The sequence below is a fragment of the Streptomyces sp. NPDC048383 genome, assembly GCF_040651775.1.
Taxonomy (GTDB): domain Bacteria; phylum Actinomycetota; class Actinomycetes; order Streptomycetales; family Streptomycetaceae; genus Streptomyces.
This window is the reverse complement of sequence record NZ_JBEZKS010000017.1, coordinates 1-57671: the sequence shown is the minus strand read 5'-3', so window position 1 is coordinate 57671 and position 57671 is coordinate 1. Positions and strand designations below refer to the sequence as shown.

Here is a 57671-nt window from a genome sequence, read left to right as displayed (position 1 = left end):
TAGAAAGGGTCGTTCTCCCGACCGACTTACCGCCTGACGCCGAAGGTATGCGCTGATGACCGAGCCGCCCCAGCCGCCGAACCAGCCGCCGTCACCTTCCGGTTACGGCCACCTGCCGGGACCCCCGCAGCAGGGGTACGGATTCCCGCCCCAGGGGCCCAATCCGTACGCCCAGCAGCCGCCGACCGTCCCGCAGCCGCCCGTGCCGAACGGCGGCTACGGATTCCCGCCGCCCCCGCAGGGCATGCCGCCGGTCCCGCCGCGGCCCGGCCGCAACAAGGCCCTGGTCCTGATCGCCGCCGCCGTCGCCGGGGTGCTCGTACTCGGCGCGGGCGGCTGGTTCCTCCTCGCGGGGGACGGCGACGACAAGGCCGCCAAGGAGCCCGTCGCGCAGAGCTCCGCGCCCACCGACGACAAGCCCTCCCCCTCGGCCTCCGTGGACAAGGGCGACGGCAACGGCGCCGGCGGCGCGTACCCGACCGACCTCAACTCCGGCCGCAAGACCGGCGAGGACAAGGCCCTCTGGCTCAAGACCGTCAAGATGGAGGGACCCGGCGCCGGGATCCCGGCCAAGGGCCAGTGGGTGGTCGGCGACGCCGTCGTCAAGACCGTCGACAAGTCCGTCGTGGCCTACGCGGTGACCGACGGCAAGGAGAAGTGGAAGCTCGACCTCCGTACGGAGATCTGCGGCATCACGGGTCAGACCACCCCCGACGGCCGGACCGTCATGGTGGTCAAGAACGACGACGACTCCAACTGCAACCAGATGAAGCTCGTCGACCTCAAGGGCGGCAAGGAGCTCTGGACCAAGGAAATCGTCATGGAGGGTCTTTTCAAGACCGCCTCCGAGACCACGGTCACCTTCACCGGGGACACCGTCGCCCTCGGCTGGATGGGCGGCCAGAGCGTCCACCGCCTGAGCACCGGCGACAAGCTCTTCTCCGACGCCGGCCCCGAGGGCTGCAAGCCCACGGACTACGCCGCGGGCAACGGCAGGCTGATCGCCGTCGCCATGTGCCTGGACGCCGACAAGACCGTCGAGATCCAGGACGCCGACCCGAACACCGGCAAGAAGACCTGGGCCTACAAGCTTCCCAAGGGCTTCCAGGTCAAGGCCGTCTACTCCGTCAGCCCGACCGTCATCGACGCCCAGAACCGCGAGACCAAGCAGCGCGGGATCATCGTCCTCGACGACAAGGGACAGAAGCGCAACTCGCTCTCCGGCGACGGCAACTTCGTGATCAACTGCGGCGGCGGCAGCAGTAGCGAGGGCCTCCAGAACTGCGGGAACTCCGTCGTGGACGGTGACACCATCTACCTGGGCACCGGGGCGGAACTGGACACCGCGAGCGCGGAGATCGTCGCCTTCGACCTCAATACCGGCAAGGTCAAGTGGCGCACCAAGGCCGGCGACAAGCAGACCTTCGTCCCGCTCAAGGCCGCGGGCGGCCGGCTGACCGCCTACCGCACGGGCGCCGGCCTCGACGAGCCCGGCGAGATCGTGTCCCTGCCGGCCGCCGACGGCAAGCCCACGGTGCTCCTGAAGATGCCCTCGGGCCCCGCCGCGAAGATCGAGGGCTCCTTCATGTTCTCCCGCACCGCCTACGAGGACGGACGCTTCTTCCTCTCCGTCACCAACCTGCAGGGCGACGGCAAGGACGAGAAGCTCCTGATGGCCTTCGGCAAGTGAACGAGTCCACCGAGCCGCCCACCGAGAGGCAGTAGCACGTCATGAGTACCCCGCCGCCCCCGCAGCAGCCCCCGTCGGGAGGCTTCGGCGCGCCCCAGCCGGTCCCGCCGCCCCCGCCGATGCCCCCCACCGCCCCGCAGCCGCCGGCCCAACAGCCCGGCTACGGCTACCCCCAACAGCAGCCCGGCTACGGCTACCCGCAGCAGCAGCCCGGCTTCGGGCACCCGCAGCAGCCGGCCACCCTCCGGACCCCGGCGCGGCCCGCCGCGGGCGGCGGCAACGTCGTCCGCACCCAGCTGATGATCGTCGGCTCCGCGCTGGTGGCGATGGCCCTCATCATCGGCGGCGGCTTCTGGTACGTCTCCGGCGACGACGAGGGCGGCGGCGGCACCACCACCGCCGAGGGCGGCACCCCCAGCGGCTCGACCGACCCCAAGGCCCCCGCGGCCCCCGGCGGCACCGAGAAGGTCCCGACCAACACCAAGTCGAAGACGCTGGTCAACGTCCCGAGCCCGCAGCCCGCCGACGTCATCTCCGTCGACGGTTCCTGGCTGACCGACTCCACCTACGTCAAGTCCGACGTCGCGAAGGTCGTCGGCTACAACCTGGTCGACGGCGGCAAGAAGTGGGAGCTCCCGCTCCCCGCCCACATCTGCGGCGCGACCAAGCACATCAGCGACAACAAGTCGGCGATCCTCTTCCAGGAGGCCCTGCCGACCGAGGACAAGAAGTACCCGCAGTGCAACCAGGTCGGAGTCATCGACCTGAACGCCGGCAAGCTGCTGTGGTCCGGCTCCGCCAAGTCCGCCACCGGCGGCGACAAGCCCGTCGCCTTCAACGAGGTCACCATCAGCGGCCAGACCGTCGCCGCCGGCGGCCTCAGCGGTGGCGCCGCCTGGAACCTCGCCGACGGCAAGTCCCTCTGGACGCCCAAGGTCGACGCCGAAAGCTGCTACGACCTCGGCTACGCGGGCGGCGAGGCCCTCGCCGTGCTGCGCAAGTGCGGCCGGATCCCCAACCAGAGCCTGATCGCCCAGGTCCTCGACCCGGTCACCGGCGCGCCGAAGTCCGCGTACAAGCTGTCCCCGGGCATCGAGTGGGCGGGCATCATCTCCACGAAGCCGCTCATCGTCGCCGCGGACGTCGGCGACACCGCCAAGAACGCCACCGGCGTCAGCGACCTCTTCGTCGTCGACGACGCCGGCCAGCTCAAGAGCCGCATCTCGCTCGCCGCCGGCACCTGGGCACCCGAGTGCCCCGCCACCGAGGTCGAGCAGTGCTCGAAGATGGTCGTCGGCAACGGCAAGGTCTACCTGCCGACCTACGAGCACCAGGGCTCGGGATCCTCCGTGGGCCGCACCAACGAGCTCGTCTCCTTCGACCTGGAGACCGGCAAGGCCACCAGCGACCGGGCCGACGCGGGCGAGAGCTACACCATCACCCCGCTGCGCATGGACGGCTCGAACGTCATCGCCTACAAGTCGCCCCCGTACAACAAGGGCGGCCAGATCGTCAGCATCGACAGCAAGACCATGAAGGAAACCGTCCTCATGGAGAACCCGCCGGAGAAGACGGGCCAGCGCGCCGAAGCCCAGTTCTCGGCGGACCACTCCGAGTTCCGCTACCACAACGGCAAGTTCTTCATCTCCCGCACCACGGTCCGCAAGCCGTACTCGGAGAAGAGCGACCCGGAGTACCTCTTCGTCTCCTTCACCGCGAGCTGACCTGCGAAGGCCCGCCGCACCGCACGCCCCGAAGCCCCCGGAAGGTCCGCCCTTCCGGGGGCTTTCGCGCTGTATCGGGCACGCCCCGTCGAACAAGCGTGTAGCTTGCCGGGTCAGAAGGATCTGGGGTGGGAGCCTTGATGGGCGTACGGGTCGTGGTGGTCGACGAACACCGGCTACTGGCCGAGGCGCTCGCCTCGGCCCTCAAACTGCGCGGGCACCGGGTGCTCGCGGCCGCCGCACCGACGGCCGGCGCCGCCGAGCTCGTCATCGGCCGCGCCCCGGAGGTCTGCCTGTTCGGCACCGCCACCCCCGCGGCCCCCGGGATCTTCGAACCCGTCGCCCGGATCAAGGGCGAGCGCCCGCAGATCGCCGTGGTCGTGCTGGGCCCGGTGCCCAGCCCGCGCGGCATCGCCGCCGCCTTCGCCGCCGGTGCCTCGGGCTACGTACGCCACGACGAGCGCATCGAGGGAGTGGAACGGGCCCTGGCCAAGGCCCGGGTCGGGGAGGTGGCGATCGCCCCGCAGCTGTTGCAGGGGGCCTTCGCCGAGCTGCTCAACCCCGCCGCCCAGCCCGACGACGAGGGCAGCCGCCTGCTGCGCCTGCTGACCCCGCGCGAGGTGGAGGTGCTGGTCCGGGTCGCCGAGGGCGAGGACACCGGGCTCATCGCCGCGGGCATGGCCATCGCGCCGAGCACGGCCCGCACCCACGTCCAGCGGGTGCTGATGAAACTCGGCGTGGGATCGCGGCTGGAGGCCGCCGCGCTGGCCGCGCGCACCGGTCTGCTCGACCGGGCCGCGGGGCCGGGACTCCTCGCGGAGTGAGCCGTCCCGTCCGGTGACGATTTCCCCGGGAGCGCGGAATCCGGTATGCCAGATACCAGCACGCGCGTTCGCGTGCGTCCGCGAGAGCTTGGAGTGCGAGTGAGTAAGTACCTGGTCACCGGTGGCGCCGGATACGTGGGTGGCGTCGTCGCGGCCCACCTCCTGGAAGCCGGCCACGAGGTAACCGTCCTCGACAACTTCTCCACCGGCTTCGGTGCGGGAGTCCCGGCCGGAGCGACCCTGATCGACGGCCGGATCCAGGACGCCGCCGACCACCTGGACGCCTCCTACGACGCGGTCCTGCACTTCGCGGCCTCCTCGCAGGTCGGCGAGTCCGTCGTCAACCCCGGCAAGTACTGGGACAACAACGTCGGCGGCACCCGCGCCCTGCTCGACGCGATGCGCGGGGCCGGCGTCCGCAAGCTCATCTTCTCCTCGACCGCCGCGACCTACGGCGAGCCCGCCGACGGTCCGCTCACCGAGGACTCGGTGACCGCGCCGACCAACCCGTACGGCGCCTCGAAGCTGGCCGTCGACCACATGATCGCGGGGGAGTGCACGGCGCACGGCCTCGCGGCGGTCTCGCTGCGCTACTTCAACGTGGCCGGCGCCTACCGGGAGTTCGGCGAGCGGCACGACCCCGAGACCCACCTGATCCCGCTGGTCCTCCAGGTCGCCCTGGGGGAGCGCGAGTCCATCTCGATCTTCGGCGAGGACTACCCGACCCCCGACGGCACCTGCGTGCGCGACTACATCCACGTCGCCGACCTCGCGGACGCCCACCTCGCGGCGCTGGAGACGGCGGCCGAGGGCGAGCACCTGATCTGCAACCTGGGCAACGGCAACGGCTTCTCGGTCCGCGAGGTCATCGAGACCGTCCGCAAGGTCACCGGCCGGGAGATCCCCGAGACCGTCGCCGCCCGCCGCGCCGGCGACCCGGCGGTGCTCGTCGCCTCCGCGGAAGCGGCGCGCGTGCGCCTCGGCTGGACCCCGACCCGCTCGGACCTGACGAACATCGTGACGGACGCCTGGAACTTCGCCCGCGAACAGCGCGCCTGACGCGAACGTCCGGCGTCTGACGCCCGACGGTCCGCCGGAGTCGGCGCGGCTCCGCACCACGCCCACCCCACGCCCCTCGCACCCCGACCGGTGCGGGGGGCGTGCGCGTGCGCGGTGAGCGCGGTGGACGGGCGCTCTGCGCGGGCGCCCGGCGCGCGTACGCCGGGTGAAAGCCCCCTCGTGCAACTGCCGATGGCACACTCCGGTCGGGAAATCAGCTTCCGGGCCGCCCGGACCGTCGAAATCAAGCCACGACACCACGCCTGCGGGACCGCCCCACCGGAAAATCGCTCGAAAAACTTCTGCTATTCGGCCAACCGCGAGACGGCCCCGGGCCTACGCTGAAGCGTGACGCCGGTGGGGGCCGGTGTTGATTCAGGGGTCGAGACACGCCGGGTACGGCGTCCGGTCCGGGGTAGTGCACAGAAGTCACGGCGGCGGCTGCGACGGCCTGTGGACCTCCTGGTCCGGGCGTCGTACCCGCAGTCGTCCGTTCCCCGACCCTTGGGGGTTTTGTGGTTCGCATCCGGGTTCTGGTGGTCGACGACCACCGCATCTTCGCCGAGTCCCTCGCGGCCGCGCTCGCGGCCGAGCCGGACGTGGACGTGTCCGCGGCCGGCAGCGGTCCCGCGGCCGCGCGCTGCCTCGAACGCGCGGCGGCGGAGGGCCGCCGCTTCGACGTCCTGCTCGTCGACGCCGACCTCGGCGCCGCCGCCGGGACCGTACCCGCCCCGCGGGAACCGGGCTCCGGGCCACCGCCCGGCCCGGACGGGATCGCGCTGGTCGCCGGGGTGCGCGTCGCCCATCCCGGGGTGCACACCGTGGTCCTCGCCGAACGGGACGACCCCCGCCGGGCCGCCCTGGCCCTGCAGGCGGGCGCCTCCGGGTGGGTGGCGAAGGACTGCTCCCTGTCCCGGCTGCTCGCCGTCATCCGGGGGGTGCTGCGCGAGGAGACCCACCTGCCGCCCGCGCTGCTCACCGGGGTGCTGCGGGAACTCACCGCCGCCCGCAAGCACCGTACGGACAGCGAACGGCTCGTCGAGTCCCTCACCCCGAGGGAGCACGAGGTGCTGCGCTGCATGGTGGCGGGGCTGGGCCGCAAGGACGTGGCGGCCAGGCTGTTCCTGTCCCCGCACACCGTCCGCACCCACATGCAGAACGTGCTGGGCAAGCTGGGCGTGCACTCCACCCTGGCGGCCGTGGCCCTGGCCCGGCGGGCGGGCGTACGGCCCGCCGAACTGGCGGGTCTACCCGGGGATGTTGTCGAACGGAGCGGTCAACTGGCGTAGCAGCCCGGCGAGGTCGCCGCGCTGCCCCGTCGAGAGCTGGGCCAGGATCGCCCGTTCCTGGGCCAGCAGACCCGCGAGGGACTGGTCGGCGCGGTCGCGGCCCTCCGGCGTCAGCCGGACCAGGACGCCCCGACGGTCGTTGGGGTCGGGCAGCCGCTCGACGAGGCCCTTCTTGGCGAGCCGGTCGATGCGGTTGGTCATGGTGCCCGAGGTGACGAGCGTCTGGGTCAGGAGTTGCCCGGGGGACAGCTGGTAGGGCGCGCCGGCGCGCCGCAGCGAGGTCAGGACGTCGAACTCCCACGGTTCGAGCCCGTGCTCGGCGAAGGCCAGCCTGCGGGCGCGGTCGAGGTGGCGCGCGAGCCGGCTGACCCGGCTGAGCACCTCAAGTGGTTCCACGTCGAGGTCAGGGCGCTCTCGCCGCCATGCCGCGACCAGTCGGTCGACCTCGTCCTCCATGCCGATCAGTGTAAGGGGTCTGTCGATATGAAGTCTCTTGAAACCAAGAATCTTGACATCGAGATATATTTTGGCCGACCATGGGGCATGGAGGTGGCCGGAACGGATTCCGCTTCCAATCGCCCCACCCATGGGAAGGCTCGAACATGCATTCCGATATCGCGCCGGCCGTGCGCCCCCCGGCCCTGGACGGTTCCGCCCCGTCCGCACCCACCTGGGACCCCCAGCAATACCTCCGACACGCGGGACACCGAACCCGTCCCTTCCTCGACCTGCTGACCCGCATATCCGAGCTGCCCACGCCCGCCGCGCACTCCGACGAGGGCCCCGGCCCGCGCATCGCCGACCTCGGCTGCGGACCCGGCAACGTCACCGCCCTGCTTGCCGAACGCTGGCCCGACGCCCGGATCACCGGCTTCGACCTGTCGCCCGAGATGCTCGCCCGCGCCACGGCGGAGCACGCCGGACCCACCGCGGGCGGCGGCCGGCTCGACTTCCGGCACAGTGACATCGCCGACTGGATGCCCGAGGAGACGTACGACCTGATCGTTTCCAACGCCGCCCTGCAGTGGGTTCCCAGCCACCCCGGGTCCTTCGCGGCCTGGCTCCACGGGCTGCGGCCCGGCGGCACCTTCGCCTTCCAGATCCCCGGCAACTTCGGCGCCCCCAGCCACCGGCTGCTGGCCGAGCTCTGCGACACCCCGCGCTGGCACTCCCGGCTCGCCGGCCACGGCGCCCGCTACGTCCACCTCCTCGAACCCGCCGAGTACCTCGCCCGATTCACCGAGCTCGGGTGCGCCGTCGACGTGTGGGAGACCACCTACCACCAGCTGCTCCAGGGCCCCGACCCGGTGCTCGACTGGGTCAAGGGCACTGCCCTGCGGCCGGTCCTGACCGCCCTCGGCGACGACCGGGAGGCCGTCGAGAGCTTCCTCGCCGAGTACCGCGAGGCGCTGCGCGAGGCCTACCCGCCCGGCCCGCGCGGCACCGTCTTCCCCTTCCGGCGCATCTTCGCCATCGCCCGCAAGGAGGACGGCCCGTGCTGACCGCCGTCGACCACGTGCAACTCGCCGCGCCCCCCGGCTCCGAGGACGCGCTGCGCGCCTACTACTCGGACGTCCTCGGCATGCGGGAGCTGTCCAAACCGCCCCTGCTCGCCGCCCGGGGCGGTTGCTGGTTCGTCCTTGGCGCCGTCCAGCTGCACCTCGGCGTGGACGAGGACTTCCGTCCCGCCCGCACGGCGCACCCCGGGCTCAGGGTGAACGGCATCCAGGAGTACGCGCGCAGACTCCAGGAGCGCGGGGCGCGGGTCGTGTGGGACGGCGACCTGCCGGGCCACCGGCGTTTCTACTCCGAGGACCCGGTCGGCAACCGGCTGGAGTTCCTGGAGCCGCACGGCCCGGACGTCGGCGGTGCGGACGTCGGGCGTCCGGACGGGAGCGGCCCGGACGGGGGCGACCCCGGCGGGGACCGTCCGTAAGGAGCGCGACGCGACGGCGCCCCGTCACCGGATCTCCGGTGACGGGGCGCCGTCGGGCGGTCCGCCGTGCGGACCGTGGCCGCCGAGGCCGGGCGCCGGCCGCTCAGCTCTTGCGGTGTCCCACCAGTCGGGGCCTGGCCTCCAGGTTCTCCAAGCCGTGCCAGCACAGGTTCACCAGGTGCGCGGCGACCTCGGCCTTCTTCGGCTGCCGGGTCTCCAACCACCACTGGCCGGTCAGCGCCACCATCCCGACCAGCGCCTGCGCGTACAGCGGCGCCAGCTTCGGATCGAACCCGCGGGCCTTGAACTCCAGCCCCAGGATGTCCTCGACCTGCGTGGCGATGTCGCTGATCAGCGACGCGAAGGTGCCCGTCGACTGGGCCACGGGGGAGTCCCGGACCAGGATCCGGAAGCCGTCCGTATAGCTCTCGATGTAGTCGAGCAGGGCGAACGCGGCCTGTTCCAGGAGCTCCCGCGGGTGCCCCGCCGTCAGGGCGCCCGTCACCCCGTCCAACAGCTGGCGCATCTCGCGGTCGACCACCACCGCGTACAGGCCCTCCTTGCCGCCGAAGTGCTCGTACACCACCGGCTTGGACACCCCGGCCTTGGCCGCGATCTCCTCCACGGACGTGCCCTCGAAGCCCTTCTCGGCGAACAGGGCGCGGCCGATGTCCAGCAGTTGCTGACGCCTCTCGGCGCCCGTCATCCGGACCCGACGGCCTCGCCGGGGCTTGTCGCTGCTGGAACTGCTGCCGTCGATCGCCACGTCCCCCATCATGCCGGGTTCGTCATCTTTTCCTGGCGCCGGGCAGCGATCCGGTCGGCCGACGGCCACCGCACGTCCGACGCCCATCCCAGCTGCTCGAACCAGCGGATCAGCCGCGCGCTCGAATCGACCTGCCCGCGCAGCACGCCGTGCCGCGCCGACGTCGGGTCGGCGTGGTGCAGGTTGTGCCAGGACTCACCGCACGACAGCACCGCCAGCCACCACACGTTGCCGCTGCGGTCCCGGGACTTGAACGGCCGCTTGCCCACCGCGTGACAGATCGAGTTGATCGACCAGGTCACGTGGTGCAGCAGCGCCACGCGCACCAGGGAGCCCCAGAAGAACGCGGTGAACGCACCCCACCAGGACATCGTCACCAGACCGCCCACCAGCGGCGGGACGGCCAACGAGAACATCGTCCAGTACACGAAGTCGCGCGAGATCCGCCGGATCGCCGGGTCCTTGATCAGGTCCGGGGCGTACTTTTGCTGGTCGGTCTGCTCCTCGTCGAAGAGCCACCCGATGTGCGCCCACCACAGGCCCTTCATCAGGGCCGGCAGCGTCTCGCCGAACCGCCACGGCGAGTGCGGGTCGCCCTCGTGGTCCGAGTACTTGTGGTGCTTGCGGTGGTCGGCGACCCAACGCACCAGCGGACCCTCCACCGCCATCGAACCCATGATCGCCAGGGCGATCCGCAGCGGCCGCTTCGCCTTGAAGGAACCGTGCGTGAAGTACCGGTGGAAGCCGATGGTGATGCCGTGGCAGGCCAGGAAGTACATGAACACCATCAGGCCCACGTCCAGCCAGCTCACCCCCCAGCCCCAGGCCAGCGGGATCGCCGCCAGCAGCCCGATGAAGGGGACGGTGATGAACAGCAGCAGAGCGATCTGCTCGATGGACCGCTTGTTCTCGCCGCCGAGCGTGGCGGACGGCGCGGACGCGGAATCGCCACCGCGCACGGAGGACGACGTCGCGTCCTCGGTCAGATCCGGACTGGTGGTCATGGGGGTTCCCCCGGGGGGTGAGGAGTCGGCAGGCGCCGGGCGCAGACCTACGGGTCCGTAACCTACGGCGTCGTAAGTATGGCAAAAGTCCCGCATCCGGCAAGAGGAGCACGCCCGCGACCTCACCGACCCGCACGCCGCCCCGCCGCGCCCGTCCACTGGACGGTCACCCTGGCGGCGCACCGGCACGGGCCACCTATCCTGGTGTCGTCGGACAGCGCGGTCCGCACGGGCAGCCCGAGCTGCGCATCAGGACGCGGCACCGCCGCGCGCACCCGGGAGCCCCCCGCCCAGTAGCGCTCGAACACTGCAAGGAGCCGCACCTGTGAGCAGTGCTGACCAGGCCCCCGTCACCTCCGTCTCCGCCACCGCCGCGGACACGGCCAACGCAGAGCTGCGTGCGGACATCCGCCGCCTCGGTGACCTCCTCGGGGAGACCCTCGTACGCCAGGAGGGCCAACACCTCCTCGACCTCGTCGAACGCGTCCGCGCGCTGACGCGCACCGACGGCGAAGCCGCGGCCACCCTCCTCGGCGACACCGACCTGGAGACCGCCGCCAAGCTGGTGCGCGCCTTCTCCACCTACTTCCACCTCGCCAACGTCACCGAGCAGGTGCACCGCGGCAAGGAGCTGCGCGCCCACCGCGCCGCCGAGGGCGGGCTCCTCGCCCGCACCGCCGACATGCTCAAGGACGCCGACCCCGAGCACCTGCGGCAGACGGTCAAGAACCTCAACGTGCGTCCCGTCTTCACCGCGCACCCCACCGAGGCGGCCCGCCGCAGCGTCCTGAACAAGCTGCGCCGCATCGCCGCCCTCCTGGAGGAGCCGGTCTCCGGCGCCGGTGAGCGCCGCCGGCACGACCTGCGCCTCGCCGAGAACATCGACCTCGTGTGGCAGACCGACGAGCTGCGCGTGGTCCGCCCCGAGCCCGCCGACGAGGCCCGCAACGCCATCTACTACCTCGACGAGCTGCACGCCGGCGCCGTCGGCGACGTCCTGGAGGACCTCGCCGCCGAGCTCCAGCGCGTCGGCGTCGAGATCCCCCCGGGCACCCGCCCGCTGACCTTCGGCACCTGGATCGGCGGCGACCGCGACGGCAACCCCAACGTCACGCCCGACGTCACCCGCGACGTACTGATCCTCCAGCACGAGCACGGCATCACCGACGCCCTCGAACTGATCGACTTCCTGCGCGGGCTGCTGTCCAACTCGATCCGCTACACCGGCGCCGCCGAGGAACTCCTCACCTCCCTCCAGGCCGACCTGGAACGCCTCCCCGAGATCAGCCCCCGCTACAAGCGGCTGAACGCCGAGGAGCCGTACCGGCTGAAGGCGACCTGCATCCGGCAGAAGCTCGTCAACACCCGCGACCGCCTCGCCAAGGGCACCCCGCACGAAGAGGGGCGCGACTACCTCGGCACCGCCGAGCTGCTCACCGACCTCACCCTCATCCAGACCTCGCTGCGCGAGCACCGCGGCGCCCTGTTCGCCGACGGCCGCATGGACCGCACCATCCGCACGCTGGCCGCCTTCGGCCTCCAGCTGGCGACCATGGACGTGCGCGAGCACGCGGACGCCCACCACCACGCCCTCGGCCAGCTCTTCGACCGGCTCGGCGAGGAGTCCTGGCGCTACGCCGACATGCCGCGCGACTACCGGCAGAAGCTCCTCGCCAAGGAACTGCGCTCCCGGCGGCCGCTGGCCCCCACCCCGGCCCCGCTCGACGCGGCCGGCCAGAAGACCCTCGGCGTCTTCGGCGCGATCAAGGACGCCTTCGAGAAGTTCGGCCCCGAGGTCATCGAGTCCTACATCATCTCGATGTGCCAGGGCGCCGACGACGTGTTCGCCGCCGCCGTCCTCGCCCGCGAGGCCGGCCTCCTCGACCTGCACGGCGGCTGGGCCAAGATCGGCATCGTCCCGCTCCTGGAGACCACCGACGAGCTGCGCGCCGCCGACGTCATCCTCGACGAGATGCTCGCCGACCCCTCCTACCGACGCCTCGTCTCGCTGCGCGGCGACGTCCAGGAGGTCATGCTCGGCTACTCCGACTCCTCCAAGTTCGGCGGCATCACCACCTCCCAGTGGGAGATCCACCGCGCCCAGCGCCGGCTCCGCGACGTCGCCCACCGCTACGGGGTGCGCCTGCGCCTCTTCCACGGCCGCGGCGGCACCGTCGGCCGCGGTGGCGGCCCCTCGCACGACGCGATCCTCGCCCAGCCCTGGGGCACCCTGGAGGGCGAGATCAAGGTCACCGAGCAGGGCGAGGTCATCTCCGACAAGTACCTCGTCCCCTCGCTGGCCCGCGAGAACCTGGAACTGACCGTCGCGGCCACCCTGCAGGCCTCCGCCCTGCACACCGCGCCCCGCCAGTCCGACGAGGCCCTCGCCCGCTGGGACGCGGCCATGGACATCGTGTCCGACGCCGCACACGGCGCCTACCGCGCGCTGGTCGAGGACCCGGACCTGCCGTCGTACTTCTTCGCGGCGACCCCCGTCGACCAGCTCGCCGACCTGCACCTGGGCTCCCGTCCCTCGCGCCGTCCCGACTCCGGCGCCGGCCTCGACGGGCTGCGCGCCATCCCGTGGGTCTTCGGCTGGACCCAGTCCCGCCAGATCGTCCCCGGCTGGTACGGCGTCGGCTCCGGCCTCAAGGCCCTGCGCGAGGCCGGCCAGGACGCGGCCCTCGGCGAGATGGGGGAGCGCTGGCACTTCTTCCGCAACTTCCTCTCCAACGTCGAGATGACGCTGGCCAAGACGGACCTGCGCATCGCCCGGCACTACGTCGACACGCTCGTCCCCGAGAACCTCAAGCACGTGTTCGCCCGCATCGAGGCCGAGCACGAGCTGACCGTCCGCGAGGTGCTGCGCATCACCGGCGGCGAGCGGCTCCTGGACTCCAACCCGGTCCTCCAGCAGACGTTCGCCGTCCGCGACGCCTACCTGGACCCGATCTCCTACCTCCAGGTCTCCCTGCTGGCCCGCCAGCGCGCGGCCGTCGCCCGCGGCGAGGAGGCGGACCCGCTGCTGGCCCGCGCCCTGCTGCTCACCGTCAACGGCGTCGCCGCCGGCCTGCGCAACACCGGCTGACCCGTACCCGCACGCGCGAAGGCCCCCGCCGCCGGATTCCTCCGTCGGCGGGGGCCTTCGCGTACGCCCTACGAGTTGTACGTCGACCGGGCCCGCTCCAGGCCCTCCTGGATCAGCGACTCCACGGCGTCCGCGGACCGGTCCACGAACCAGTCCAGCTCCTTGCGCTCCGTCGAGGAGAAGTCCTTCAGCACGAAGTCGGCGACCTGCATCCGACCCGGCGGCCGGCCGATGCCGCAACGGACCCGGTGGTAGTCCGGACCCATCGCCTTCGTCATCGACTTCAGGCCGTTGTGCCCGTTGTCCCCGCCGCCCAGTTTCAGGCGCAGCGTCGGGTAGTCGATGTCCAACTCGTCGTGGACGGCGACGACCCGCTCCAGCGGGACCTTGTAGAAATCGCGCAGGGCCGTCACCGGGCCGCCCGACAGGTTCATGAACGACATCGGCTTGGCCAGCACCACCCGGCGGTTCGCCGGTCCCGGCGGGCCGATGCGGCCCTCGACCACCTGGGCCCGCGCCTTGTGCGCCTTGAACCTGCCGCCGATCCGCTCGGCCAGCAGGTCGGCCACCATGAACCCGATGTTGTGGCGGTTGCCCGCGTACTCAGGCCCGGGATTGCCCAGGCCGACGACCAGCCAGGGCGCCGCGTCGTCCGACATCAAAAGCTCCTTCGCGTTGAGCCCGTACACGAGAACGACCGCCGTCCCGCTCCAGTGGAGCCGGACGGCGGTCGGTCAGCAACTGCTGAGGGGGTGGGGCGAGGCTCAGGCCTCGGTGCCCTCGGCGTCGGCGGCCGGCTCCTCGGCCTGCGGGGCCACGACCTGGAGGACGGCGATGTCGCCGTCGACGGCCAGGGTGGTGCCCTTCGGGAGGACCAGGTCCTTGGCGTGGATGGTGTCGCCGGCCTGGAGACCCGCGATGGAGACGGTGACCTCGGTCGGGATGTGCGTGGCCTCGGCCTCGACGGAGATGGTGTTCTGGAGGGTCTCCAGCATGTTGCCGCCGGCGGCCAGCTCGCCTTCGGTGACGATCGCGACGTCGACGGTGACCTTCTCGCCCTTCTTGACGATCAGGAAGTCGACGTGGGAGATCGAGCGCTTCAGCGGGTGCTTCTGCACGGCCTTGGGGATGACCAGCTCGGTGCCGGCGTCGCCCAGGTCCAGGGAGAGCAGGACGTTCGGGGTGCGCAGCGCCAGCTGGAGGGCGTGGGCGTCGACGTTGACGTGCTTCGGCTCGGTGCCGTGACCGTAGATGACACCGGGGGTCAGGGCGTCGCGACGGGCCTGGCGGGCGGAGCCCTTGCCGAAGGAGTCACGGATCTTGGCGGAAAGCTTGACCTCGGACATGCTCACTCCTCGTGGGGTGACGGAAATGGACGACAGTCACCCGGCCGGAACGGCCTGCTACGAAGAGCGCGTCGATAACGGAGTGTCCGGACCCGAACCGGGTACGGCCTCCCTCGCCGAGCAACTCGTGGAGTGTACCCGGGCGGGGGAGGCCGCACCAAAAGGATCTAGCGGGAACGGTTACTGCTGTTCCTCGAACAGGCTCGTCACCGAACCGTCCTCGAAGACCTCGCGCACCGCGCGGGCGACCATCGGGGCGATCGACAGCACGGTGATCTTGTCGAGCTCCAGGTCGGACGGGTCCGGCAGGGTGTTCGTGAACACGAACTCGCTGACCTTGGAGTTCTTCAGGCGGTCGGCGGCCGGGCCCGACAGGATGCCGTGCGTGGCCGTCACGATGACGTCCTCGGCGCCGTGCGCGAACAGCGCGTCGGCGGCGGCGCAGATGGTGCCACCGGTGTCGATCATGTCGTCGACCAGGACGCAGACGCGGCCGCGGACCTCACCGACGACCTCGTGGACGGTCACCTGGTTGGCGACGTCCTTGTCGCGGCGCTTGTGCACGATGGCCAGCGGCGCGTCCAGACGGTCGCACCAGCGGTCGGCGACGCGCACGCGGCCGGCGTCCGGGGAGACGATCGTCAGCTTGGTGCGGTCCACCTTGGCGCCCACGTAGTCCGCGAGGACCGACAGGGCCGACAGGTGGTCGACCGGGCCGTCGAAGAAGCCCTGGATCTGGTCGGTGTGCAGGTCGACCGTGAGGATGCGGTCCGCACCCGCGGTCTTCAGCAGGTCCGCGACCAGACGGGCCGAGATCGGCTCGCGGCCCTTGTGCTTCTTGTCCTGACGGGCGTAGCCGTAGGACGGGACGATCACGGTGATGGAGCGTGCCGACGCGCGCTTCAGCGCGTCGATCATGATCAGCTGCTCCATGATCCACTTGTTGATCGGAGCCGTGTGGCTCTGGATCAGGAAGCAGTCCGCGCCGCGGGCCGACTCCTGGAAGCGGACGTAGATCTCACCGTTCGCGAAGTCGAAAGCCTTGGTCGGCACGAGGCCGACTCCCAGCTGGTGTGCGACCTCCTCGGCCAGCTCGGGGTGGGCGCGGCCGGAGAAGAGCATCAGCTTCTTCTCGCCGGTCGTCTTGATCCCGGTCACAGCACAGTCTCCTCAGACGTCTGAAAGCTGCTCGCTCCCGCGTGCGTCCGTCCCGCACACGGTCAGCCAGCCGAATTGCGTGCACCTATCACGGTACGCCGTCACGGGCGCACCTGTTTCCGGCCAGTTCACCTCACGGGCGGCCGGAGTCCTTGTCCGCCGTCGACTGCGCGGCCGTCGCCGCCGCGCTGCCGGGACGCTTGCGGGCCACCCAACCCTCGATATTCCGCTGCTGGCCGCGGGCCACGGCCAGGGCGCCGGGCGGCACGTCCTTGGTGATCACCGAGCCGGCCGCCGTGTAGGCACCGTCCCCGATGGTGATGGGAGCCACAAACATGTTGTCGGATCCCGTCTTGCAGTGTGAGCCGACGGTCGTGTGGTGCTTGTGTTCGCCGTCGTAGTTCACGAACACGCTGGCCGCGCCGATGTTCGTGTAGTCGCCGATCGTCGCGTCGCCCACGTACGACAGGTGCGGCACCTTGGTGCCCTCGCCGATCGTCGCGTTCTTCATCTCGACGTACGTACCGGCCTTGGCCTTGAGACCGAGGTTCGTGCCCGGCCGCAGGTACGCGAACGGGCCGACGGTCGCCGACTCCCCGATGACGGCCGTGTCCGCCACCGTGTTGTCCACGCGTGCGTGCGGCCCCACCCGGGTGTCCTTCAGGCGGGTGTTCGGGCCGACCTCGGCCCCCTCGGCGACGTGCGTGTTCCCGAGCAGCTGGGTGCCCGGGTGGATCAGGGCGTCCTGCCCGAAGGTGACCGTCACGTCCACGAAGGTGCTCGCCGGGTCCACGACCGTCACGCCCGCGAGCATCGCCCGCTCCAACAGGCGCGCGTTCAGCAGCGCCCGCGCCTCGGCCAGCTGGACCCGGTTGTTGATGCCGAGGATCTGCCGGTGGTCCGCGCCGACGGCCGCGCCGACGCGGTGGCCCGCCTCGCGCAGGATGCCGAGGACGTCCGTGAGGTACTCCTCGCCCTGGCTGTTGTCCGTACGGACCTTGCCGAGGGCGTCGGACAACAGGGACCCGTCGAAGGCGAACACCCCGGAGTTGATCTCGCGGATCGCGCGCTGCGCGTCCGTGGCGTCCTTGTGCTCGACGATCGCGGTCACGGCGCCGCTGGCCGCGTCGCGGACGATGCGCCCGTAGCCGGTGGAGTCCGGGACCTCGGCGGTGAGCACGGTGACGGCGTTGCCGTCCGCCTCGTGCGTGGCGACCAGGGCGCCGAGGGTCTTGCCGGTCAACAGCGGGGTATCGCCGCAGACCACGACCACGGTGCCGGCGACCGGTCCGCCGAGCTCTTCGAGCGCCATCCGGACGGCGTGCCCGGTGCCGTTCTGCTCGTACTGGACGGCGGTGCGCACGTCGGCGTCGATCGCGGCGAGGTGCGCGGTGACCTGCTCACGGGCGTGCCCCACGACGACCACGAGGTGCGTGGGGTCCAGTTCGCGGGACGCGGCGACCACGTGACCGACGAGCGAGCGCCCGCTGATCTCGTGCAGAACCTTGGGAGTGGCCGACTTCATGCGGGTGCCTTCACCCGCTGCGAGTACGACGACGGCTGCCGGGCGGGTTGCGCTCACGGGTGTGCCCTTCGGCTTCGGGTGGTGGACGCACGAAGGATACCGGTGGGCAGGGTGGCGGAAACGAAGCCGGGTCCCGACCGTGGAGGTCAGGACCCGAATGTGCGAAGCTCCCCCGCCAGGACTCGAACCCGGACATAAGGCACCAAAAGCCTCAGTGCTGCCAATTACACCACAGGGGATGGCAATCTAGTCTAAAGCGGACACTCGGCTGTGCCGTCTCAACTGGACGCCCCTACTATGCCGTACCACCAGCCCTCGATGCGACGGTAAAGTTCCGTGCCCTGTAGGACGCGTACGGACAGGCAGCCGTGGTAACCCTCGCCGGTGTTCTTCCGGTTGGTGCGCGGGTTGTGCTGTTTCAGGGACGTCTTGCCGAACTGTCTACGGTCCATGCCGACCACGTCCACCCAATACCGCTCTGCCGCCTCGACGTCGGCGGACTCGTGGATCTGGAGGAAGAACCGGAGCCGCCCCGTGTCCACCTTGAGAAGGCGAAGCCAGGCGAGGAAGGTGCGGATCATCGCCGGGTCGCTGTTGGTGAAGTTGATGTAGGGCTGCGGTCGGGCCTTGGCCCCTTCCGCCCAATACAGGGCGACGCCGACGAGGAACAGTTCCCGCTCGCTGAGCGTTCCGATCTCTTCCTGTGCCCGTCGCCGAGTCTCCGCCTGCTCTTCGGCGCGGCGCTCCGCAGCCTGCCGACGCCCTTGCTGCGCCCTCACCATGTCCGTGCCGACGGGTCGCGTGCGACGTTCCGGTTTCGGGAGGTCGCGGACCCAGAGGGAGATCGAGCTCTTCGAGCAGCCCAGTTCGAGTTGGATCTCGTCGTAGGTCAGGCCCTGGAGGCGGAGTTCGCGGGCCCGCGCGCGGAGGTCGTCCTTCGCGTTGGGGCGTTCTGTCCATTCGGGGGCCGGTTCGCCGTCCAGGAGGCGGTTGAGGAGGTCGTTGTTGTGTACGGCCAGGCGGTCGCGGATCTGACGGCGGCTGAGGCCTTCGCGGCGGAGGGCGACGGCCTGTTCGCGCAGGCCTTCGAAGGTCGCGGCCCCGGTGCGGAGGCCGCCGGTGCCGTCGCCGGGGCGACGTCGGATTTCGGTCATGTCGCCAATGTCGTCCGGAATATGGGATTCAGGTACCGAATGACGGTCAATTCCATCGTGCGTGCGATTACCGGGGGTTTATGGGAAATTCGCCGGCGGGTGTGCTGAGGCCCCTGCGTACGCTGGTCGGCATGACCGGTACGGGGGAAGAGCGGGGCGGGGTCGGGCGGGACGGGCCCTGGTGGTGGGAGCGGCGGCGGGGGGCCGTCCTGGACGTGGGGTTGGGGGTGGTGTCCGCCGTCGAGTGCGCCCTGGAAGGGGTGCCGACCGCTCGCGAGGCGGGCGTACCCGTGGTCGTCGGGGTGCTGTTCGGGCTCGTGGTGGGGTCCACGCTGGTGCTGCGCCGCCGCTGGCCCATCGCGGTGGCCCTCGTCGGCATCGCCGTGACCCCGGCGATGATGGGCTTCCTGCTGGGGGTGGTCGGGCTCTACACGCTGGCCGCCTCCGAGGTGCCCCGACGGATCGTGGGGACGCTGGGCCCGATGGCGCTCGCCGGGACGTTCGTCGTGACGTACGTGCGCACCCGGGGCGACATCGAGGCGGACGGCACGCTCGTGTTCGTGCTGTCCGCGTTCATGGCGGTGGCGCTGACCGTGCCGCCCGTGCTCCTCGGGCTGTACGTGGGGGCCCGGCGCCGGTTGATGGAGAGCCTCCACGAGCGCGCGGATTCGCTCGAGCGGGAGCTGTCGCTGTTGGCGGACCGGGCGGAGGAGCGGGCCGAATGGGCCCGTACGGAGGAACGGACCCGGATCGCGCGCGAGATGCACGACGTCGTGGCGCACCGGGTGTCGCTGATGGTGGTGCACGCGGCGGCGCTCCAGGCCGTCGCGCTGAAGGACCCGGAGAAGGCGGTGCGCAACGCCGCGCTGGTCGGGGACATGGGCCGGCAGGCCCTTACGGAGCTTCGGGAGATGCTCGGGGTGCTGCGGACCGGCGCGGCGAAGCCGGTGGCGCCGGCCCCGGTGGCGTGCCCGCCGGTGGGGGGCTTCGAGGAGGGGCCCTCCTTGGAGGAGCTGGAGGCGCTGATCGGGCAGTCCCGGGCGGCCGGGATGGTCGTCGAGCTGCTGGTGCAGGGGGAGGGGCGGGAGGACCCGTACCCGGCGGAGGTGGAGCAGACGGCGTACCGGGTGGTGCAGGAGGCGCTGACCAACTGCCACAAGCACGCGCCGGGGGCGCGGGTCGTCGTACGGCTGGCCCACCGCGACGGGGAGGTGGCCATGCAGGTGGAGAACGGTCCCTGCGCGGCCGACGTGACCCGGCCCGGGCTGCCCAGCGGGGGCAACGGGCTGGTCGGGATGCGGGAGCGGGTCGTCGGCCTCGGCGGGGTCTTCGTGTCGGGGCCGACGGACGCGGGCGGCTTCCGGGTCTCGGCGGTGCTGCCGCGCGAGCGGGCGGCGTAGGACGGCGCACGGCGGCGCGGGCCGCCGCCGTGCGACGGCGTGCGGGCGGGGGGGTCCGGGGGTGCCGGGGTCCCCGCCCGCGTGCGTTGTGGGCGGGGGCGGCGCGGCCTCAGGGTTCCGTGCTGAGGCGGGTCGGTTGCAGGCCGGTCAGGAGCAGGGTCAGGGCCTCGTCGAGGCCGCCGCCCAGGTACCAGTCGCCGGTGTGGTCGATGCCGTAGACGCGACCCTCGCGGTCGATCGCCAGGTGGGCCGAGCCGTCGTAGTCCACGCCGAGCGGGCAGAGCTGGGTGGACAGGGCGCGGCCGAGGTCGGCGAAGGTGCGGGCCAGGTGCAGGCCCGTGAGCGGGTCGAGGCGGATCGGGGTCGGGGCTATCTGGCGGCCCGGTCCGGGTGCGGACACGACGAGCCCGCCGAACTCGGCCCAGGCTTCGACGGCCGCCGGGAAGACGGTGTGGCGGTGTCCGGCCGGGGTGGTGTGGTCGCGCAGCGCGTCCGCCCAGTACTCGGCCTGCTTGATGTCCCAGCGGCCGGGCTCCCAGCCGGCGGTGCGCAGCGCGGAGTCCACGACGCCCGGGAAGCGGGTGGCCGAGGAGCGGTCGTAGGAGGCGGAGGAGGCCGCGGAGGCCGAGGCGGTGGTCATGGTGGCTACTCGGGGTGGGTGAGGTCGACGGGGCGTACGCCGAAGTGGTTGAGGAGCGCGTCGCAGGAGCGGCAGGGCGGTGCGTAGCTGCCGTGGAGCGGGTCGCCGTCCTCACGGATGCGGCGGGCGGTGATCCGAGAGTGCTTGAGGGAGCGGCGGGCCTCACCGGCGGTCAGCGGCTTGCGGGACGCGCGCCGGCTGCGGGCACCTTCCACGGCGGCGAGGTGGCGGGAGAGCAGGATCGCCTCCGGACAGCGGCCGGTGAAGCGTTCGCGCTGGCCGCTGGTGAGGGTGTCGAGGAAGTCCTGGACGAGCGGGTGCAGTACGGGTGGCTGGTCGGCCTTGCCCGCGGTGCCGGTGAGCGTCTCGCCGCGTACGGAGAGCGCGGCGGCGACGGTCGGCAGGATCCCGTCGCGGCGGAAGCGCAGGACGGGCGCGGAGGCGCCGGCTGCGCTGCTCCAGCGCAGCCGGGGATCACCGCCGGCGCCGGTGTCCGTGGGTTCCGCCCGGTCGGTGCGGGTTGCCGTGTTTCCTGGTGTCGCGGTCTGCATGGTCGCGCCTTCCCTCCCGTGGCGGCGGTGGTGGCCGCTGTCGCGCACGCCCCCGTGCTGCGGGGACAGCCTGTCAAATGTCACCTGCAGTGTGGAAGCGGGGTCGAATATTCGTATCAATTCGGATGTTCCTGCCTGGTGCGCGTGCGCACTGGGTAGGGACGGGTGTCGCTCTTGCCCGAACGCTTAGGCTGTGGCGAACCAGCCAGATCCAGCAGGGGGCTACCGCCATGACGACAGGTCGGCTCGGGCAGCAGGCCGCGCCACCCAACGCCGCTTACTCGGGGCAGGTCGTGCACTTCCCGGACCCGGTCCGGGCCGCCCGCCATCCCCACGGAGTGCGGATGGACGGGGACGGTCATCCCGATTTCTCGCGCTACGCGCGGGCCGCGGTGGAGATCGCCGAGCCGCCCGAGGGCTTCGGCGTCGACGAGCTGCGCCTGACGGACTGCGTCTCCGCGAACGCGGCGATGCGGGTGGCGGGCCACGAACTGTGGGACACCGTCGGACCCGTGGCGACCCCGCACGGCTGGACCTGGCACCACGTCGCCGGGACCCGCCGGATGGAGCTGGTCCCCGTCGAGGTCAAGGCGCTGCTGCGGCACCACGCCGGCCTCGCGACGGCCCCGGTCGACCACGACAAGCGCGGTACCCGCCCGCTCCAGGAAGTGCGCCCGGCGCACCTGGAGCTGCCCAAGACGCTGGTGTCGGTGTCCGAGCAGCAGGTGCAGGGCGTCGAGGAGGACCTCGGCTACCGGCTGCCCGAGGCGTACCGGTCCTTCCTGAAGGCGGCGGGCGGTTGCGCCCCCGTGGGCGCCGGCCTGTTCGTGGAGCTGGGCCTGCTGGTCGACCAGCCGTTCTTCACGGTGCGCGAGGAGGCGGCGGTCAACGACCTCGTCTACGTCAACAAGTGCCTGCGCGACCACCTGACGAAGGACTACCTGAGCGTGGCCTTCGTACAGGGCGGGTTGATCGCGGTGAAGGTGAAGGGCCAGGGGATCGGTTCCGTCTGGTTCTCCCCGTTCGACGACGCGCGCGACCGGGACGGCTGGTCGGTGCAGGAACGGGTGGATCAGCTGCTGCTGCCGTGCGGTGCCGATTTCGATGCCTTCCTGGAGCGCCTGGCGGGAAACCCGCCGGAGCTGGAGACGGTGGCCGGTCTGATGGTGGACGGCGGATTCGCACGTTCGGTTCCGGTGTCCGCGCCGGGCATGGGAGGTTGATCGGGCTGTGGTGACGTTCGCGCAGGCGCAGGAGCGCGCCGAGGAATGGATCAACGGGGACGTTCCCGCGTACCAGCACCGGGAGGTGCGCGTACGGGAGTTCGGACTCGGGTTCGTCGTGTGGGCCGAGGACCGGCCTACCGGTCCGGTGTCCGGCGGCGGCCGGCAGCGGCTGGTGATCGCGCGGGACAGCGGCGAGGTGACGCTGTGGCCGGGGCTGCCGGTCGGCGAGGTCATCCGGCGCTACGAGGAGGAGTACGGAGCCGGGGCCGCCGCAGCCCCGGCCGAACCCTCGGTGCCGCAGCCGCGGATCGACTCCGAGATGACCTCGTTCATGCTGAGTCCGCCGGAGTGGCTCCAGGAGGCGGCGGACCGGGCGGGGATTCCGCGGGATCCGTCGTCGTCCTCGTCGTCGTCTTCGCCCTCTGCGATGTCGTCGTCGTCTTCTTCCGCTCCGTTGCCGGCCTCCGCTGTTTCGATGGATCCGGCTCCGGTTCCGGTTCCCGTCGCGGAGGCCGCTCCGGCCCCGGGCGGGGTCGGGGAGCCGGTGCCGCTGCGGCGCGGGGGCGAGGTTCCGTACGAGCCGACCGCGAACGACGGGGTGCCGGCCGGGTCCACGCCGTGGGCCGGGACCGATGTGAACTCCGGTGCGGACGAGGCCTCCGTACCCCTGCCCGCGACGGTGTTCGCGCCGCCGCTGTCCGGATCGGACCAGGAGGAAGGGCCCTCGTCCTCCGGTGTGGCACCGGAGGCGAAGACCACGCTGATGGCCGGTGGCAGCCAACTGCCGCGGACGGCCGTGGTCCCCGCGGTGGGGCTGCGCCCGGAGGCGGCGGACATCGCCGACGCGCCGACCAGCAAGGCGCAGGTGTCCCGGCCGGGTGCTCCTGCGGGTGGCTCCGCGGGTGGCTCCGCCGGTGGTGCGGGTGCGGCCGGTGGGCCCCCGCAGCCGCCCGGTCCGCCCAGCGCCCCCGGTGTGCCCGGTGGCTCGGTCGGGCGCGGGCTCGACCATGCCGCGACGATGTTGGCGGGTCCGGCCGTGGGCCGTCCGCCGCAGCCGCCCGGTCCGCCCGGTGCTCCCGGTGGCGGGCAGCAGCCCGCGCCTCCCGGTCCTCCCGGTCCTCCCGGTGTGCCTGGTGGCTCGGTCGGGCGCGGGCTCGACCATGCCGCGACGATGTTGGCGGGTCCGGCTGTGGGCCGTCCGCCGCAGCCGCCCGGTCCGCCCGGTGCTCCCGGTGGCGGGCAGCAGCCGACGCCGCCCGGTCCTCCCGGTCCGCCCGGGGGCGGCGCCCCTCACGCGGCGACGATGCTGGCCGGTCCCGGGGTGCCGCAGCCGCCCGGTCCGCCGGGTGCTCCGGGTGCGCCCGGTGGCGGGCTCGACCACGCCGCGACGATGCTGGCCGGTCCCGGGGTGCCGCAGCCGCCCGGTCCGCCCGGGCCGCCGCCCGGTGTCGCGGGCCGGCCGCCGGCGCCGACCGGGGTGCCCACCGTCGGGCCCGGGTACCAGGCCGTACTGCGCTACCGCGCACCCGACGGCTCCGAGCAGCAGCTCATCCGTCGCTCGGCGCCCGGCACCCCGCACCCCGAGTGGCAGATCCTGTACGAGCTCCGCGCGATGAACGTGCCGCCGCAGCAGGTGCTGGAACTCCACACGGAGCTGGCCTCCTGCGAGCTGCCGGGCGGCTACTGCGCCCGGATGATCCGGGAGACCTGGCCGCAGGTGCGGATCACCAGCGTGGCCCCGTACGGAACGGACCACGCGGGCCGTCAGCAGGGCGTGCAGCACCTGCTCACCCATCAGGGTGAGCTGCACCAGGTCGCGGACGGTCCGGCGCGCCCCGCGCCGGTACGGGCGCCGCTGCCGCAGGTGCCGCTCCAGCCGGCCGTCCCGATGGAGGTCATCGGGCAGGAACTGGCGGGCGCGTTCGGGCCGCAGGGCGTGTTCCGCTTCGACCAGCGGGCGGTGTCCCGGCAGGGCGTGCCGGACATCGTGGCGCAGACCCTGATGTGGGCCGGTCTGCCCGTCGATTTCGGGCCGTTCTTCTGGGCGCAGGCCGTCCCCGGGCAGCCGGTGCCGACGCTGGCCGAGCTGGCGGCGCAGCGGCAGGTGCAGCCGGCGTCGGACGCGGGCTCGTACCTCGTCGTCGGCAGCGACTTCGGCAAGGCGCTCTGCGTGCAGTACGGGACCGCGCACATAGTGGCGGTCCCGGTGGAGGCCGGTCCGGGCGGGGCGCCCGTGCCGCCGCAGTTCGTGAACTCCAGCCTGCCGCAGTTCGCCCGGTCGTTGGCCATGCTCGGTCACATGTGGCGCCTGCGTCAGCATCTGACGCCGGAGCAGGCGGGCCGCTGGACCGTCGATTTCCAGGGGAATCTCGCGGGACTCGACAGCGCGGCGTTGGCTTCGCCGGAGAACTGGTGGTCGGTGCTGCTGGAGCAGATGTGGGACGGGTTGCTCTGAGCGGATGATCGGATCAGTGGCCGGGCCGGGACCCTCGAACGGGGTACCGGCCCGGCCATTCCGGCTTCTGCGAGCAAATGACGCATCCTTGACGGGAATCCCCGCGAGAGAGGCGCTTCCAGGATGAGTGCACCCATGTCACCTCACGGACCTCAGGGTTTGGCGACCGTACGCGGCCGCGGGTACCGGATCGAAGACGTCGACCGGTACCTCGCGCGGCTGTCCGGCAGCCGTGACGAGGCCTGGGAACGGGTGGCGCGGCTGACCGTCCTCGAAAAGCAGATGGAGGCCGAGGCGGAGCGGCTGCGCGAGGCCGTGACCGCGCTGGCCCCCCAGACGTACGACGAGTTGAGCGAGCGCGCCCGGCGGATCCTGCTGCTCGCGCAGGAGGAGGCGGACGTCCTGCGCCGGGACGCCCGTACCGACGCTGGCGAGGCGCTGGGCGCGGCGGAGGCGCACGCCGACCGGGTGGCGGAGCTGGCGCGCCACGACGGGGAGGCGGTGCGCGAGCAGACCGAGGTCCGGGCGCGGCAGGGATTGCTGCGGGCCCAGCGGGAGGCCGACGAGGCGCGGGCCGAGGCGCGGGACGACGCGGCGGCGTGGCGGGCCGAGGCCCAGGCCGGGCTGGTGGAGATGCGGCGGCGGTCGGAGGCGTTGCTCGCGGAGCGCGAGCAGGAGCAGGCGGAACGCCGGGACGCGGCGGAGCGGGAGCTGGCCGGGCGGCTGGCGGAGCTGGAGGCGCGGGGCGCGGAGCAGGAGCGGTACGCGCAGGCGCGGCTCGACGAGGCGCGGCGGGGGTTCGCGGAGGCGGAGGAGTCCGCGCGGCACGGGCAGGAGGACGCGGAGGCGCGGGCGGCGGAGTTGCTGGCGGAGGCGCGGGTGCGGGAGGAACGGGTCGGGCGGGAGACGGACCGGATCCTGCGGGAGCACGGGGAGGCGCAGGAGGAGATGCGGGCGCACATGAACCACGTCCGCTCCAGCTTGGCGGCGCTTACGGGGCGGGCGCCGGCGGAGGGGTGACCTTGCCCTGGCCGGGCGTTGGGTTTGGGGGTGGGGGCGGGGGCGTTGGCGTTGGCGGGGGTGCGGCGGGGGCTGCGGGTGGGTCGGGGACGGGGACGGGGTGGGGTGTCGTCCGGGACGGGCATGATTTATGGCGCCCTGTCCGGGGCTGCGTGGGTGAGGGGTGTTGTGCGCCAACAAATCACGTTTTAGTCCCTGACGACACCCCACCCCGTCCCCGTCCCCGACCCGCCTTCGTTTGGGGGTGGGGGGTGTGTGGGTGTGGGCGTGGGCGCGGGGGTGGGGGTCAGGGGGTGAGGGTGGTGAGGAAGGTGCTGATCAGGGGGGTTATTTGCTCGAGGTGGGTTTCCAGGGCGAAGTGGCCGGCTCCTTCGAAGAGGTGGAGGGCGGCTTCGGGGGTGTCCTGGAGGTAGGCCTTGGCGCCGGCCGGGGTGAAGAAGGGGTCGCCCGTGCCCCAGAGGATCAGCAGGGGCGGGCGGGTGGTGCGGAGCCAGGACTGCCAGGCCGGGTAGTGCGCGAAGTTCGACGCGTAGTCGAAGGCGAGGTCGGCCTGGGCGTCGGCGCGGCCCGGGAGGCCGAGGTAGTGGAGGTCGAGCGTCCAGCTGTCGGGGGAGATCCGGGCGGGGTCGGCGACGCCCGTCTCGTACTGGAAGCGGGTGCCCTCCTCGGTGAACAGGCCCCGGACCCGGTCCTCGTCGCCGGGGACGTCGCGGCGCAGGCCGGCGAACGCGCGGGCCGCGTCCGAGAGGCCCTCCTCGTAGGCGTTGCCGTTCTGGACGATCAGGCCGGTCACGCGGTCCGGGTGGCGGGTGGCGAGCCGCAGGCCGACGGGGGCGCCGAAGTCGAAGGCGTAGAGGGCGTAGCGGTCCAGGCCCAGGGCCTCGGTGAAGCCCTCCACCACGTCCGCGAGGCGGTCGAAGGTGTACGTGAAGTCCTCGGGGGTCCGGGTCCGGCCGAAGCCCGGGTAGTCGGGGGCGATCAGCCGGTGCGGTGCGCCGTCGAGGGCGTCCATCAGGCGGGCGAACTGGTGGGAGGAGGTGGGGAAGCCGTGCAGGAGGAGCAGGACCGGGGCGTCGGCGGGGCCGCTCTCGCGGTAGGCGACGCTCACGCCGTTCACGTCCACGGTGCGGTGCATGACAGACATCTAACGCCTCCGGTTGTTGTGTTGGCATTAGCTTTGCTCAGGATTGCTAATGGGTCAAGGGGGTTGGGTATCATTAGGCGTATGACCGTCTTCCCGCTCACGGGCGAGCACCTCGCCCTGGACCTGTTGAACACCCGGCCCACCGTCGGGGATCTGATCGCCGATCCCGCGGGGCTCGCCGCCTGGTGGGCGGAGGAGGCGGGGCGGCTGGGGCCCGTGGGGGAGGTCGGGGACGCCGAGGTCGCGGCCGTGGTGGCGGTACGGGAGGCGGCCGGCCCGGCGCTGGCGGCCGTCCGGCGCGGTGAGCGGCCACCGGACGGGGCGCTGCGCGCGCTCAACGCCGCCCTGGCGGCGGCCCCGGCGCACCGGGAGGTGGCGTGGGTCGAGGGGGACGGGGTCCTGGCGCGCACGGTTCGGGACGCGGATCCGGCGCGGAGGCTCGCGGCCGAACTCGCCGAGGCGGTGGTGGAACTGCTGGCCGGGCCGCGGGTGGCGGAGGTCCGGGAGTGCGAGGCGCACGACTGCTCGTTGCTGTTCCTGCCGGCGCACCCGCGGCGGCGCTGGTGCGTGGCCTCGGCCTGCGGCAACCGGGCCCGGGTGGCCCGGCACTACGCCAGGAGGAAGGAGACCCCGTAGCGGGCTCCGTCGGCCGCTGAGCGGTACCGCTCGTGCGGCGTCGCTCCCGTCAGTCAGTCCTGGTCGTCCTTCAGGACCGGGAACTCGCGGGGGGCCAGCAGCAGGAGGACCAGGAGCGCGGCGACGGCGGCGGCCGTCGCGCCGAGGAAGATGTGGTCGACGGCGGCGGCGACCGCCGAGCGCAGGTGGGCGGCGGTGGCCGCGGGGAGGGAGTCCGGGGCGGCCAGCGCCTTCGAGACGTCGTCCAGCCGCTGCGGCAGGCCGGGTAGCGGGGAGTCCGCGAGCCGGGCGGCGATCGTCGCGTTGGCCACGGCGCCCAGCAGCGCGGCGCCCACGCTCTGACCGACGGTGCGGCAGAACAGTACCGAGGCCGTGGTGGTGCCCCGCTCCGCCCAGCCCACCGTGGACTGCACCCCGATCATCAGCGGCAGTTGGAAGAGGCCGAGGGCGAAGCCCAGCAGCAGCATGATCAGCGCGGGCTGCCAGGCCCGCGCGGGGTGCGGGAGCAGGGTGAACGCGAAGAGGATCACCGCGGCCGCCCCGATGCCGAGGACGGCGGTGTCGCGGAAGCCGATGCGCCGGTAGACGTGCTGGCAGAAGGCGGCCGAGATGGGCCAGCTCAGGGTCATCAGGGCCATCACGAACCCGGCGCCGACCGGGCCGAGGGCCAGTACGGTCTGCGCGTACGTCGGCATGAACACCAGCGGGGCCACCATCAGCACGCCCAGCGCGCCCAGGGCCAGGTTCACGGCGGCGATGGTGCGCCGGCGCCACACCCAGCCGGGCAGGATCGGCTCCGGCGCCCGGCGTTCCACCCGGACCACCACCGCGGCCAGCGCGCCGGCGGCCGCGAACAGGGCCAGCGAGGGCGCGGACAGCCAGGGCCAGGCGACGCCGCCCTGCACCAGCGCGAAGAGCAGCACCCCGCCGCAGGCGAAGACGCCGAGGGCGCCCGCCCAGTCGACCGGACCCCGGGGGCCGCGGGAACGTACGGGTTCGACGAGGTGCCGGGCGGTGAGCCACAGCGCGAGGCCGGCGAGCGGGACGTTGATGAGGAAGGTCCAGCGCCAGCCCGCGTACGCGGCGAGCAGCCCGCCGAGCGCGGGCCCCAGCAGCGAGGACGAGGCCCAGACCGTGGTCATCCGGGCCTGGATCCGCGGCCGTTCCTTCAGCGGGTACAGGTCGGCGGCCAGGGTCTGCACGGTGCTCTGGAGCGCGCCGCCGCCCAGCCCCTGGACGATCCGGAAGGCGATGAGCGCGGCCATGTTCCAGGCGGACGCGCACAGGACGGACCCGACGAGGAACAGGGCGGTGCCGAAGAGGAGGACGGGCTTGCGGCCGAAGGTGTCGCTCAGCTTCCCGTACACGGGGAGAGTGACGGTGACGGCGAGGAGGTAACCGGAGAAGAGCCAGGAGAAGACGGAGAACCCGCCGAGGTCGCCGACGATCTGGGGGACGGCGGTGGCGACGATCGTGGTGTCGAGGGCGACCAGGGCCATGCTCAGCATCAGCGAGATGACGACGCGGGTCGGGGGACGCCCGTCGCGGCGCCCGGCCGTACGTCCGGCCGCGGCGTCCTCGCGACGCTCCGCCCGGTCGGCGGAAACGTTTCCCCCGGGGAGGTCCGCCCCGTCCCGGCCGGGGTCCTCCCCCTGCTTCCGCTGCGCCGCCACCGTGCTGCCTCCCCCTCTGTGCCCCCGGCACCCGGACGCGGAGAACACCTTCTCACCAGGGGTGTGTCCGGCGGTATCCCTCACCCCGGACGGTCCGGGGGGCCCGGATCCCCTAGGGGTCGCTCCCCCCGACGGGCCAGGGATCGCTCGTTCCGCCGGATGAGGACGAACGTCCCGCGGCGTCCTTAACTGATGCATACGAGCGGGGACCGGCCTTCACGGGGAGGTGGGGTTAACCCCCCGGTGGATACGGCGATGGGCACCAGCGCGCCGGACACCCCCCGCACCACAGACTTCACGACGGCGACGCACGCACGCGCCGGCGCGCACCGGGCGCGCAGCGAACAGGGGAGAACACCGTGACAACCGCGATGACCGAAACCAGGCACGGGAGTACCGGAGGGCACGGCGCCGTCGCGGCCCGGGCACGCCAGGTCGTCAAGGCCTACGGATCCGGCGAGACCCGCGTCGTCGCCCTCGACACGGTCGACGTGGACATCCACGCGGGCCAGTTCACCGCGATCATGGGGCCCTCCGGCTCCGGCAAGTCCACGCTCATGCACTGCCTCGCCGGCCTCGACACCGTGACCAGCGGACAGATCTTCCTCGACGAGACCGAGATCACCGGCCTCAAGGACAAGAAGCTCACCCAGCTGCGCCGCGACCGGATCGGCTTCATCTTCCAGGCCTTCAACCTGCTGCCCACGCTCAACGCCCTGGAGAACATCACGCTCCCCATGGACATCGCGGGCCGCAAGCCGGACCCGCAGTGGCTGAACCGGGTCGTGGACACCGTCGGTCTCGCGGGCCGCCTCAAGCACCGCCCGACCGAACTCTCCGGCGGCCAGCAGCAGCGCGTGGCCGTGGCCCGCGCCCTCGCGGCCCGTCCGTCGATCATCTTCGGCGACGAGCCGACCGGAAACCTCGACTCCCGCGCCGGCGCCGAAGTCCTGGGCTTCCTGCGCCAGTCGGTGGACGAGCTTGGCCAGACCATCGTCATGGTCACCCACGACCCGGTCGCCGCCTCCTACGCGGACCGCGTCATCTTCCTCGCCGACGGCCGGATCGTCGACGAGATGTTCGGGCCCACCGCGGACCAGGTCCTGGACCGCATGAAGGACTTCGACGCGCGCGGGCGGACCTCGTGACCGTCATGAAGACCGCGCGGCGCAACTTCGTCGCGCACAAGGGCCGGATGGCGCTGTCCGCCATCGCCGTACTGCTGTCCGTCGCCTTCGTGTGCGGCACGCTGGTGTTCACCGACACGATGAACACCACCTTCGACAAGCTCTTCGCCGTCACCAACTCCAACGTCACGGTCTCCCCCAAGGAGGCCGCCGGCGGCGAGGAGGCCCCGGCCACCGGTAAGCCCCGCACCCTGGAGGCCTCGGTCGTCGACAAGGCGGGCCGGGCCGAGGGCGTCCGCTCCGCGCAGGGCGGCGTGCTGTCCATGGCCGTCACCGTGGTCAACGCCAAGAACGAGAACCTGGGTTCGACCACCGGCGCCCCGACCATCGCGGGCAACTGGAGCGACAACGAGCTCAAGTCCATGAAGATCACCTCCGGTCACGCCCCGCGCGGCCCCACCGAGATGATGATCGACAGCGACACCGCGAAGAAGCACCACCTCGCGCTCGGCGACGAACTGCGCACCATCGCCGTCACCGGCGACACCCGCGCCCGGCTCAGCGGCATCGCCGCCTTCACCGTCACCAACCCGGGCGCCACGATCGTCTACTTCGACACCGCCACCGCCCAGCGACAACTGCTGGGCGCCCCGGGCGCGTTCACGCACGTCAACATCACCTCCAAGGACGGGGTGAGTGACGAGCAGCTCAAGCGGAACGTCGCCGGGGTCCTCGGCGCGGACGCCTACCGGCTCCAGACCGCCAAGGAAGCCGCGGACGCCAACCGCAAGGACGTCGGCTCCTTCCTCGACGTCATGAAGTACGTGATGCTCGGCTTCGCCGGGATCGCCTTCCTCGTCGGCATCTTCCTGATCTTCAACACCTTCTCCATGCTGGTCGCCCAGCGCACCCGGGAGATCGGCCTGATGCGGGCCATCGGCGCCGACCGCGGGCAGATCAACCGGTCCGTCCTGGTCGAAGCCTTCCTGCTCGGCATCGTCGGCTCCCTGCTCGGTGTCGCCGCGGGCGTCGGCCTGGCCGTCGGCCTCATGAAGCTCATGGGCCAGATGGGCATGGAACTGTCCACCGACGACCTGACCATCGCCTGGACCACCCCGGTCCTCGGCATCCTGCTCGGCGTCGTCGTCACCGTCGTCGCCGCGTACGTACCCGGCCGGCGGGCCGGGAAGGTCTCCCCGATGGCCGCCCTGCGCGATGCCGGAACCCCCGGTGACCGCAAGGCCGGCGTCGTACGGGCGGTCCTCGGTCTCCTGCTGACCGGCATCGGCGGCGCGGGCCTGTTCCTCGCGACGGCCGCCGAGAAGGCCTCGGCCGGCTCGATGTGGCTCGGCCTCGGCGTGGTGTTCACGCTCATCGGCTTCATCGTGATCGGCCCGCTGCTCGCGGCCGGCGTGGTGCGGGTGCTGTCCGGAGCGGTCCTGCGGCCCTTCGGCTCCGTCGGCCGGCTCGCCGAACGCAACGCCCTGCGCAACCCGCGCCGCACCGGCGCCACCGCCGCCGCCCTGATGATCGGGCTGGCGCTGGTCGCCTGCCTCTCCGTCGTCGGCTCCTCGATGGTGGCCTCGGCCACCGACGAACTCGACAAGTCGGTCGGCGCGGACTACATCGTCGCCTCCGAGACCGGACAACCGGTCATGCCGCAGGCCGAGCAGGCCATGCGGGCCAATCCGCGCCTGGACCACGTCACCGCCTACCGGGAACTCCCGGCGAAGATCACCGCCCCGGACGGCAGCACCGAGGAGGTGGGCCTCGGCGCCACCGACCCCACCTACGCCCAGGACATCCGGCGCAAGATGGTGGCCGGCGAGCACGCGGCGGCGTACGGCAAGGACGCGATCGGCGTCGGATCGATCTACGCCGAGGCGCACCGCGTCAAGCTCGGTGACGAGCTGACGGTCGCCTTCGTCGGCGGCCGGACGGTCAAGCTCAAGGTCGCGGCCATCACCAGCGACGAGGGCAACCTCGACAAGGGCATGACGTACATCAGCACCGCGCTGGCCGAGGCCTCCGTCCCGGCCGACCGGATGCCGCGCCCGTTCATGCTGCTGGCCACCGCCAAGGACGGCCAGGCCACCACCGCGTACGCCGAGGTCAAGAAGGCCCTCGCGGAGTACCCGCAGTACACCGTGCGCAACCAGGCCGACTACAAGCAGGCGCTGAAGGACCAGGTCGGCCAGCTGCTGAACATGGTCTACGGGCTCCTCGGACTCGCCATCGTCGTCGCCGTCCTCGGCGTCGTGAACACGCTGGCCCTCTCGGTCGTCGAGCGGACCCGCGAGATCGGCCTGATGCGCGCCATCGGCCTCTCCCGCCGCCAGCTGCGCCGCATGATCCGCCTGGAGTCGGTGGTCATCGCCCTCTTCGGCGCCCTGCTGGGCCTCGGGCTGGGCATGGGCTGGGGCGCCGCCGCCCAGCAGCTGCTGGCGCTGGAGGGCCTGAAGGTCCTGGAGATCCCGTGGCCGACCATCCTCGGGGTGTTCGCCGCCTCGGCCCTGGTGGGCCTGTTCGCCGCACTGGTACCGGCCTTCCGGGCGGGGCGGATGAACGTACTGAACGCGATCGCCGGCGAGTAGCTCGCCGGGCGGTCGTACGGGGGGACACCGCCCCGGGCAGCCCGTGGGGGCGGCCCGGGGCGGCGTCGTGCGCGGCGCCGCCGGCGGGGTGCGCGACGCTCAGACGCGGCGCAGGACGACGAGGCCCCGGGCGGTGCCGACCAGGGTGAAGCGGGCCTCCGGGTGCAGCTGCCGGGCGTAGCCGATCGGGTCCTCGCCCGCCCAGCCGGAGGCGTTGTCGTAGGCGAGGTAGTCCGGCAGGACGCCCCCCGTGTCGCCGATCCAGAACACCCGGCAGCGCGAGGTCAGCCGGGTGATCGGCCCGATGTCGCTCTCCACGCTCGCGCCGTCCGGGATCCGGGCCAGGAGCCGCTCGACCGCCCCGACCCGCGCGGGCCGCTCGTACGTGACCGCCTCCCCGAGCCGCGACAGGGGCAGGGTCGTCGCGCTCAGCGCGAGCCCGGCCGCCAGCAGGCCGGCGGGCAGCTGGAGGCAGTACGCGCGCAGCCACGGCCGGGGGGAGCGCCGGGAGGTGTCGAGGGCGTCGACCAGGGCGAGGGCGACGACCGGCATCAGGACCGCGCTGTAGTGCCAGTCGGTGGACCAGTAGTGCTCGTCGCCGGACAGGAACCGCCAGCCCAGCGTCGGCGCGGCGACCAGCAGCAGCGGGGAGCGCAGCGCGAGCAGCCCGGTCGTGGGGACCAGGACCCAGGCGAGCGTGGACAGCTTGGTGCCGAGCCCGTCGAGGGGGCCGGGGCCCGCGCCGTCGAGCTTGTCCCAGTAGGCGTAGCCGTCGGTGGCGAAGGCGGGGATCACCACGGTGAACACCAGGGCGGCGGCCACCACCCCGACGACGGCCGCTGCGAGCGCGGCCCGCGCGGCCCACCGGTCGACGCGCCGGGCCCGCCAGGCGACCACCAGGGCCAGGGCCGCGAGGGTGACCCCGAGGTCCTCCTTGACCAGCAGCAGCGGCAGCCCCCAGCCCAGCGCACACCACCAGCGGCGGGCGAGCAGCGCCTCCAGCGCGAAGGCCAGCAGCGGCACCGCGAAGCAGATCTCGTGGAAGTCGAACTCCACGGCCCGCTGGATCCCCCACGACAGCCCGTACGCGGCCCCCAGCGCGAGCCCCCGGGCCGGCCCGAGGAACCGGGCCGCGGCCCGGGTGACGGGCACCGCGGACAGCGCGAACAGCGCCGCCTGCACGACGAGGAGGGTGACCGGGGTCGGGAACACCCGGTAGACGGGGGCGATCAGGGCGATGACCGGACTGAAGTGATCGCCGAGCACGAGGGCGCCCGGCCCCTTCAGGTCCACCACGGGCGGCTGGAGCCAGGCGTAGGCCCGTACGGCCTGCTCGAAGATGCCCAGGTCCCAGGAGAGGGTCTCCATGCGCCGGTGGCGCGACACCGAGAGCACGGCGTACGCGAGGAACAGCGCGGCGGCCAGCAGCCAGGCGTTCCGGTTCGTCCGGAACGCGGCCCCCGGCTCCCGCGGGGCCCGGCGCGGCGCCGGGACGAGCGGGACGGGTGGCGGGGCCGGGGACGCCGGGAGCGCCCCGGCCGCCTTCGGACTCCCGGATATGAACATACGTTCAGGTTGCCATTCCGGCCGGCCGGGTTCGGCCGCGACCCCCTGTTCCGGCCGTGTCCGGAAACCGTCGGGCGGCGCCGGACGGGCGGTCCGCCCCCCTGTGGGGGACGGTGGTGGAGGGGCGGGCGGGCGTAGGGTGGGAACCCCCGGCCCGTTCACGTGTCGGGTCCTTCGCGTTGCCCCGCCCCATGCCCACGGACGCACTCGTCACCGGACGGAAAGCCCCCTTCATGAGCCTGCACGGACTGCTCGACGCCGTCACCCGGGATCCCGCCCTCACCGAGGCGGTCACCGCGGCCGGGGACGGCAACCGGATGCACGTGGACCTCGTCGGCCCGCCGGCCGCCCGGCCCTTCGCGATCGCCGCGCTCGCCCGGCGCACCGGCCGGACGGTGCTCGCCGTGACGGCCACCGGCCGCGAGGCGGAGGACCTGGCCGCCGCGCTGCGCTCGCTGCTGCCCGAGGACGGGGTGGTGGACTACCCGTCCTGGGAGACGCTGCCCCACGAACGGCTGAGCCCGCGCAGCGACACCGTCGGACGCCGCATCGCCGTCCTGCGCCGGCTCGCCCACCCCAGCCCGGACGACCCGGCCGCCGGACCCGTGTCGGTGGTCGTCGCACCGATCCGCTCCGTGCTCCAGCCGCAGGTCAAGGGCCTCGGTGACCTGGTTCCGGTCAGCCTGCGGCAGGGGCAGAGCGTCGACCTGGGCGAGATCACCGCCGCCCTCGCGGCGGCCGCGTACGCCCGCGTCGAGCTGGTCGAGAAGCGCGGCGAGTTCGCCGTCCGCGGCGGCATCCTGGACGTGTTCCCGCCCACCGAGGAGCACCCGCTGCGCGTGGAGTTCTGGGGCGACGACGTCGAGGAGATCCGCTACTTCAAGGTCGCCGACCAGCGGTCCCTGGAGATCGCCGAGCACGGGCTGTGGGCCCCGCCCTGCCGCGAGCTGCTGCTCACCGACGAGGTGCGCGGGCGGGCCGCGGCGCTGGCCGAGCTCCATCCCGAGCTGGGCGAACTGCTCCACAAGATCGCCGAGGGGATCGCCGTCGAGGGCATGGAATCCCTCGCCCCGGTCCTCGTCGACGACATGGAACTGCTGATCGACGTCCTGCCCGCCGGGGCGATGGCCGTGGTCTGCGACCCGGAGCGGGTCCGTACCCGGGCCTCCGACCTGGTGGCGACCTCCCAGGAGTTCCTGATGGCCTCCTGGGCGGCCACCGCCGGCGGCGGCGAGGCGCCCATCGACGTCGGCGCGGCCTCCCTGCGGGGCATCGCGGACGTCCGCGAGCACGCCCGCGAGCTGGGCATGATGTGGTGGTCGGTGTCGCCGTTCGCCGCCGACGAGGACACCGTCGGCGGAGACACCCTCAAGCTCGGCATGCACGCCCCCGAGGCCTACCGCGGCGACACCGCCCGGGCGCTCGCCGACACCAAGGGCTGGCTCGCCGACGGTTGGCGCACCGTCTTCCTCACCGAGGGCCACGGCCCGGCCGTACGTACCGTCGAGGTCCTCGGCGGCGAGGGCATCGCCGCCCGGCTGGAGCCGGGCCTCGCGAAGCTCGAACCGTCCCTCGTGCACGTGGCCTGCGGCTCCCTCGACAACGGCTTCGTCGACCCGGCCCTGAAGCTGGCCGTCCTCACCGAGACCGACCTGACCGGCCAGCGCACCGCCACCAAGGACCTCGGCCGGATGCCGACCCGGCGCCGCAAGTCCGTCGACCCCCTCACCCTGGAGGTCGGCGACTACATCGTCCACGAGTCGCACGGCGTCGGCCGGTACGTGGAAATGGTGCAGCGCACCGTGCAGGGCGCCACCCGCGAGTACCTCCTCGTCGAGTACGCCCCCGCCAAGCGCGGCCAGCCCGGCGACCGCCTCTACATCCCCACCGACCAGCTGGAGCAGGTCACCAAGTACGTCGGCGGCGAGGCCCCGACCCTGCACCGGCTCGGCGGCGCCGACTGGACCAAGACCAAGGCGCGCGCGAAGAAGGCCGTCAAGGAGATCGCCGCCGACCTCATCAGGCTCTACAGCGCCCGCATGGCGGCCCCCGGCCACACCTTCGGCCCGGACACCCCCTGGCAGCGCGAACTGGAGGACGCCTTCCCGTACGCGGAGACGCCCGACCAGCTCACCACCATCGCCGAGGTCAAGGAGGACATGGAGAAGTCGGTCCCGATGGACCGGCTGATCTGCGGCGACGTCGGCTACGGCAAGACCGAGATCGCGGTCCGGGCCGCCTTCAAGGCCGTCCAGGACGGCAAGCAGGTCGCCGTGCTCGTCCCGACGACCCTGCTCGTGCAGCAGCACTTCGGCACCTTCTCCGAGCGGTACGCGCAGTTCCCCGTCGTGGTGAAGGCGCTGTCCCGCTTCCAGAGCGAGACCGAGTCGAAGGCCACCCTGGAGGGACTCAAGGAGGGCTCGGTCGACATCGTCATCGGTACCCACCGACTGTTCTCGCAGGAGACGAAGTTCAAGGACCTGGGCCTGGTCATCGTCGACGAGGAGCAGCGCTTCGGCGTCGAGCACAAGGAGCAGCTGAAGAAGCTCCGCGCCAACGTCGACGTGCTGACGATGTCCGCCACCCCGATCCCGCGCACCCTGGAGATGGCGGTGACCGGCATCCGCGAGATGTCGACGATCACCACCCCGCCGGAGGAGCGGCACCCGGTGCTGACCTTCGTCGGCCCGTACGAGGAGAAGCAGATCGGCGCGGCGATCCGCCGCGAGCTGCTCCGCGAGGGCCAGTGCTTCTACATCCACAACCGGGTCGAGTCCATCGACCGGGCGGCCGCGAAGCTGCGCGAGATCGTGCCCGAGGCGCGGATCGCGACCGCGCACGGCCAGATGTCCGAACAGGCCCTGGAACAGGTCGTGGTGGACTTCTGGGAGAAGAAGTTCGACGTCCTGGTGTCGACGACGATCGTCGAGTCGGGCATCGACATCTCCAACGCCAACACCCTCATCGTGGAGCGCGGCGACAACTTCGGCCTGTCGCAGCTGCACCAGCTGCGCGGCCGTGTCGGTCGAGGCCGCGAGCGCGGGTACGCGTACTTCCTGTACCCGCCGGAGAAGCCGCTGACGGAGACCGCGCACGAGCGGCTCGCGACGATCGCCCAGCACACCGAGATGGGCGCCGGCATGTACGTCGCCATGAAGGACCTGGAGATCCGCGGCGCGGGCAACCTGCTGGGCGGTGAGCAGTCCGGACACATCGCGGGCGTCGGCTTCGACCTGTACATCCGCATGGTCGGCGAGGCGGTCGCCGACTACCGGGCCGCCGTCGACGGCGGGGTGGAGGAGGAGCCGCCGCTGGAGGTGAAGATCGAGCTGCCGGTCGACGCGCACGTCCCGCACGACTACGCCCCCGGCGAGCGGCTGCGCCTCCAGGCCTACCGGTCCATCGCCGCGGCCAACTCGGAGGCGGACATCAAGGCGGTGCGGGAGGAACTCACCGACCGCTACGGCAAGCTGCCGGAGCCCGTGGAGAACCTGCTGCTGGTGGCGGGGCTGCGGATGCTGGCCCGGGCCTGCGGGGTCGGTGACATCACCCTCCAGGGCCCCAACGTCCGCTTCGGACCGGTGGAGTTGCGCGAATCGCAGGAGCTGCGACTGAAGCGGCTCCACCCCGGTACGGTCCTCAAGCCCGCGACCTCGCAGGTGCTGGTGCCGAGGCCGAAGACCGCGCGGGTCGGCGGGAAGCCGCTGGTCGGCCGGGAGCTCCTCGGCTGGACCGGGGAGTTCCTCACCACGATCCTCGGCTCGTAGTCGGGTCCACGCGTACGGGGAGGGCGCCGGCCGTGGCCGGCGCCCTCCCCGTACGCCCACCCGGCTCGAAGTCCGCCGGCTGCGGCTGCCCTCCAGGGCCTCCGCGACGGCCGTCGGGCGGATCCGTCCCGCCCGAGTGACCCCTGTGCGGCGACCCTGCAACGGTTGGGTCCATCCCCTCACGGACGGCCGGAAAGGCTGTATACGCTCATACCCGCAAACCGTCCGCACGGCCCGTCAGGAGCACCGATGCACGCCCCCGGCATCCCGCCGCAGCAAGGCCCCCACGGCCACCGTCCCACTTCCTCCACCGTGGTGACGCTGCGCGTGCTGTTCGCGGTGCTCCCCGTGATCAGCTGCGGCTTCCTCGCCTGGGGCGCGATGCTGCGCCTGGCCCTGGTGACCCGCAGGTCGCGCGACTGGATCCTGCTCGTCGTCAGCGGCCTGCTCGCCGTCGTCTGGATGACCTTCATCCAGCTCGACCCGACCGCCGAGACCGACGGCTGGCAGGGCAACCTCGGCGCCGGCGGCTCGATCCTCACCGGCTTCGCGACCTGCGTCTACTTCCTCATCGCCGACATCAAGCACCACGAGGCCCTCGCCTCCGCGCCGCCGGCCGCCGGCTGGTACCCGCAGCCCACCGGCGGGCCCCCTTACATGCCGCCGCAGCAGCAGACCAACCCCGCCTACGGGTACCCGCCCGCGCACACCCCCGTGCCCGGCCCCGCGCACACCCCCGTGCCCGGCGTACCGCGGAACCCGCCGCACGCCACCCCGCCGCCGCGCATCGGGCAGGTCCGCGCCGAACTGGACGAGCTCAGCGAACTCCTGCGCCGGCCGCAGCCACCGCAGCAGCCGCCGCGGCCCGGGGGCCCGTACCAGGACCCGAACGACACGGCCCGCCAGGACCGTGACAAGTGACCGAGGGAGAACGCCTCATCGGTGAGCGCTACCAGCTCGCCACCATCCTCGGACAGGGCGGCATGGGCCAGGTCTGGACGGCCTACGACCGCAGCCTGGACCGCCGCGTCGCCGTCAAACTGCTGCGCCCCGACAAGGTGGCCGGCCCCGGCACCGTCGCCGAGGAACTGCGCCGCCGCTTCGTGCGCGAGTGCCGCGTCACCGCCCAGGTCGACCACCCCGGGCTGGTCACCGTCCACGACGCGGGCAGCGACGGCGACGAGCTGTACCTCGTCATGGGCTACGTCGAGGGCTCCGACCTCGCCGACCACCTCGCCGAACACGACCCCTATCCCTGGCCGTGGGCCGTCTCCGTGGTCGCGCAGCTGTGCGCCGTCCTGTCGGCCGTGCACGCGGTGCCGATCGTCCACCGCGACCTGAAGCCGCGCAACGTGATGATCCGCCCTGACGGCACCGTCCTGGTCCTCGACCTCGGCGTCGCCTCCGTCATGGACACCGACACCACCCGTCTCACCAGCACCGGCACGCCCATCGGCAGCCCCGCCTACATGGCGCCCGAGCAGGCCATGGGCGGCGCCGTCGGCCCGTACACCGACCTGTACGCCCTCGGCGTGCTGCTGTACGAACTCCTCAGCGGCAACGTCCCGTTCGCCGGTTCCACCGCCCTCGGCGTCCTCCACCGGCACCTGTACGAGCCGCCGCTGCCCGTGCGCGGCGCCCGCCCGGAGATCCCGCGCGAACTGGAGGAGCTGCTGATGCGCCTCCTCGCCAAGGAGCCCCAGGACCGGCCCGGCTCCGCGCAGGAGGTCTACGAGGCCCTCGCCCCGCTGCTGCCCACCCGCGGCAGCCGGCTCCCGTCCGGCCCGCTCGACCCGACCCGCCCCTTCCTGCGCCCCCACGCCCCCTGGCCCGACCGCGCGGCCGTCGTCCCGCCGCGGCCGGCCGACCCGCCGGCGCCGCCCCGGCCCGACATCCCCGGCGCCGTCGACGAGGCCCGCAAGCTCCTCGACCAGGGCCGCCTCACCCAGGCCGTGGACATCCTCGGCGGCATCCTGCCGGCCGCCGCCGCCGAACACGGGGAGCACTCCCCGGTGGTCCGCTCCCTGCGCAAGCAGTACGCGGCCACCCTGATGGACGACGGCCAGTACCGCCGCGCCCTGCCCGAACTGCGCCGCCTCGCCGACGAGTTCCCCGCCGGCGATGCCCAGGCGCTGCGCTTCCGCTACGACGCGGCCCAGTGCCTGGAGCAACTCGGCGAACCGGCGGCGGCCCTCGCGGAGTACCGCTCCCTGCTCCCGCTCTTCGAGAACCACTACGCCAACCCGGACCCGGGCCTGCCCCTGGAGGTCCGCCGCCGCATAGCGCACCTGCTGCTCTCCCTCGGCGACCGGCCGGGCGCCCATGACACCCTGGTCCGGCTCCTGTTCGACGCGGACCGCGTCCACGGCCCGGGCCACCCGCTGCCGGTGGAGGTCCGCCGCACCCTCCAGTGGCTGGGCCAGGTCCGCTGACGCGGCTGCCCTGGTGCTGTGACCTAGGCTCCCGCGCCCCGCTGCCGGCGCCGGTACGCCGAGCCCAGCAGGACCGCCGCCGCCACCGCGGCCACCGCCGCGCCGGGCAACAGCCCCGGCGGCCGGAACCCGCAGTCCAGGGTGGTGGTGCGGCCGTCCAGCGGGACGGCGACCAGGCCCAGGCGCTCCCCGGCCGGCCGGCCGTCGCAGGTCCAGCCCGCGACGGCCGGCACCGACAGGACCGCCGTGCCCGTACGGCCCGGAGGCAGGGTCGCGCGCACGCCCGACGCGGAGACCCGTACGGAGGTCGCGGCCGAGGCGCGCAGCGCGTCCACCGCCGCGTCCAGTCGGGGCCGGTCCAGACAGGACAGGGTCCAGGCCGCCGGTTCGGGGCGGTCGAAGACCAGCTTCGAGGCGGGGCCGTGCGAGACGCCCATCGGTTGGAGCGCGGCCCGGTTGCGGGGCGCCCACCCGTTCAGCCGGAAGGCGGGGCCGTCCGCGAGGCGGGCCGTGGCGTTGTACTCCGGCGCCCACAGGAAGGCCTCCGTGCCGGCCCGGCAGACCCCGGGGGCGACCGGGTCCTCGTACACCCGCGCACCCAGCAGCAGTTCCTGGTTGGCGAAGGGCGAGTCCCCGTAGGCGGGCGGCGGGCCCGGGGGGCGGACCGTCACCAGCGGCGGGACCTCGGCGCGGGCCACGGTGCCGTCGGGCCTCAGCCGGGCACCGACCGCGAACACCGCGTCCGTCACCGGGTTGTCGAGGCTCTGGACGTTGCGGCCCCGCGAGGTCCAGCCCGCGCCCAGCGCCGCCATCGAGCGGGTGAACACGTCCGGGGTGTGGCTGCTGTAGTACGCGCCGCCCTCACCGCCCAGCAGCATCGGGTCGTTGCCCGACAGCGCCGGCCGGCCCGGGTCCGTCCGGTACGCGGGCCAGCCGTCGGCCGCCGCCAGGACCGCGGCCCGGGCCGTGTGGCCGGCGCCCCAGGACGGGTAGTCGTCCAGCCCGCCCAGCTTCCCCTTGTGCCCGTACGCCGTCGTCGCCGCGGCCTGCGCGCCCAGCACCGCGACCAACAGGGCCGCCGCCAGCGGCGCCGCCCGGCGCCGTCCCAGCGCCCACCACGCCCAGCCGGACGCCGCCAGACCGGCGCCGAACAGGGCCACTCCCCACGTCGTCGTCAGCCCGCTGCCGGCCGCCGCCACCGCCACGACCGTCACCAGGACGCCCGCGCCCGCCGCGAGCGCCCGCACCCCGGGCAGCCCGGCGGCCAGCCCCGACCAGGCGGCGATCACCACGATCCCGGCCAGCACGAAGGTCTGCCGGTACGGGCTGCCGTTCGGCGTCGCGAACACGTGCCACGCCAGATGGGTCGGCGCCCACTGCAAGGACAGCAGCACGGCGGCCGGTAGCCCCGCCCACCACCACCGGGTCCGGGCCGGCAGCGCCCGGTGGAACGGCAGCGCCGCCACGAGCAACAGGGTCCCGGTGCCCACGAACAGGGCGGGGGAGGAGAACGAGTACGTCGCCGGCAGCAGCCGGGCGAACAGGTCCGGCCACGGCACCGGCCGGAACTCCTTGAACCAGCCCGGATAGGCCTGCTTCGAGCTGAGGAACAGCGGCACCAGCAGCGGCGCCGCCAACGCGATGCCCAGCAGCGTCGTCACCGCCCCGCGCAGGCACACCCGGACCCGCTCGCGGACCTCGTCCCGGGTCAGCGCCACCCGGACCAGCAGGACCAGGGCCGCGCCCAGCGTGGCCATGTACGCGGTGTAGAAGTTCGCCGTCCAGCACAGCGCCACCACCAGCGCCCCCGCCACCGGACGGCGCGAACGCAGCGCCCATTCGCCGGTCAGGCACAGCAGCGGGAAGGCGATCAGCCCGTCCAGCCACATCGGGTTGTAGGCGGCCTCGACCACCGACCAGCCGCACAGCGCGTACGAGGCGCCCAGCAGGCCCGCCGCCCACCACGGCCCGCGCCGCTGGGTGCGCAGCAGCCAGGCCATCGCCGCCGCGGCGGCGGCCGTCTTGAGCACGGTGACCACGTACACCGCGAGGTCGATGTCGGCGCGCGGGAAGAACGCCACCAGGACGGCGAACGGGCTGGACAGGTACGTCCCCAGGTCCGGCAGGAAGCTGGTGCCGTACCCGGAGCGCCAGTTGAACAACAGACCGCCCTCGGCCCGCCCGTGCAGCAGGTCCCACAGCTGCGCGTGGAAGGGGACGAACTGGTTCCCGAGGTCGTTGACGCTGCGGTGGCGCGGACCGTACGGGAAGACCCGCGCGACGGCGTCCCCCGCGCAGACGGCGGCCGTCGTGATCAGGACGGCCAGTGCGGCCCCGGCCGAGGCGGCGCGGCGACCGGCCCGGAGCCGGGAGGCGGCCGCGGAGCCCGTCGCGGGGTCCGCCGAGGGGGCCGGACCGGCGTCCGCGGCGCGGGCGGCGGAGCGGTGCGGGGCGTGCTGCGATGTCGACATGGTGGGCCGACCTTCCCAGGAACGGAGGACGTGGCGGTGGCCGGGGAGTGAACTCGTACCCCAACACCCCCGGAATCGTTGGTCGAACCGGTGGCTCGGGCCACCCTGACTGCATACCATCGATCACCGCACGGCCCTTGTGCACCGACGCACAATCTCCCGGCCCTGGAGGCTCCTTTGCACCGTCGCACAGCGCTCTCCGTCTCCGCCGCCCTGCTCGTGGCGGCTCCCCTGCTGTCGGCCTGCTCGGGCGAGACCCGCCCCGGCACCGCGGCCGTCGTGGGCGGTGAACGGATCACCACCTCCGCGCTCCAGGCCCAGGTGAACGACGTCCGCACCGCGCAGAACCGTTCCGAGCAGGGTGCCCAGCTCATCGAGGCCAGCGCCGGCCTGGAACGCACCAAACTCAACAAGATGATCCAGACCGCCGTCCTGGAGCACGCCGCCAAGGCCGCCGGGGTGTCGGTGACCACCAAGGAGATCGAGGGCGTCCACAAGGCCCAGCTCCAGCAGGCGGGCGACGAGAAGACCCTGCGGGCGGCCGCCCTCCAGCAGGCGCAGCTGGCGCCCGGCCAGATGGAGGCCGACGCCCGCTTCAAGCTGCTGCGCGACAAGCTGTTCGCGCACTACGGCAACCAGGAGAAGGCCCTGGCCCAGCTCGGCGCGGCGGCGAAGGACCTCGACATCGAGGTCAACCCGCGCTACGGCCGCTGGGACGCCCAGCAGATCCTGCTCGGCGACCAGGAGACCCCGTGGATCACCCAGCGCACCCGGCCCGAGCAGGCTCCCCCCGCCGGGGCCTGAGCCCGCGCGACGGAGGTAGGTTCGGAGGGTGACCGACCACACCGCCGAACCCACCCCCGCCGCTCCCGCCGCCGCTCCGGCCCCCGCCGACGGACGGACCCCCGTCCCGGCCGGCCGCATCGTGCTGCTGACCGCGAGCCACCGGGTCGCCCCCGGGCTGCTGTCCTGGCCCGCCTGGCGGACCCTGCACGACGCGGACCGGGTGCTGTGCGCCGACCCGGGGCACCCGCAGCTGCCGTACCTGCGCGAGGCGGGCGTCAGCGTGGAGCAGGTCGCCCCCGACGCGCACGAGCTGGTCGAGGCCTGCGCCGGCGGCCGTACGGTCGTGGTGATCCCGGGCGGGGAGGGCGACGGCCGACTCACCGACGGGCTGGCCCGCCTCGCCGGCTCCGGCCGCGTCTCCATGCCCGACCTGGAGCTGCTGCCCGGCTCGTACGACCTGCCCGGCGCCCGACTGCTCGACGTGGTGCAGGTGATGGACCGGGTCCGGCGCGAGTGCCCCTGGACCTCCCGGCAGACCCACGAGGGGCTGGTGAAGTACGCGCTGGAGGAGGCGTACGAGCTGGTCGAGGCGATCGAGGGCGGGGACCGCGCCGAACTGCGCGAGGAGCTCGGCGACGTGCTGCTCCAGGTCGTCTTCCACGCCCGGATCGCCCAGGAGGGCGTCACGGACGGCGAAGGAGCGGAGACCGACGCCGACGACGAAGCCGCCGTCGGGCCGTTCTCCATCGACGACGTGGCCGGTGACCTGGTCGACAAGCTCATCCGCCGGCACCCGCACGTGTTCGGCGACGAGAAGGCCGACACCCCGGAGGAGGTCCACGCGCACTGGCAGGCCACCAAGGCCGTCGAGAAGCAGCGCGCGTCGGTGACCGACGGGGTCCCGCTCGCCCAGCCCGGGCTCGCGCTCGCCGCCAAGCTCGCGGGTCGGGTCCGCGCGGCGGGGCTTCCCGTGGAGCTGCCCGAGGGCGAGGGGATCGGCCGGGAACTGCTGGCGCTGGCGGCGCGCGCCGAGGAGGCGGGAACGGATCCCGAGACCGCGCTCCGCGTGGCGGCCCGCGCCTACCGGGACGCGATCCGGGCGGCCGAGGGCCTCGCGTAGCGCCGGCGCCCGGTGGCGAGGGCGGCTCAGTCCTCGCGCGGGGCGCGTCCCGACGGGTTGTGCCAGTGCGTGGCGGGCCGGTCCAGGAACCACTCGCCGAAGCCGGTCGGCCGGTTCGGGGCGGCACCGACCGGCGGAACGGTGTCGTGGAAGAGGCGGTCCGGGCGGGCCCCGAGCCCTTCCAGCAGCTGAACGGTCTCCTCGACGAACTGCGGCGGCCCGCTGAGGTAGACGTCCTGCTCCCGCCACAGGCCCCGGTTGCTGAGCGCGGTCGCCAGCCGCTCGGTCGCCTGGTTGCGGTGCCGGCCGGGGGCGGGCGTGATGTAGGTGACGGCGAGCCAGCGCAGCTCGGCGGCGTACGCGTCGATCAGCGGCCGGTCGTAGAGGTGCGCGGCGTCCCGGGCGACCGCGAAGAGCCGTACGTCGTGATCGGGAGGACGCTCCACGAGGTCCTCCAGCATGGCGCGGACGGGCGCCCAGCCGGTCCCGGCGGCGATGAGGGTGACCGGCCGGTCCGCGCGCCGCAGGGTCAGCGCCCCGCCGGGCGCGCCGAGCCGCAGCCGTTCGCCGGGCCGGACCTCGCGGACCAGGGCGGTGCTGAGCCGGCCGCCTTCGATGCGGCTGACGTGGAGGTCGACGGTGCCGTCGGAGCGGGGCGCGTTGCCCAGCGAGTACGTCCGCCAGGTGGTCGGCACGCGCGCGCTGCACACGCTCACGTACTGGCCGGGGAGATGGGGGAGGGGCGCGTGCGGCCGCAGGGTCAGTACGGCGATGTCGTCCCCGTACTGGAGGTGCCGCACGATCTCGGCGTCCCACCAGGGCGGTGAGTCGTCGTCGGCGGCGCCGGCCGTCATCATGTCGGCGATCACCTGGTAGGCCTCGGCCCAGGCCTTCTCGGTGGCCGGGGTCCACGCCTCGCCGGAGGTCTCGGCGAGCGCGGCCAACAGACTGGCGCCGACGGCCGCGTAGTGCTCCGGGCCGACGAGGAACTTGCGGTGGTCACGGCCGAGGTCGCGGAGGTAGGGCAGGAGGAGGGCCTCGTCCTCCAGCCGGGAGACCACCTGGGTGAGGGCCGCGAAGAGCCGGTCCCGCTGCCGCTCCATGTCCTGCGGGGCGGGCGGGAAGAGCTCGCGGAACCCGGGGTTGTGCCAGAACAGGTGGGAGTAGAAGTACTTGACCGCGTGCTCGGCCCTCCTCTCCACCACCGCGAAGCTGCTCTTCAAGATCCTCACATCCACAAAACCGAAAGTAGGAACGGCGGGGAACGGGACGTCAAGGGATGGCCGATCTGCGGACAGCCGCGACGAACCCCCCATATCGGAGCACCCGTACGGTCCGGGATACGGTCTGCGGGTGCATGAGCAGACCTCCGCGACCCCGGCCGACTCCGCCCCCACCGAGGGGCCGACCCTCTTCGACTGGGAGTTCGCGACCGACCCCTACCCCGCCTACGCCTGGCTGCGCGAGCACTCCCCGGTGCACCGCACCAAGCTCCCGAGCGGGGTGGAGGCCTGGCTGGTCACCCGCTACGCCGACGCCCGACAGGCCCTCGCCGACCAGCGCCTGAGCAAGAACCCCGCGCACCACGCCGCGCCCGCCCACGCCAAGGGCCGGACGGGCATCCCGGGGGAGCGCAAGGCGGAGCTGATGACGCACCTGCTGAACATCGACCCGCCGGACCACACCCGGCTGCGCCGACTGGTGTCGAAGGCGTTCACCCCGCGCCGCGTCGCCGAGTTCGCCCCGCGCGTGCAGGAGCTCACCGACCACCTGATCGACGCCTTCGCCGCGAAGGGGGAGGCCGACCTCATCCACGAGTTCGCCTTCCCGCTCCCCATCTACGCCATCTGCGAGATGCTCGGGGTACCGCGCGAGGACCAGGACGACTTCCGCGACTGGGCCGGGATGATGATCCGGCACGGAGGGGGCCCGCGCGGCGGGGTCGCCCGCTCGGTCAAGCAGATGCGGACATATCTCGGGGAACTCATCCACCGGAAACGGGACGACCTCGGCAATGACCTCATCTCCGACCTGATCCGGGCAAGCGACCACGGTGACCACCTCACCGAGGCCGAGGCCACCGCGATGGCGTTCATCCTGCTGTTCGCCGGCTTCGAGACGACCGTGAACCTCATCGGCAACGGCGTCCACTCCCTCTTCATGAACCCGGAACAACGCGAGCGGCTCCAAGCCTCGCTCGCTGCGGGCGAGAGCGCCCTCCTGGAGACCGGGGTCGAGGAACTCCTGCGCCACGACGGCCCGGTGGAGCTGGCCACCTGGCGGTTCGCGACCGTCCCGCTGACCCTCGGCGGGCAGGAGATCGCCGCCGGCGACCCGGTGCTGGTGGTCCTCGCGGCGGCCGACCGGGATCCGGAACGGTTCGCCGATCCAAACACCCTGGACCTGTCCCGGAGTGACAACCAACACCTCGGGTACGGCCACGGGATCCACTACTGCCTGGGCGCGCCGCTCGCCCGGCTCGAAGGACAGACGGCGCTCGCGACTTTGCTGACGCGTCTGCCGGATCTGGAACTTGCCGTTCCCCCCACGGACCTGCGCTGGCGCGGCGGACTCATCATGCGTGGCCTGCGCACGCTTCCGGTTCGCTTCACACCTCGAAACAACTGAGTCGTTTCCTGAGGCCGTCTGATCACACGTCAGTCGCCGACCGAACTTGTGACAATCGTTCGAAGGCCGCTAGGTTCTGCCGTTACCCCGCCGTTATGCGAAAGGTAAAGCCTCATGCGTTCCGGGAACGGCCGCCACAGACGCCCCCGCCAGGTACCCGCCCTGGTCGTCACCGCCGGAGTCACAGGCTCCGCACTCGCCCTGCCCCTGCTCGCCGCGACGAACGCGAGCGCGGCCGACACGACCACGTGGGACAAGGTGGCCGACTGCGAGAGCGGCGGCAGCTGGAGTGCCAACTACGGCAGCGGCGAGTACGGCGGGCTCCAGTTCACCCAGGAGCAGTGGAGGAACGCGGGCGGACTCGCCTACGCGGAGCGCCCGGACCTCGCCAGCCGCTCCCAGCAGATAGCCATCGGCGAGAAGGTGCTGGCCTCGCAGGGCCCCCAGGCGTGGCCGCTGTGCGCCGCCTCGGCCGGACTGACCCAGCAGGGCCCGGCCGCCGCGGTGGACCCGGGTGACCCCCGGCCCGCCGGGCCGGTCGCCCCCGCCCCCGTACGGCCCGACGGTTCGGTGCCCGTCGCGGGCTCCGAGCCCGCCGTCGACTTCGGGGCCCCGACCCCGCAGCCGGCGCAGGGTGGCCCGTCCACCGGCCCGACCGGCCTGCCGGACTACCCGCAGGGCCCCGCCGGCGGACTGCCCGTCATGCCCGACCCGGACTCCCCGGCCCCGTCCACGGACCCGACGGTCCCGCCGACGACCGCGCCGCCCACCACGACCCCGCCGACCACGGCGTCCACCACGCCGGTGGACCCGACGGCCCCCGGAACCCCGACCGTTCCGGGCACCCCCACCGTTCCGGGGGACCCGACGGCGCCCACGGCCCCGCTCACCCCGGGTGCCACGCCCTCGGCCGTGCCGGCCGGCGCGATCGACGCAGCGGTCGACGGAGCGGGCAAGCACCGCGGTCCGGCGGCCGTCGAGCCGCACGGCTCGTCTGACGCCGCGTCGACCCCCTCGTACACGGTCAAGGCCGGCGACAGCCTCACCGCGATCGCCGACGCCCAAGGCCTCAAGGGTGGTTGGAACACGCTCTACGCGGCCAACGAGCAGGTCATCGGCGGGAACGCGGACCTCATCAAGCCGGGTCAGAACCTGGATCTAACCAAGGAATAGGGGCAGTTCGCCCAGTCGGAAAGAGTTGAATGTCCGTTATCGGCAAATGAGACATGCGTCTCTTCCGATCAACTGGCGTGTCTCGTTCCGGAACTTCCACAAACCCGCCCCTCACCTGCGTAAACGTACTTTTGAGGAACGCAAGGAGGCCGGTTTCTCCCTGATGTCGCGCGTTGAACATCAGGGGGAGACCTGTCTACCTTCTGAGTCGCTCGCCACCGCGGGCTCCTTCGACCGCATCGCCGAATCCTGCCGGCGGACGGGGGGAACAGTCGTCGCGCAAGCGCCGAAGGCAGGAGCGGGGGAACCAAGGTAGGCGCCGGGAAAGGCCGTTGGAAGACGGCCGCGTACCGGCTTGGGGTTAAGCCACGTGCTCGACACGTGACCGGGCAACTCATCCGCCCGAACCCGACAGCTCACCTCGAAGGCGTCGGTGAGGAGAACTCCATGCTGCTTTCCGGCAAGGGCAAGCACCGTCGCGGCTCCAAGGCCGTCCGTATCGTCACGCTCGCCGGTGTCGCCGGTGTCGCCGTCGCGGCCCCGCTGATGGCCGCCGGTACCGCGAGCGCCGCGACCGTCTCCGAGTGGGACAAGGTCGCGCAGTGCGAGTCCGGTGGCAACTGGGCCATCAACACCGGCAACGGTTACTACGGCGGCCTGCAGTTCTCGGCCTCCACCTGGGCCGGCTACGGCGGCAAGGCGTACGCCGCCACGGCCAACCAGGCCAGCAAGTCCCAGCAGATAGCCATCGCCGAGAAGGTCCTCAAGGGCCAGGGCAAGGGCGCCTGGCCGCACTGCGGCAAGGGCCTGTCCAACGCCGCGTACAACGGCGGCGGCTCGACCACCACGCCCGCCAAGCCGAAGCCCGAGACGAAGCCGGCCAAGCCCGCCCCGGCGAAGCCCGCGAAGCCGGCCACGCCCGCCAAGCCGGCGACGCCGAAGGCCGAGCCGAAGCGCACCGAGGTCCCCGTCTCCCGCTCCGAGCGCGTCGAGACCCCGGCCGTCAAGCCGCAGGCCCCCAAGACCGAGGCCCCGGCGACCGGCAACGGCTCCTACGTCGTCAAGGCCGGCGACACCCTGGGCACCATCGCCCAGGCGAACGGCGTCAAGGGTGGCTGGGAGAAGCTCTTCCAGCTGAACAACGACACCGTCAAGGACGCCGACCTGATCTTCCCGGGTCAGAAGCTGAAGCTCAGCTGAATCACCGCACCACACCGCACGGCGGCCTGAACACCGCACGGCGGCGCACCACACCGCATGACACCGCATCACGCGCGGTCCCGCAGCATGTCCACCGCCCGGCCCGCATCCCCTCGCGCGCCGGGCGGCGGCATGCTCGCGGGCATGTCCGGCGGCGCGTTCCGGGGCGGCTCCCGCGGCCCGTTCCGGAGCCGGCGCGGGCGGCCCTCCGCGGGCCGGAGTCCACTTTCTCAAGAGCCCTATGTCCTGGAAGAGGAGCATTCAGCCCCTATTTCGTCCCAGGACCCGGGCGGTCGGCGGGCCCAGTGCCCGGAGCCGGTTAGGCTCTAGGCGGCAAGGCCATCCCACGGCCTGACACGCCACCGCACACCCAGCGTCACATCCCAGAAGGAGATGCTCGTGCCGTCCATCGACGTCGTCGTAGCCCGGGAAATCCTGGACTCCCGAGGCAACCCCACGGTCGAGGTCGAGGTGGGCCTCGACGATGGCAGCACCGGCCGTGCTGCAGTTCCGTCCGGCGCCTCCACCGGTGCATTCGAGGCCATCGAGCTGCGTGACGGTGACCCCAACCGTTACTTCGGCAAGGGTGTCGAGAAGGCCGTCCTCGCCGTCATCGAGCAGATCGGCCCGGAGCTCGTCGGCTACGACGCCACCGAGCAGCGGCTGATCGACCAGGCCATGTTCGACCTGGACGCCACCGACAACAAGGGCTCCCTCGGCGCCAACGCGATCCTCGGCGTGTCCCTCGCCGTGGCGCACGCCGCGTCCGAGGCCTCGGACCTCCCGCTCTTCCGCTACCTCGGCGGCCCGAACGCGCACCTGCTGCCCGTTCCGATGATGAACATCCTCAACGGTGGGTCGCACGCCGACTCCAACGTGGACATCCAGGAGTTCATGATCGCCCCGATCGGCGCGGAGTCCTTCTCCGAGGCGCTGCGCTGGGGTGCCGAGGTCTACCACACCCTCAAGAAGGTCCTGCACACCAAGGGCCTCTCCACCGGTCTCGGTGACGAGGGCGGCTTCGCCCCGAACCTGGAGTCCAACCGCGCCGCGCTCGACCTCATCGTCGAGGCCATCAAGCAGGCCGGCTACGTCCCGGGCAAGGACATCGCGCTCGCGCTCGACGTCGCCGCGTCCGAGTTCTACAAGGACGGCAAGTACGAGTTCGAGGGCCAGTCCCGCTCGGCCGCCGAGATGACCGAGTACTACGAGGAGCTCGTCTCCGCGTACCCGATGGTCTCCATCGAGGACCCGCTGTACGAGGACGACTGGGCCGGCTGGAAGACCCTCACCGACAAGCTGGGCGCCAAGGTCCAGATCGTCGGCGACGACCTCTTCGTCACCAACCCGGAGCGTCTGGCCCGCGGCATCGAGGAGGGCTCCGCGAACGCCCTGCTCGTCAAGGTGAACCAGATCGGTTCGCTGACCGAGACCCTCGACGCCGTCGAGATGGCCCAGCGCAACGGCTTCAAGTGCATGATGTCGCACCGCTCCGGCGAGACCGAGGACGTCACCATCGCCGACCTCGCCGTCGCCGTGAACTGCGGCCAGATCAAGACCGGCGCCCCGGCCCGCTCGGACCGCGTCGCCAAGTACAACCAGCTGCTGCGCATCGAGGAGATCCTCGACGACGCCGCCGTGTACGCGGGCCGCTCCGCCTTCCCGCGCTTCAAGGGCTAAGGGCCAATCAGCGCCTCGCGGCGCCGGCCTCCGTACGTCCCCGCACTCGGTCCCGTACCGTGTGCGGGGACGTATTGCGTAGCGCGCATCCAGGGGAGGCGGGACCATGGCCGGGAACCGGGACCGGTTCTCCACCTTCTCGACGGCGACCAGGCTCAAGCAGCTCGGTGAGCGGACCGCCGCGCACGTCTACCGCTCGCAGACGCGGCGCCAGGTCCGCCGCAGCCGGCTCACCGGCCGGGCCGCGTTGCTGGTCCTCGTCCTCTGTACCCTGGTCGTCGCCCTCGCGTACCCGATGCGCCAGTACGTGTCCCAGCGCTCGGAGATCGCGGACCAGCAACGGAACGCGGTCGACGCGTACAAGCGCCTCGAACAGCTCCGCGACGAGAAGGCCCGCTGGCAGGACCCGGCCTACGCGGAGCAGCAGGCGCGCAAGCACCTGCACTTCCTGCGGCCGGGCGAGACCGGCTACATCATGAAGGACCCCGGGGCCGAGGCCCCGGAGCACCGCCGCGGCGGGCAGGCCGGTTCCGACCGGCCCTGGTACTCCAACGTCTGGGACGGGGTCGACAAGGCCGACCGCCCCGGCGACTGAGCGCGTACCCGCCCGCCCCGCACCCACCACCCACGAGACCGAAGAGACTTCCTCCAGGCATGCAGACGCCCCCGCCCCAGACCGACCGGACCGAGCCGACCGACGCGGACATCGAGGCGTTCGAGCAGCAGCTCGGCCGCCCCCCGCGCGGACTGCGCGCCATCGCGCACCGCTGCCCCTGCGGGCAGCCGGACGTCGTCGAGACCGCGCCCCGGCTCCCCGACGGCACCCCCTTCCCCACGCTGTACTACTTGACGTGCCCGCGCGCGGCCTCCGCGATCGGCACGCTGGAGGCCAACGGCGTGATGAAGGAGATGCAGGCCCGGCTCGCCGAGGACCCGGAACTCGCGGCCGCCTACCGGGCCGCGCACGAGGACTACATCCGGCGCCGCGACGCCATCGACGTGCTCCAGGGCTTCCCGAGCGCCGGCGGCATGCCCGACCGGGTCAAGTGCCTGCACGTGCTCGTCGGTCACTCGCTGGCCGCGGGCCCGGGCGTGAACCCGTTCGGCGACGAGGCGCTGGCGATGCTGCCCGAGTGGTGGGCCAAGGGCGCCTGCGTCACCCCGTGCGGCGAGAAGACCGAGGAGGCCGACGAGAAGGCCGAGGGTTCCCCGTGACCCGGGTCGCGGGCATCGACTGCGGCACCAACTCCATCCGCCTGCTCGTCGCGGACTGCGACCCGGCGACCGGTGCGATGACCGAGCTGGACCGGCGGATGACCATCGTCCGGCTCGGCCAGGGCGTGGACCGCACCGGCCGGCTCGCCCCGGACGCGCTGGAGCGCACCTTCGCGGCCTGCCGCGAGTACGCCGCGGTGATCAAGGACCTCGGCGCCGAGCGGGTCCGTTTCGTGGCCACCTCGGCCTCCCGGGACGCCGAGAACCGGGACGAGTTCGTCCGCGGCGTCCTCGACATCCTGGGCGTCGAGCCCGAGGTGATCTCCGGGGACCAGGAGGCGGAGTTCTCCTTCACCGGCGCCACCAAGGACCTCACCGGCGCCGGGCCGTTGGAGCCGCCCTTCCTGGTGGTGGACATCGGCGGCGGCTCCACCGAGTTCGTCGTCGGTGGGGAACACGTGCGCGCGGCCCGCTCGGTGGACGTCGGCTGCGTCCGGATGACCGAACGTCACCTCGTGGTGGACGGCCGGATCACCGACCCGCCCACGGCCGCGCAGATCGCCGCCGTACGGGCCGACATCGAGGCGGCGCTCGACCTCGCGGCCGAGACCGTCCCGCTGGCCGAGGCCCGCACCCTGGTCGGCCTGGCCGGCTCGGTGACCACGGTCGCCGCCATCGCCCTCGGCCTGGACGCGTACGACTCCGCGGCGATCCACCACTCCCGGATCCCCTACGAACGGGTCCGCGAGATCACCGAGCGCATGCTGACCTCCACGCACGCGCAGCGCGCGGCGATCCCCGTCATGCACGCCGGCCGGGTGGACGTCATCGGCGCCGGCGCCCTGGTCCTCCTCGCGATCATGGAGCGCACCGGGGCCCGCGAGGTCGTCGTCTCGGAACACGACATCCTCGACGGCATCGCGATCAGGACCGCGGAAGAGGCCGAGGCCGACAAGCGACGGGTCTGACCTGACCGACCGCTGAAAGACGGTGCTCCGGTCGACCGACCGGAGCACCGCCGTCGTGTCCGGACCCGCATGTCGCGGTGGATGCGGACTCACATGCTGCGGTGTCAGTGCGGCGAGGATGCGCATCGCGGCCGGCCTGTCGATGGCCCGGCGTCGCCCGATCCTGCTCGGTCAGGGTTCAGCCGTGGCTCCGACCGTCCTCCAGGGGCGCCGGAGGATCGTGGTCCGGGCGAGAACCGTCAGTGCGGCGGCAGTGCGGAGCGCGTCGGGGAGGGCCCCGGCGGCCCTTGCGGGGGCCGAAAGTCCCCCTGCCCACATGAACTTCGTGAAGTTCTTCACAAGGAATCCGAGCCGCTGGACCCACATTGGGGCCCCTTCGGGGCCGGCAGGTGGCCTTCGAGGGTGTGTTCGTGTGAATGGTGGACATCCGGGGAGGTCGCCGGTAGGTATCCACCAACCCGGTGGTCTACTCCGCTCAAGGGCCTGGAGGCCAGTTCAGGACGGGTGAACAACGATTCCCGCCACCCCTCGGTTCCCGTTCCGTCCCATGACCTGGGTCACGTGGGCCGCGCAGTGTAGCAGAGGTGTCATATCACCTTGTGAAGGGGCTCACGAGCGTCACCCCTGAGGGTGCTGGATACTCATTCTCATGAGCACCACGGAGCGTCCCAGGATCCTCGTTGTAGGAGGTGGGTACGTAGGCCTGTACGCAGCCAAGCGCATCATGAAGAAGATGCGCTACGGCGAGGCGACCGTCACGGTCGTCGACCCGCGCTCGTACATGACCTACCAGCCCTTCCTCCCCGAAGTGGCCGCAGGCAGCATCTCGCCTCGGCACGTCGTCGTCCCGCTGCGACGCGTGCTGCCCAAGGCAGAGGTCCTCACCGGCCGGGTCACGACCATCGACCAGGACCGCAAGGTCGCCGTCGTCACGCCGCTGGTCGGCGAGGCGTACGAGCTGCCTTTCGACTACCTGGTGATCGCGCTCGGCGCCGTTTCCCGCACCTTCCCGATCCCCGGCCTGGCCGAACAGGGCATCGGCATGAAGGGCGTGGAAGAGGGCATCGGCCTGCGCAACCACGTACTCGAACAGCTCGACAAGGCCGAGTCCACGACGGACGAGAACGTCCGCCGCAAGGCCCTCACCTTCGTCTTCGTCGGCGGCGGCTTCGCCGGTGCGGAGACCATCGGTGAGGTCGAGGACATGGCCCGCGACGCCGCCAAGTACTACGCCACGATCAAGCGCGAGGACATGCGCTTCATCCTGGTCGACGCGGCGGACAAGATCCTTCCCGAGGTCGGGCCGAAGCTCGGCACCTGGGGCAAGGAGCACCTCGAGTCGCGCGGCATCGAGATCTACCTCAACACCTCCATGGACTCCTGCGTGGACGGCCACGTGGTGCTGAAGAACGGCCTCGAGGTCGACTCCAACACCATCGTCTGGACCGCCGGCGTCAAGCCGAACCCGGTGCTGGCCCGCTACGGCCTGCCGCTGGGCCCGCGCGGCCACGTCGACGCCGACCCGACCCTCCAGGTCAAGGGCACGGACTACATCTGGACCGCGGGCGACAACGCCCAGGTTCCGGACGTCGCCGCCCGCAAGGCCGGCGTGGAGAACGCCTGGTGCCCGCCGAACGCCCAGCACGCGCTGCGCCAGGCGAAGGTCCTCGGCGACAACGTGATCTCGGGCATGCGGGGCTTCCCGCAGAAGACGTACGAGCACTCCAACAAGGGTGCGGTGGCGGGCCTCGGCCTCCACAAGGGCGTCGCGATGATCGTCATGGGCAAGATGAAGATCAAGCTCAAGGGCCGGCTCGCCTGGTACATGCACCGTGGCTACCACGGCATGGCCATGCCGACCTGGAACCGCAAGATCCGCGTCTTCGCCGACTGGACCCTCGGCATGTTCCTCAAGCGCGAGGTGGTCTCCCTCGGAGCCCTCGAAACCCCGCGCGAGGAGTTCTACGAGGCCGCCAAGCCGGCGCCGGCCCCCGCGGCCGCCGCCGCCCCGGCCGAGAAGGCCAAGGCCTCCTGATCCGGCGCGGCCCGGCAGGAACCTGAGCACGACCCGTACGTCCCCGAAGGGGCCTCCCGCCATCCGTGGTGCGGGCGGCCCCTTCGGCGTACCCCGCCGCGGGCGGCTGATTGGCGCGGATCGGAAGTGGGTAGGCCGTTCGGTCGGAACTTCTGGAGGTGCCTGCGATGACCGACGCCGCGCCGCGGCTGGCCGCTCTTGCCGAAACACTGTTGGGCGCCCCCCTGCCCGTCCGCATACGGGCCTGGGACGGCACCGAAGCCGGCCCCGCGACGGGCCCCGTCCTGGTCCTGGTGAACCGTCGGGCCCTGCGCCGCATGCTCTGGAAGCCGGGCGAGCTCGGGCTGGCCCGGGCCTACGTCGCCGGCGACCTGACCGTCGAGGGCGACCTCTTCGAACTGCTGGACCGGGTGGGCGGCCTGCTCTGGGAGCGGGAGTCCGCCTCGGCGCCCACCACCCTGCCGAGCGGGCCGGCCAAGCTCGCCGCGCTGCGCCCGTTCCTGCCCGTCCGGGCCGCCGGCGCCGCCGACACGGCGGTGCTGCTGCGCGACCCGGACGTACGGGCCGCCGTGCGCGAGCTGGTGACCCTGGCGCGCCCCTGGGCGGCGCCCGCCCCGCCGCCCGAGGAGGCTCCCCGTCGCGGCGGCCCCGCGCACTCCAAGGGCCGCGACCGGCAGGCGATCAGCCACCACTACGACGTGGGCAACGAGTTCTACGAGCGCGTGCTCGGCCCCTCGATGGTCTACTCGTGCGCCTACTGGGCCCCGGGCGGCACCCTGGAGGACGCCCAGCGGGACAAGCTCGACCTGGTCTGCCGCAAGCTCGGCCTGACCCCCGGCACCCGGCTCCTCGACGTGGGCTGCGGCTGGGGCTCCATGGCCCTGCACGCGGCCCGCGAGTACGGGGCCTCGGTCACCGGCATCACCCTGTCCCGGGAGCAGGCCGCGTACGCCCGCAAGCGGGTCGCGGACGAGGGTCTGACCGACCGGGTCGAGATCCGGGTGCAGGACTACCGGGACGTCAAGGACGGCCCCTACGACGCCATTTCCTCGATCGGGATGGCCGAGCACGTCGGCGCCGACCGCTACCGCCAGTACGCCCGCACCCTGCACGCCCTGCTGGCCCCCGGCGGCCGGTTGCTGAACCACCAGATCGCCAGACCTCCGGAGCCCGACGAAGAGGCGCACCGGATCGACGAGTTCATAGACGCCTACGTCTTCCCCGACGGCGAGCTCTCCCCGCTCGGCACCACCGTCGGCGAGCTGGAACGGGCCGGTTTCGAGGTCCGCGACGTCGAATCGCTGCGCGAGCACTACGCGCTCACCCTGCGCGCCTGGGTGACCCGGCTGGAGGACCACTGGGACGAGGCCGTCCGGCTGACCTCGCCCGGCCGGGCCCGCGTCTGGCTGCTGTACATGGCGGCCTCCGCGCTCGGCTTCGAGCACGCCCGCCTCGGCGTGAACCAGGTCCTCGCGGTCCGGCCGCGCACCGGCGGGGCCGCCGACCTGCCGCTGCGCACGCGGACCTGGGGCGCCGCGTAGGCACACGGCCCCGCGCGGGACGCGAGGGACACGGAGGGGCCCCGGGGCTCACCAAGTAGG

Annotated in this window: 44 protein-coding genes, 1 tRNA gene and 1 riboswitch; of the genes, 29 read left to right on the top strand and 16 right to left on the bottom strand. The window is 72.5% G+C overall.

Features of this window, described 5'->3' with window-relative positions:
* Positions 1–55: 55 nt before the first annotated feature.
* From AB0D46_RS14665 to AB0D46_RS14645, 5 genes are all read left to right on the top strand, one after another.
* Complete coding sequence (locus tag AB0D46_RS14665) at positions 56–1690, top strand: PQQ-binding-like beta-propeller repeat protein (protein WP_362877674.1); 1635 nt, start codon at positions 56–58, stop codon at positions 1688–1690.
* A gap of 41 nt (positions 1691–1731) precedes the next feature.
* Positions 1732–3414, top strand: a complete 1683-nt coding sequence (locus AB0D46_RS14660; RefSeq protein ID WP_362877673.1) for a PQQ-binding-like beta-propeller repeat protein — start codon at positions 1732–1734, stop codon at positions 3412–3414.
* 140 nt (positions 3415–3554) lie between these two features.
* Positions 3555–4238: a LuxR C-terminal-related transcriptional regulator gene (locus AB0D46_RS14655; protein WP_362877729.1), complete on the top strand. Its 684-nt coding sequence runs from the start codon at positions 3555–3557 to the stop codon at positions 4236–4238.
* A gap of 45 nt (positions 4239–4283) precedes the next feature.
* Positions 4284–5297: a UDP-glucose 4-epimerase GalE gene (gene galE, locus AB0D46_RS14650; RefSeq protein WP_362877672.1), complete on the top strand. Its 1014-nt coding sequence runs from the start codon at positions 4284–4286 to the stop codon at positions 5295–5297.
* 515 nt (positions 5298–5812) lie between these two features.
* Complete coding sequence (locus AB0D46_RS14645) at positions 5813–6586, top strand: response regulator transcription factor (RefSeq protein WP_362877671.1); 774 nt, start codon at positions 5813–5815, stop codon at positions 6584–6586.
* On the opposite strand, the gene AB0D46_RS14640 is transcribed toward AB0D46_RS14645, so the two are convergent.
* Complete coding sequence (locus AB0D46_RS14640; protein ID WP_362877670.1) at positions 6545–7042, bottom strand: MarR family transcriptional regulator; 498 nt, start codon at positions 7040–7042, stop codon at positions 6545–6547. The two genes, AB0D46_RS14645 and AB0D46_RS14640, sit on opposite strands and share 42 nt — an antisense overlap.
* 146 nt (positions 7043–7188) lie before the next feature.
* Between AB0D46_RS14640 and AB0D46_RS14635 the strand changes: the two genes are divergently transcribed.
* Positions 7189–8088 carry a trans-aconitate 2-methyltransferase gene (locus tag AB0D46_RS14635; protein WP_362877669.1) on the top strand — a complete coding sequence of 300 codons (900 nt, stop codon included), beginning with the start codon at positions 7189–7191 and terminating at the stop codon, positions 8086–8088.
* Entirely contained in the window at positions 8082–8522 is a 441-nt protein-coding gene (locus tag AB0D46_RS14630; RefSeq protein WP_362877668.1) for a VOC family protein, read from the top strand. Before AB0D46_RS14635 ends, AB0D46_RS14630 begins: the two co-directional genes overlap by 7 nt.
* A 103-nt stretch (positions 8523–8625) precedes the next feature.
* Here the strand turns inward: AB0D46_RS14630 and AB0D46_RS14625 are convergent, their stop codons facing one another.
* A complete protein-coding gene (locus AB0D46_RS14625; protein ID WP_362877667.1) occupies positions 8626–9300 on the bottom strand; it encodes a TetR/AcrR family transcriptional regulator in 675 nt (224 codons plus the stop codon).
* The gene (locus tag AB0D46_RS14620) at positions 9297–10292 is read right to left on the bottom strand and encodes a fatty acid desaturase (RefSeq protein ID WP_362877666.1); all 996 of its coding nucleotides are present in this window, start codon (positions 10290–10292) and stop codon (positions 9297–9299) included. The genes AB0D46_RS14625 and AB0D46_RS14620 overlap by 4 nt, the downstream gene beginning before the upstream one ends.
* 394 nt (positions 10293–10686) lie before the next feature.
* On the opposite strand from AB0D46_RS14620, the gene ppc reads away from it, so the two are divergent.
* Complete coding sequence (gene ppc, locus AB0D46_RS14615; RefSeq protein WP_362877728.1) at positions 10687–13380, top strand: phosphoenolpyruvate carboxylase; 2694 nt, start codon at positions 10687–10689, stop codon at positions 13378–13380.
* A 68-nt stretch (positions 13381–13448) separates the two neighbouring features.
* On the opposite strand, the gene pth is transcribed toward ppc, so the two are convergent.
* From pth to AB0D46_RS14585, 6 genes are all read right to left on the bottom strand, one after another.
* A complete protein-coding gene (gene pth / locus AB0D46_RS14610) occupies positions 13449–14039 on the bottom strand; it encodes an aminoacyl-tRNA hydrolase (protein ID WP_362877665.1) in 591 nt (196 codons plus the stop codon).
* Positions 14040–14144: 105 nt separating this feature from the next.
* Entirely contained in the window at positions 14145–14726 is a 582-nt protein-coding gene (locus AB0D46_RS14605; RefSeq protein WP_362877664.1) for a 50S ribosomal protein L25/general stress protein Ctc, read from the bottom strand.
* 180 nt (positions 14727–14906) lie between these two features.
* Complete coding sequence (locus AB0D46_RS14600; RefSeq protein ID WP_362877663.1) at positions 14907–15884, bottom strand: ribose-phosphate diphosphokinase; 978 nt, start codon at positions 15882–15884, stop codon at positions 14907–14909.
* Between the two features lie 133 nt (positions 15885–16017).
* Positions 16018–17466, bottom strand: coding sequence for a bifunctional UDP-N-acetylglucosamine diphosphorylase/glucosamine-1-phosphate N-acetyltransferase GlmU (gene glmU, locus AB0D46_RS14595; protein WP_362877662.1), 1449 nt, complete (start codon positions 17464–17466; stop codon positions 16018–16020).
* Positions 17467–17576: 110 nt separating this feature from the next.
* Positions 17577–17648 (bottom strand) — tRNA-Gln (locus tag AB0D46_RS14590).
* A 39-nt stretch (positions 17649–17687) separates the two neighbouring features.
* Positions 17688–18563, bottom strand: a complete 876-nt coding sequence (locus AB0D46_RS14585; protein ID WP_362877661.1) for a hypothetical protein — start codon at positions 18561–18563, stop codon at positions 17688–17690.
* A gap of 131 nt (positions 18564–18694) precedes the next feature.
* On the opposite strand from AB0D46_RS14585, the gene AB0D46_RS14580 reads away from it, so the two are divergent.
* Entirely contained in the window at positions 18695–19963 is a 1269-nt protein-coding gene (locus AB0D46_RS14580) for a histidine kinase (RefSeq protein WP_362877660.1), read from the top strand.
* Positions 19964–20072: 109 nt separating this feature from the next.
* On the opposite strand, the gene AB0D46_RS14575 is transcribed toward AB0D46_RS14580, so the two are convergent.
* A complete protein-coding gene (locus AB0D46_RS14575; RefSeq protein WP_362877659.1) occupies positions 20073–20603 on the bottom strand; it encodes an SUKH-3 domain-containing protein in 531 nt (176 codons plus the stop codon).
* Positions 20604–20608: 5 nt separating this feature from the next.
* Positions 20609–21154 (bottom strand): YwqJ-related putative deaminase, encoded by a 546-nt coding sequence (locus AB0D46_RS14570; RefSeq protein WP_362877727.1) that lies wholly within the window; start codon positions 21152–21154, stop codon positions 20609–20611.
* A gap of 230 nt (positions 21155–21384) precedes the next feature.
* Between AB0D46_RS14570 and AB0D46_RS14565 the strand changes: the two genes are divergently transcribed.
* The 3 genes from AB0D46_RS14565 to AB0D46_RS14555 all read left to right on the top strand — a co-directional run bounded on the left by AB0D46_RS14565 (position 21385) and on the right by AB0D46_RS14555 (position 25855).
* Positions 21385–22377, top strand: a complete 993-nt coding sequence (locus AB0D46_RS14565; protein ID WP_362877658.1) for an SMI1/KNR4 family protein — start codon at positions 21385–21387, stop codon at positions 22375–22377.
* 7 nt (positions 22378–22384) lie between these two features.
* The gene (locus tag AB0D46_RS14560; protein WP_362877657.1) at positions 22385–24835 is read left to right on the top strand and encodes an SUKH-4 family immunity protein; all 2451 of its coding nucleotides are present in this window, start codon (positions 22385–22387) and stop codon (positions 24833–24835) included.
* A 123-nt stretch (positions 24836–24958) separates the two neighbouring features.
* Positions 24959–25855, top strand: coding sequence for a cellulose-binding protein (locus AB0D46_RS14555; protein WP_362877656.1), 897 nt, complete (start codon positions 24959–24961; stop codon positions 25853–25855).
* Positions 25856–26141: 286 nt separating this feature from the next.
* Here the strand turns inward: AB0D46_RS14555 and AB0D46_RS14550 are convergent, their stop codons facing one another.
* Positions 26142–26999, bottom strand: coding sequence for an alpha/beta hydrolase (locus AB0D46_RS14550; RefSeq protein WP_362877655.1), 858 nt, complete (start codon positions 26997–26999; stop codon positions 26142–26144).
* Between the two features lie 81 nt (positions 27000–27080).
* Here AB0D46_RS14550 and AB0D46_RS14545 point away from each other — a divergent pair, with 81 nt between their 5' ends.
* Positions 27081–27635, top strand: a complete 555-nt coding sequence (locus tag AB0D46_RS14545; protein WP_362877654.1) for an ABATE domain-containing protein — start codon at positions 27081–27083, stop codon at positions 27633–27635.
* A 53-nt stretch (positions 27636–27688) separates the two neighbouring features.
* Here the strand turns inward: AB0D46_RS14545 and AB0D46_RS14540 are convergent, their stop codons facing one another.
* A complete protein-coding gene (locus AB0D46_RS14540; RefSeq protein WP_362877653.1) occupies positions 27689–29506 on the bottom strand; it encodes an MFS transporter in 1818 nt (605 codons plus the stop codon).
* Positions 29507–29667: 161 nt separating this feature from the next.
* Between AB0D46_RS14540 and AB0D46_RS14535 the strand changes: the two genes are divergently transcribed.
* Both AB0D46_RS14535 and AB0D46_RS14530 read left to right on the top strand, forming a co-directional pair.
* Positions 29668–30456, top strand: a complete 789-nt coding sequence (locus tag AB0D46_RS14535; RefSeq protein WP_362877652.1) for an ABC transporter ATP-binding protein — start codon at positions 29668–29670, stop codon at positions 30454–30456.
* Positions 30453–33029, top strand: a complete 2577-nt coding sequence (locus tag AB0D46_RS14530; RefSeq protein WP_362877651.1) for an FtsX-like permease family protein — start codon at positions 30453–30455, stop codon at positions 33027–33029. Before AB0D46_RS14535 ends, AB0D46_RS14530 begins: the two co-directional genes overlap by 4 nt.
* A 99-nt stretch (positions 33030–33128) precedes the next feature.
* On the opposite strand, the gene AB0D46_RS14525 is transcribed toward AB0D46_RS14530, so the two are convergent.
* Positions 33129–34595 (bottom strand): DUF2079 domain-containing protein, encoded by a 1467-nt coding sequence (locus tag AB0D46_RS14525; protein ID WP_362877650.1) that lies wholly within the window; start codon positions 34593–34595, stop codon positions 33129–33131.
* A gap of 233 nt (positions 34596–34828) precedes the next feature.
* On the opposite strand from AB0D46_RS14525, the gene mfd reads away from it, so the two are divergent.
* The 3 genes from mfd (at position 34829) to AB0D46_RS14510 (ending at position 40794) form a co-directional block, all read left to right on the top strand.
* Positions 34829–38362, top strand: coding sequence for a transcription-repair coupling factor (gene mfd, locus AB0D46_RS14520; protein ID WP_362877649.1), 3534 nt, complete (start codon positions 34829–34831; stop codon positions 38360–38362).
* Between the two features lie 249 nt (positions 38363–38611).
* Positions 38612–39283, top strand: a complete 672-nt coding sequence (locus AB0D46_RS14515) for a hypothetical protein (protein WP_362877648.1) — start codon at positions 38612–38614, stop codon at positions 39281–39283.
* Entirely contained in the window at positions 39280–40794 is a 1515-nt protein-coding gene (locus tag AB0D46_RS14510) for a serine/threonine-protein kinase (protein ID WP_362877647.1), read from the top strand. Before AB0D46_RS14515 ends, AB0D46_RS14510 begins: the two co-directional genes overlap by 4 nt.
* A 23-nt stretch (positions 40795–40817) precedes the next feature.
* On the opposite strand, the gene AB0D46_RS14505 is transcribed toward AB0D46_RS14510, so the two are convergent.
* Entirely contained in the window at positions 40818–43265 is a 2448-nt protein-coding gene (locus AB0D46_RS14505) for a YfhO family protein (protein WP_362877646.1), read from the bottom strand.
* A 177-nt stretch (positions 43266–43442) separates the two neighbouring features.
* Here AB0D46_RS14505 and AB0D46_RS14500 point away from each other — a divergent pair, with 177 nt between their 5' ends.
* Both AB0D46_RS14500 and AB0D46_RS14495 read left to right on the top strand, forming a co-directional pair.
* Positions 43443–44069 carry a SurA N-terminal domain-containing protein gene (locus AB0D46_RS14500; protein ID WP_362877645.1) on the top strand — a complete coding sequence of 209 codons (627 nt, stop codon included), beginning with the start codon at positions 43443–43445 and terminating at the stop codon, positions 44067–44069.
* 28 nt (positions 44070–44097) lie between these two features.
* Positions 44098–45171, top strand: coding sequence for a nucleoside triphosphate pyrophosphohydrolase (locus tag AB0D46_RS14495; RefSeq protein ID WP_362877644.1), 1074 nt, complete (start codon positions 44098–44100; stop codon positions 45169–45171).
* Positions 45172–45197: 26 nt separating this feature from the next.
* Here the strand turns inward: AB0D46_RS14495 and AB0D46_RS14490 are convergent, their stop codons facing one another.
* Complete coding sequence (locus AB0D46_RS14490; protein ID WP_362877643.1) at positions 45198–46403, bottom strand: globin domain-containing protein; 1206 nt, start codon at positions 46401–46403, stop codon at positions 45198–45200.
* Between the two features lie 121 nt (positions 46404–46524).
* On the opposite strand from AB0D46_RS14490, the gene AB0D46_RS14485 reads away from it, so the two are divergent.
* From AB0D46_RS14485 to AB0D46_RS14445, 9 genes are all read left to right on the top strand, one after another.
* Entirely contained in the window at positions 46525–47799 is a 1275-nt protein-coding gene (locus tag AB0D46_RS14485) for a cytochrome P450 (protein ID WP_362877642.1), read from the top strand.
* A gap of 114 nt (positions 47800–47913) precedes the next feature.
* Entirely contained in the window at positions 47914–48972 is a 1059-nt protein-coding gene (locus AB0D46_RS14480; protein WP_362877641.1) for a transglycosylase family protein, read from the top strand.
* 274 nt (positions 48973–49246) lie between these two features.
* Positions 49247–49417: riboswitch (cyclic di-AMP (ydaO/yuaA leader) on the top strand.
* 2 nt (positions 49418–49419) lie between these two features.
* A complete protein-coding gene (locus AB0D46_RS14475; RefSeq protein WP_362877640.1) occupies positions 49420–50172 on the top strand; it encodes a transglycosylase family protein in 753 nt (250 codons plus the stop codon).
* Between the two features lie 393 nt (positions 50173–50565).
* A complete protein-coding gene (eno, locus tag AB0D46_RS14470) occupies positions 50566–51852 on the top strand; it encodes a phosphopyruvate hydratase (RefSeq protein WP_326590032.1) in 1287 nt (428 codons plus the stop codon).
* A 106-nt stretch (positions 51853–51958) separates the two neighbouring features.
* Entirely contained in the window at positions 51959–52447 is a 489-nt protein-coding gene (locus AB0D46_RS14465; protein WP_362877639.1) for a septum formation initiator family protein, read from the top strand.
* Positions 52448–52506: 59 nt separating this feature from the next.
* The gene (locus tag AB0D46_RS14460; protein WP_362877638.1) at positions 52507–53067 is read left to right on the top strand and encodes a DUF501 domain-containing protein; all 561 of its coding nucleotides are present in this window, start codon (positions 52507–52509) and stop codon (positions 53065–53067) included.
* Positions 53064–54035, top strand: coding sequence for a Ppx/GppA phosphatase family protein (locus AB0D46_RS14455; protein ID WP_362877637.1), 972 nt, complete (start codon positions 53064–53066; stop codon positions 54033–54035). Before AB0D46_RS14460 ends, AB0D46_RS14455 begins: the two co-directional genes overlap by 4 nt.
* 649 nt (positions 54036–54684) lie before the next feature.
* A complete protein-coding gene (locus AB0D46_RS14450) occupies positions 54685–56070 on the top strand; it encodes an NAD(P)/FAD-dependent oxidoreductase (protein ID WP_362877636.1) in 1386 nt (461 codons plus the stop codon).
* A 167-nt stretch (positions 56071–56237) separates the two neighbouring features.
* Positions 56238–57611 carry a cyclopropane-fatty-acyl-phospholipid synthase family protein gene (locus AB0D46_RS14445; protein WP_362877635.1) on the top strand — a complete coding sequence of 458 codons (1374 nt, stop codon included), beginning with the start codon at positions 56238–56240 and terminating at the stop codon, positions 57609–57611.
* The last annotated feature ends 60 nt before the right edge of the window (positions 57612–57671 follow it).

What these genes read in the sequence shown, in the direction of transcription:
- AB0D46_RS14665 (WP_362877674.1), top strand. Translation starts at nt 56, where the DNA reads ATGACCGAGCCGCCCCAGCCGCCGAACCAGCCGCCGTCACCTTCCGGT.
- AB0D46_RS14445 (WP_362877635.1), top strand. Translation starts at nt 56,238, where the DNA reads ATGACCGACGCCGCGCCGCGGCTGGCCGCTCTTGCCGAAACACTGTTG.
- AB0D46_RS14570 (WP_362877727.1), bottom strand. Translation starts at nt 21,154, where the DNA reads ATGCAGACCGCGACACCAGGAAACACGGCAACCCGCACCGACCGGGCG.
- AB0D46_RS14580 (WP_362877660.1), top strand. Translation starts at nt 18,695, where the DNA reads ATGACCGGTACGGGGGAAGAGCGGGGCGGGGTCGGGCGGGACGGGCCC.
- AB0D46_RS14625 (WP_362877667.1), bottom strand. Translation starts at nt 9,300, where the DNA reads ATGATGGGGGACGTGGCGATCGACGGCAGCAGTTCCAGCAGCGACAAG.
- AB0D46_RS14575 (WP_362877659.1), bottom strand. Translation starts at nt 20,603, where the DNA reads ATGACCACCGCCTCGGCCTCCGCGGCCTCCTCCGCCTCCTACGACCGC.
- AB0D46_RS14540 (WP_362877653.1), bottom strand. Translation starts at nt 29,506, where the DNA reads ATGCATCAGTTAAGGACGCCGCGGGACGTTCGTCCTCATCCGGCGGAA.
- AB0D46_RS14585 (WP_362877661.1), bottom strand. Translation starts at nt 18,563, where the DNA reads ATGACCGAAATCCGACGTCGCCCCGGCGACGGCACCGGCGGCCTCCGC.
- mfd (WP_362877649.1), top strand. Translation starts at nt 34,829, where the DNA reads ATGAGCCTGCACGGACTGCTCGACGCCGTCACCCGGGATCCCGCCCTC.
- eno (WP_326590032.1), top strand. Translation starts at nt 50,566, where the DNA reads ATGCTCGTGCCGTCCATCGACGTCGTCGTAGCCCGGGAAATCCTGGAC.
- AB0D46_RS14480 (WP_362877641.1), top strand. Translation starts at nt 47,914, where the DNA reads ATGCGTTCCGGGAACGGCCGCCACAGACGCCCCCGCCAGGTACCCGCC.
- AB0D46_RS14640 (WP_362877670.1), bottom strand. Translation starts at nt 7,042, where the DNA reads ATGGAGGACGAGGTCGACCGACTGGTCGCGGCATGGCGGCGAGAGCGC.
- AB0D46_RS14515 (WP_362877648.1), top strand. Translation starts at nt 38,612, where the DNA reads ATGCACGCCCCCGGCATCCCGCCGCAGCAAGGCCCCCACGGCCACCGT.
- AB0D46_RS14465 (WP_362877639.1), top strand. Translation starts at nt 51,959, where the DNA reads ATGGCCGGGAACCGGGACCGGTTCTCCACCTTCTCGACGGCGACCAGG.
- AB0D46_RS14450 (WP_362877636.1), top strand. Translation starts at nt 54,685, where the DNA reads ATGAGCACCACGGAGCGTCCCAGGATCCTCGTTGTAGGAGGTGGGTAC.
- AB0D46_RS14620 (WP_362877666.1), bottom strand. Translation starts at nt 10,292, where the DNA reads ATGACCACCAGTCCGGATCTGACCGAGGACGCGACGTCGTCCTCCGTG.
- AB0D46_RS14555 (WP_362877656.1), top strand. Translation starts at nt 24,959, where the DNA reads ATGAGTGCACCCATGTCACCTCACGGACCTCAGGGTTTGGCGACCGTA.
- AB0D46_RS14550 (WP_362877655.1), bottom strand. Translation starts at nt 26,999, where the DNA reads ATGTCTGTCATGCACCGCACCGTGGACGTGAACGGCGTGAGCGTCGCC.
- AB0D46_RS14605 (WP_362877664.1), bottom strand. Translation starts at nt 14,726, where the DNA reads ATGTCCGAGGTCAAGCTTTCCGCCAAGATCCGTGACTCCTTCGGCAAG.
- AB0D46_RS14460 (WP_362877638.1), top strand. Translation starts at nt 52,507, where the DNA reads ATGCAGACGCCCCCGCCCCAGACCGACCGGACCGAGCCGACCGACGCG.
- pth (WP_362877665.1), bottom strand. Translation starts at nt 14,039, where the DNA reads ATGTCGGACGACGCGGCGCCCTGGCTGGTCGTCGGCCTGGGCAATCCC.
- AB0D46_RS14655 (WP_362877729.1), top strand. Translation starts at nt 3,555, where the DNA reads ATGGGCGTACGGGTCGTGGTGGTCGACGAACACCGGCTACTGGCCGAG.
- AB0D46_RS14475 (WP_362877640.1), top strand. Translation starts at nt 49,420, where the DNA reads ATGCTGCTTTCCGGCAAGGGCAAGCACCGTCGCGGCTCCAAGGCCGTC.
- AB0D46_RS14525 (WP_362877650.1), bottom strand. Translation starts at nt 34,595, where the DNA reads ATGTTCATATCCGGGAGTCCGAAGGCGGCCGGGGCGCTCCCGGCGTCC.
- AB0D46_RS14565 (WP_362877658.1), top strand. Translation starts at nt 21,385, where the DNA reads ATGACGACAGGTCGGCTCGGGCAGCAGGCCGCGCCACCCAACGCCGCT.
- AB0D46_RS14660 (WP_362877673.1), top strand. Translation starts at nt 1,732, where the DNA reads ATGAGTACCCCGCCGCCCCCGCAGCAGCCCCCGTCGGGAGGCTTCGGC.
- AB0D46_RS14505 (WP_362877646.1), bottom strand. Translation starts at nt 43,265, where the DNA reads ATGTCGACATCGCAGCACGCCCCGCACCGCTCCGCCGCCCGCGCCGCG.
- AB0D46_RS14545 (WP_362877654.1), top strand. Translation starts at nt 27,081, where the DNA reads ATGACCGTCTTCCCGCTCACGGGCGAGCACCTCGCCCTGGACCTGTTG.
- galE (WP_362877672.1), top strand. Translation starts at nt 4,284, where the DNA reads ATGCCAGATACCAGCACGCGCGTTCGCGTGCGTCCGCGAGAGCTTGGA.
- AB0D46_RS14635 (WP_362877669.1), top strand. Translation starts at nt 7,189, where the DNA reads ATGCATTCCGATATCGCGCCGGCCGTGCGCCCCCCGGCCCTGGACGGT.